At 45.0% G+C, this 57,671-nt stretch carries 42 protein-coding genes (2 of these 42 running past the window's edge); 12 read left to right on the top strand and 30 right to left on the bottom strand.

The annotated features are described in order from the left end of the window. Positions 1–1,051, top strand: the 3' portion of a protein-coding gene (locus tag AC23P2_RS19695) for a sulfatase family protein (protein ID WP_487774783.1). 281 nt of this gene lie to the left of the window's left edge; 1,051 of the gene's 1,332 nt are visible here — the last part of the coding sequence; its start codon lies off the left edge, out of view; it ends in the stop codon at positions 1,049–1,051. A 3-nt stretch (positions 1,052–1,054) separates the two neighbouring features. On the opposite strand, the gene AC23P2_RS19690 is transcribed toward AC23P2_RS19695, so the two are convergent. The 12 genes from AC23P2_RS19690 to AC23P2_RS19635 form a co-directional block, all read right to left on the bottom strand. Next, a complete protein-coding gene (locus tag AC23P2_RS19690) occupies positions 1,055–2,815 on the bottom strand; it encodes a purple acid phosphatase family protein (RefSeq protein WP_487774782.1) in 1,761 nt (586 codons plus the stop codon). An 88-nt stretch (positions 2,816–2,903) separates the two neighbouring features. Further along, on the bottom strand, positions 2,904–4,547 hold the full coding sequence (locus AC23P2_RS19685; RefSeq protein ID WP_487774781.1) for a glycerophosphodiester phosphodiesterase family protein: 1,644 nt from the start codon (positions 4,545–4,547) through the stop codon (positions 2,904–2,906). Between the two features lie 263 nt (positions 4,548–4,810). After that, positions 4,811–6,169 (bottom strand): PhoPQ-activated pathogenicity-related family protein, encoded by a 1,359-nt coding sequence (locus tag AC23P2_RS19680; RefSeq protein WP_487774780.1) that lies wholly within the window; start codon positions 6,167–6,169, stop codon positions 4,811–4,813. A gap of 27 nt (positions 6,170–6,196) precedes the next feature. Next, positions 6,197–7,048: a glycerophosphodiester phosphodiesterase family protein gene (locus AC23P2_RS19675; protein ID WP_487774779.1), complete on the bottom strand. Its 852-nt coding sequence runs from the start codon at positions 7,046–7,048 to the stop codon at positions 6,197–6,199. 10 nt (positions 7,049–7,058) lie between these two features. Continuing rightward, a complete protein-coding gene (locus tag AC23P2_RS19670) occupies positions 7,059–8,312 on the bottom strand; it encodes a hypothetical protein (RefSeq protein ID WP_487774778.1) in 1,254 nt (417 codons plus the stop codon). 300 nt (positions 8,313–8,612) lie between these two features. Further along, positions 8,613–10,250 carry a SusD/RagB family nutrient-binding outer membrane lipoprotein gene (locus tag AC23P2_RS19665; RefSeq protein WP_487774777.1) on the bottom strand — a complete coding sequence of 546 codons (1,638 nt, stop codon included), beginning with the start codon at positions 10,248–10,250 and terminating at the stop codon, positions 8,613–8,615. A 24-nt stretch (positions 10,251–10,274) separates the two neighbouring features. Beyond that, positions 10,275–13,637 (bottom strand): SusC/RagA family TonB-linked outer membrane protein, encoded by a 3,363-nt coding sequence (locus tag AC23P2_RS19660; RefSeq protein ID WP_487774794.1) that lies wholly within the window; start codon positions 13,635–13,637, stop codon positions 10,275–10,277. A gap of 235 nt (positions 13,638–13,872) precedes the next feature. Then, entirely contained in the window at positions 13,873–15,567 is a 1,695-nt protein-coding gene (locus AC23P2_RS19655; RefSeq protein WP_487774776.1) for a SusD/RagB family nutrient-binding outer membrane lipoprotein, read from the bottom strand. Positions 15,568–15,590: 23 nt separating this feature from the next. Further along, a complete protein-coding gene (locus tag AC23P2_RS19650; RefSeq protein WP_487774775.1) occupies positions 15,591–18,875 on the bottom strand; it encodes a SusC/RagA family TonB-linked outer membrane protein in 3,285 nt (1,094 codons plus the stop codon). Positions 18,876–19,091: 216 nt separating this feature from the next. Next, complete coding sequence (locus AC23P2_RS19645) at positions 19,092–20,735, bottom strand: SusD/RagB family nutrient-binding outer membrane lipoprotein (protein ID WP_487774774.1); 1,644 nt, start codon at positions 20,733–20,735, stop codon at positions 19,092–19,094. A 29-nt stretch (positions 20,736–20,764) separates the two neighbouring features. Further along, positions 20,765–24,160 carry a SusC/RagA family TonB-linked outer membrane protein gene (locus AC23P2_RS19640; protein WP_487774773.1) on the bottom strand — a complete coding sequence of 1,132 codons (3,396 nt, stop codon included), beginning with the start codon at positions 24,158–24,160 and terminating at the stop codon, positions 20,765–20,767. A 423-nt stretch (positions 24,161–24,583) separates the two neighbouring features. Then, positions 24,584–25,126, bottom strand: coding sequence for an RNA polymerase sigma factor (locus tag AC23P2_RS19635; RefSeq protein WP_487774772.1), 543 nt, complete (start codon positions 25,124–25,126; stop codon positions 24,584–24,586). Positions 25,127–25,390: 264 nt separating this feature from the next. On the opposite strand from AC23P2_RS19635, the gene AC23P2_RS19630 reads away from it, so the two are divergent. Continuing rightward, positions 25,391–27,598, top strand: coding sequence for a two-component regulator propeller domain-containing protein (locus tag AC23P2_RS19630; protein WP_487774771.1), 2,208 nt, complete (start codon positions 25,391–25,393; stop codon positions 27,596–27,598). Positions 27,599–27,631: 33 nt separating this feature from the next. After that, positions 27,632–29,866 (top strand): hypothetical protein, encoded by a 2,235-nt coding sequence (locus AC23P2_RS19625; RefSeq protein ID WP_487774770.1) that lies wholly within the window; start codon positions 27,632–27,634, stop codon positions 29,864–29,866. Positions 29,867–29,933: 67 nt separating this feature from the next. On the opposite strand, the gene AC23P2_RS19620 is transcribed toward AC23P2_RS19625, so the two are convergent. The 7 genes from AC23P2_RS19620 to AC23P2_RS19590 all read right to left on the bottom strand — a co-directional run bounded on the left by AC23P2_RS19620 (position 29,934) and on the right by AC23P2_RS19590 (position 37,572). Beyond that, on the bottom strand, positions 29,934–31,712 hold the full coding sequence (locus tag AC23P2_RS19620) for a tetratricopeptide repeat protein (protein ID WP_487774769.1): 1,779 nt from the start codon (positions 31,710–31,712) through the stop codon (positions 29,934–29,936). A gap of 90 nt (positions 31,713–31,802) precedes the next feature. Then, positions 31,803–32,738 carry a PstS family phosphate ABC transporter substrate-binding protein gene (locus tag AC23P2_RS19615; RefSeq protein ID WP_487774768.1) on the bottom strand — a complete coding sequence of 312 codons (936 nt, stop codon included), beginning with the start codon at positions 32,736–32,738 and terminating at the stop codon, positions 31,803–31,805. A 219-nt stretch (positions 32,739–32,957) separates the two neighbouring features. Beyond that, complete coding sequence (locus AC23P2_RS19610; protein WP_487774767.1) at positions 32,958–33,785, bottom strand: energy transducer TonB; 828 nt, start codon at positions 33,783–33,785, stop codon at positions 32,958–32,960. A gap of 27 nt (positions 33,786–33,812) precedes the next feature. Next, positions 33,813–34,379, bottom strand: coding sequence for an ExbD/TolR family protein (locus AC23P2_RS19605; protein ID WP_487774766.1), 567 nt, complete (start codon positions 34,377–34,379; stop codon positions 33,813–33,815). Positions 34,380–34,410: 31 nt separating this feature from the next. Continuing rightward, the gene (locus AC23P2_RS19600) at positions 34,411–35,037 is read right to left on the bottom strand and encodes an ExbD/TolR family protein (protein ID WP_487774765.1); all 627 of its coding nucleotides are present in this window, start codon (positions 35,035–35,037) and stop codon (positions 34,411–34,413) included. 110 nt (positions 35,038–35,147) lie between these two features. Further along, on the bottom strand, positions 35,148–35,981 hold the full coding sequence (locus AC23P2_RS19595) for a MotA/TolQ/ExbB proton channel family protein (RefSeq protein WP_028523791.1): 834 nt from the start codon (positions 35,979–35,981) through the stop codon (positions 35,148–35,150). A 400-nt stretch (positions 35,982–36,381) separates the two neighbouring features. Next, positions 36,382–37,572, bottom strand: coding sequence for a Gfo/Idh/MocA family protein (locus AC23P2_RS19590; RefSeq protein WP_487774764.1), 1,191 nt, complete (start codon positions 37,570–37,572; stop codon positions 36,382–36,384). 110 nt (positions 37,573–37,682) lie between these two features. On the opposite strand from AC23P2_RS19590, the gene AC23P2_RS19585 reads away from it, so the two are divergent. Next, positions 37,683–38,228 carry a heavy-metal-associated domain-containing protein gene (locus AC23P2_RS19585; protein WP_487774763.1) on the top strand — a complete coding sequence of 182 codons (546 nt, stop codon included), beginning with the start codon at positions 37,683–37,685 and terminating at the stop codon, positions 38,226–38,228. 21 nt (positions 38,229–38,249) lie between these two features. Next, positions 38,250–38,744, top strand: coding sequence for a hypothetical protein (locus AC23P2_RS19580; protein WP_487774762.1), 495 nt, complete (start codon positions 38,250–38,252; stop codon positions 38,742–38,744). Positions 38,745–38,823: 79 nt separating this feature from the next. Here the strand turns inward: AC23P2_RS19580 and AC23P2_RS19575 are convergent, their stop codons facing one another. The 5 genes from AC23P2_RS19575 to AC23P2_RS19555 form a co-directional block, all read right to left on the bottom strand. Continuing rightward, entirely contained in the window at positions 38,824–39,795 is a 972-nt protein-coding gene (locus AC23P2_RS19575; protein WP_028523788.1) for an AAA family ATPase, read from the bottom strand. Positions 39,796–39,810: 15 nt separating this feature from the next. Next, complete coding sequence (locus AC23P2_RS19570) at positions 39,811–40,998, bottom strand: DUF4350 domain-containing protein (RefSeq protein WP_487774761.1); 1,188 nt, start codon at positions 40,996–40,998, stop codon at positions 39,811–39,813. A gap of 18 nt (positions 40,999–41,016) precedes the next feature. Continuing rightward, on the bottom strand, positions 41,017–41,745 hold the full coding sequence (locus AC23P2_RS19565) for a DUF4129 domain-containing protein (protein ID WP_487774760.1): 729 nt from the start codon (positions 41,743–41,745) through the stop codon (positions 41,017–41,019). A 107-nt stretch (positions 41,746–41,852) separates the two neighbouring features. Continuing rightward, positions 41,853–42,185 (bottom strand): c-type cytochrome, encoded by a 333-nt coding sequence (locus AC23P2_RS19560; RefSeq protein WP_487774759.1) that lies wholly within the window; start codon positions 42,183–42,185, stop codon positions 41,853–41,855. Between the two features lie 104 nt (positions 42,186–42,289). Continuing rightward, positions 42,290–43,597 (bottom strand): MFS transporter, encoded by a 1,308-nt coding sequence (locus AC23P2_RS19555; RefSeq protein WP_487774758.1) that lies wholly within the window; start codon positions 43,595–43,597, stop codon positions 42,290–42,292. A gap of 93 nt (positions 43,598–43,690) precedes the next feature. Here AC23P2_RS19555 and AC23P2_RS19550 point away from each other — a divergent pair, with 93 nt between their 5' ends. The 3 genes from AC23P2_RS19550 to AC23P2_RS19540 all read left to right on the top strand — a co-directional run bounded on the left by AC23P2_RS19550 (position 43,691) and on the right by AC23P2_RS19540 (position 44,734). After that, positions 43,691–44,158 carry a regulatory protein RecX gene (locus tag AC23P2_RS19550; protein WP_487774757.1) on the top strand — a complete coding sequence of 156 codons (468 nt, stop codon included), beginning with the start codon at positions 43,691–43,693 and terminating at the stop codon, positions 44,156–44,158. A gap of 62 nt (positions 44,159–44,220) precedes the next feature. Beyond that, the gene (locus AC23P2_RS19545; RefSeq protein ID WP_487774756.1) at positions 44,221–44,460 is read left to right on the top strand and encodes a hypothetical protein; all 240 of its coding nucleotides are present in this window, start codon (positions 44,221–44,223) and stop codon (positions 44,458–44,460) included. Next, complete coding sequence (locus AC23P2_RS19540) at positions 44,444–44,734, top strand: type II toxin-antitoxin system RelE/ParE family toxin (RefSeq protein ID WP_487774755.1); 291 nt, start codon at positions 44,444–44,446, stop codon at positions 44,732–44,734. Before AC23P2_RS19545 ends, AC23P2_RS19540 begins: the two co-directional genes overlap by 17 nt. Here the strand turns inward: AC23P2_RS19540 and argH are convergent. The 5 genes from argH to AC23P2_RS19515 all read right to left on the bottom strand — a co-directional run bounded on the left by argH (position 44,731) and on the right by AC23P2_RS19515 (position 50,940). Further along, on the bottom strand, positions 44,731–46,071 hold the full coding sequence (gene argH, locus AC23P2_RS19535) for an argininosuccinate lyase (RefSeq protein ID WP_487774754.1): 1,341 nt from the start codon (positions 46,069–46,071) through the stop codon (positions 44,731–44,733). The genes AC23P2_RS19540 and argH overlap by 4 nt on opposite strands. Positions 46,072–46,197: 126 nt before the next feature. Further along, complete coding sequence (locus tag AC23P2_RS19530) at positions 46,198–46,599, bottom strand: GxxExxY protein (RefSeq protein WP_487774753.1); 402 nt, start codon at positions 46,597–46,599, stop codon at positions 46,198–46,200. 59 nt (positions 46,600–46,658) lie between these two features. Further along, a complete protein-coding gene (locus AC23P2_RS19525; protein ID WP_487774752.1) occupies positions 46,659–47,243 on the bottom strand; it encodes a hypothetical protein in 585 nt (194 codons plus the stop codon). Between the two features lie 67 nt (positions 47,244–47,310). Continuing rightward, positions 47,311–49,677, bottom strand: a complete 2,367-nt coding sequence (locus AC23P2_RS19520) for a M1 family metallopeptidase (RefSeq protein ID WP_487774751.1) — start codon at positions 49,675–49,677, stop codon at positions 47,311–47,313. A 165-nt stretch (positions 49,678–49,842) separates the two neighbouring features. After that, positions 49,843–50,940: a chorismate mutase gene (locus tag AC23P2_RS19515; protein WP_487774750.1), complete on the bottom strand. Its 1,098-nt coding sequence runs from the start codon at positions 50,938–50,940 to the stop codon at positions 49,843–49,845. Positions 50,941–51,109: 169 nt separating this feature from the next. Between AC23P2_RS19515 and AC23P2_RS19510 the strand changes: the two genes are divergently transcribed. Together AC23P2_RS19510 and AC23P2_RS19505 are read left to right on the top strand one after the other, a co-directional pair. Continuing rightward, complete coding sequence (locus tag AC23P2_RS19510; RefSeq protein WP_487774749.1) at positions 51,110–52,318, top strand: proline dehydrogenase family protein; 1,209 nt, start codon at positions 51,110–51,112, stop codon at positions 52,316–52,318. Positions 52,319–52,374: 56 nt separating this feature from the next. Continuing rightward, positions 52,375–53,259 carry a lipoprotein signal peptidase gene (locus AC23P2_RS19505; protein WP_487774748.1) on the top strand — a complete coding sequence of 295 codons (885 nt, stop codon included), beginning with the start codon at positions 52,375–52,377 and terminating at the stop codon, positions 53,257–53,259. 40 nt (positions 53,260–53,299) lie between these two features. Here AC23P2_RS19505 and clpB read toward each other — a convergent pair whose 3' ends face one another. Further along, positions 53,300–55,930 carry an ATP-dependent chaperone ClpB gene (gene clpB / locus AC23P2_RS19500; protein ID WP_487774747.1) on the bottom strand — a complete coding sequence of 877 codons (2,631 nt, stop codon included), beginning with the start codon at positions 55,928–55,930 and terminating at the stop codon, positions 53,300–53,302. 164 nt (positions 55,931–56,094) lie between these two features. Between clpB and AC23P2_RS19495 the strand changes: the two genes are divergently transcribed. Together AC23P2_RS19495 and AC23P2_RS19490 are read left to right on the top strand one after the other, a co-directional pair. Next, a complete protein-coding gene (locus tag AC23P2_RS19495) occupies positions 56,095–57,246 on the top strand; it encodes a ribonuclease D (RefSeq protein WP_487774746.1) in 1,152 nt (383 codons plus the stop codon). 27 nt (positions 57,247–57,273) lie between these two features. Further along, positions 57,274–57,671 carry the 5' portion of a hypothetical protein gene (locus AC23P2_RS19490; RefSeq protein ID WP_487774745.1) on the top strand. It continues 382 nt past the right edge of the window, so 398 of the gene's 780 nt are visible here — the first part of the coding sequence; it begins with the start codon at positions 57,274–57,276; the stop codon falls past the right edge of the window.

Raw genomic sequence — 57,671 nt, 5'->3', positions numbered from 1 at the left:
GACAAAAAAAGGAAATGCGGAATGCCAACAAGCCGATTTTTTAACCCTTGAAGCACCCTCTATTGCTCAGGTTTTGCAAAAAAGCGGTTATAAAACGGGGCATTTTGGCAAATGGCACATGGGAGGAGGAAGAGATGTAAAAAATGCTCCTGCCATCGCCCAATATGGCTTCGACGAATGGAGTAGCACTTGGGAAAGTCCCAACCCCGACCCCATCATAACATCTACCAATTGGATTTGGGCTGACTCTGACAGCGTAAAACGCTGGAACCGAACGGCTTATTTTATTGATAAAACATTGGCTTTTCTCCAAAAACACAAAGGACAGCCTTGCTTTATCAACCTGTGGCCTGATGATGTTCACACGCCTTGGGTGCCCTTTAAAGATGACGTAACCAAACACTCAGATGGCCCTGAAGCCAAAAGCAGTTTTAAGGCGGTTATGGAAGTTTATGACCGAGAGATTGGCCGCCTGATGGATGGGCTAAAGAAACTGGGCATGGATCAAAACACCCTTGTCATTTTTACTAGCGACAACGGAGCTTTACCTACCTTCAACGGCGCTCGCTCCGTCAATTTTAGGGGCTCCAAACTATCTCTGTACGAAGGTGGTATTCGAATGCCTTTTCTTGTCCACTATCCTGCTAAAATCAAGCGGGGCAAAATCGACTCCGTTTCGGTGCTTCACGCCAATGACTTGTTTCCCTCACTTTGTGCTTTAGCAGGAGCGAAAACAGAAGCCAAGGTTGACGGCAAAGACAAACTTAAAACGCTACTCGGACAACCTTCTAAGGAAACTCGTACTTTATTCTGGGAATACGGTAGAAACGAAACATCATTTCGTTACCCCCAAGGCAAAGACCGAAGTCCGCAGTTGGCAGTCAGAGAAGGAGACTGGAAACTTCTGATGAATGCCAACGGCACTGACGTTCAACTTTACAACCTTAAAACCGACAGCGCTGAACAGCAAAATCTAGCGATGGAAAACCAAAGCGTGGTTGATCCATTAAAAAATAAGCTGCTAAAATGGTGGGAGAGCCTGCCTCATTAATCACTACTTTTCAATCGTCAATTCATCTTTTACCTTCCCATCAGGGTCGAGGCAGCGGTAAACGAGGCGGTTGCCGTCGATGCGGATGTGCTGATACACAGGCCCACTTTGAAACCTTGCTGCGGCATACGGTTCGGTGGGCCAGTCTTTGTGGTGGCTCGGAATACTGATGGAAATGGTATAAATCGTTCCGTTTTGGGGGCTTTCTACTATCTTTTCGGCTTTCATGGGTTTGCTCCGCATGTAATAATGTACGTGCCCGCTCATAACCATGTCCACGTGGTAACGGTCAAAAAGAACGCCCCACTCTTTGCGGATTTGCGAATAGTCTTCTTCAAAATTATACGGGGGAAAATGCAGCATTACAAACTTCCATTTGGCTTTTGAATTGGCCAATTGCTGTTCTATCCAAGCCGTTTGTTCGTGATTCAAAAATGTCCCGTCAATCATCACAAAAAGGGCATTTTGGTACTCAAACGAATACGTACGCTCTTTCGGCAACTGCGCAGGCCCATTGGTAGGCAAGCTAAAGAGTTGCTGATACATCGCTGCCCCAAGGCCGTCTTGGCTATCGTGGTTTCCTGGAATGGGCATCAGCGGTTTGTAACTCAGCACGTTGCCCGAATGATGAAAAAACTCGTCCCATTCGTCGCGGTTTAGGCCCGTACTGACCAAATCTCCAATGATGGAATAGAATGAAATTTCGGGGTGACGCGGTAAGGTTTTTTGCGCCATCGCTCCCCAATCGGGCGACTTATGCGTGTCGCCAAACCAAATGAACGAAAAGCCTTCGGGCGTGGCGGCTTGGGTTTTAAACGAAGCGACTTCCGACCAGCCTCCACTCGCCGACCCTACTCGATAGTAATACGTAGTGGCAGGTTGCAATCCTTTCAAATGCGCCGAAAAATGATTGATGTAACGGTCGTTACGGAGAAGACGGTCTTCAATCGTTATCATTGAGGCTTCTGTCCGTAGCGTATCCGTTGTCTGGGCTTTCCAATAATTTACTTGGCCTTTTGTGACGTTTGGTCGCGTCCGCCACTGTACATCCATCGTTGTTTTGGGATCACCGCTGAGGTTGAGTACTACTTGGTCGGGACGCGACTGCGACGGGTAAAGCGTTTGGCGAAACGCATTTTTTAAATGCGCTTCTCTGGCCCGCCCCCGAATCGTCGTAAAGAGAATTTGACCCTTCAATGCCTCTGGCACTTCTTCCAGCACCAAATCGTCCCAATCATGGTACGTAAAGGCACCCACTTTCATTTCGTTAAACTGCTGATTGGCAGGCGATACCCGCGCAATCTTCACTTTATCACCCTTTTTTTGGGAGCCAACGCTGATGAAATACACAGGACGGTGTTTATCAAATCCGTTTATTCCTAACTGAACTGCTCCCTTGTTAAACTTTTTTTGCCACACCTCATAGGTATATTCTTCGTTTTTGACCTGCATGGTTGTTTTTTTGAAACCACTTTTAGCCAACCAAAACGGAGGGACTTTCTGGGCTTGGTCGCGCATGAGTGAAACCACCACAGGGACATTTACCTCAAACGTCCAATAACGCGTTGCTAAAATTTGGCGTTCTTTTTCTGACAAAAAGCCAAGGATGTATTCGTCCGAAATTGTATCTAACTGAGCGGGAGTCAATTGCTTATACAAGCGCGTCACCGCGCCGTCGAGCACTTCTTTGACCGTGGTTTGGGCTTGAATTTTGAACGTAAAAAAAGCGAGAAAAATGAATGGTGTGAGAAAACGTAATTGCATAAAAATGAAATATTTAAGGCTTAATATACCTTCCCGAAAGTTTAAAACTTTCGGGAAGGTGGTAGAACTTTCGGGAAGCTAATATCTCCTACTTCGCAGGGTACTGCTTTTCGAGCCATATTACAATTTTTGAAAACACATCCACAGCCGCCGAAGCACTCATGCCGTGTTTTTCTTTGGGATAAAGTTCTAATTGCGAAAGCGCCCCCAGTGATTGCAGTTTTTTATGAAGATTTTCGGCTTGACTGACGTTTACCAACGGGTCTTCGACACCGTGGAATGAAATGGTCGGCACGGCCGTTTCTTTGGTCAGGTGCAATAACGGACTTGCGTCAACGCAGATTTGTGCTTTATGATCGGGAGTTCCTAAAAAGCGAATGACGGTATTGTCGGCATCGCTGCCGTCGGGGCGAATGGTCTTGTCCGTCAAGTCGGTAGGCCCCCACAAATTGACGACGGTTTTGACCTGTTTTTTCGCGTCATGTTTATAAGCATACAACATCGCCAAATGCGCCCCCGCACTCCCGCCCATGAGCGCAAATTCGTTGCCGTTAAAACCGTACCGTTTTGCCTTACTCGACAAAAATTCAAGTGCTTTTTTTACATCTTCAATTTGAGCGGGGAACAAGTTTTGACCGTCTTTTACCAAACGATAATTGATAGAAACCACCATATAACCACGGTTACCGACCAATTCTTCGATAAGCTGTTTGGGAAACTCGCTTTTATCTCCCCTACTCCACGACCCTCCGTGAATATAAACAATCAACTTGGTAGCGCTGTTGTGGTTGTCGGGATAAAACGCATCCAGCAAATTTTGCTTGTCCGCCGCGTCCCCATAAGGCACATCCAACAACGACTGATAACTTACCTTCTTGGGAAGTGGGGCTGCATTTTCGGCTAAACCATTACGCCAACCGTTGGCAGTAAGGTATTTGACTAATGCTTCAGGCTGATCCGTTTGAACGCCGTTGACACCTTTTTGCAAAGCACTATTCCACGCTTCGGGGCCTTCCGAGGGGCTTTGAACATCTAACCAAACGCTTACGCCCTCGCTTTGGGCGGCTTGCACCATTTCTTTGTCATAGATGTTATCAAGCGCCTCGATTTTGACTTGTCCCAGAAAATACCGCAGTTGGTCTTTATTTTTTACCTCGTCAAATAGGCTCGTCATCAACGGCATTTGGGGAGCCAAGCTTCGCCATTTTTTGTAGTCGGGGACTTTGTTCAAATAGACAACTATTTGATTTTCCATTCCCTCCGCTTGAATCTGTTTCCAGGTTTCGGCCACATCCGCATTTTTAAAATCTAGGTAGATATGAATGCGGTTTTTGCACAAACGCAGCACCTCCCGAAACTCAGGGATTCGGTAGGCCGTGGGGTCGTCGGTTTTGGGGTTTTTAAGTTGGAGCGATTGCAGTTCGGCCCACGTTTTGTCCGCTACGTTGCCTTGCCCATTGGTCATACGGTCAACGGTGGCATCGTGGTGAATCATCAAAATACCATCTTTGCTCGTCCGTAGGTCAATTTCAACGTAATCAGCGCCGCTTTTGATGGCTTCTTCGTAGGACGCCAAGCTATTTTCGGGAACATTGACGTGGTTTCCTCGGTGAGCAATGACCACCAATTTGTTCTTGGAGGCAGGCAAAACGGGAGCTGTTTGAGCAACTCCCGTAAAAATGCTAAGTAGCGCGATAAGCAGTGTTATCGCATACCTTTGGGCATATTTCATAGAAAAACGAATTAACTATCTCAGTTGAAAGGGCGTCTTTGCATCATGCTCTGACATGAGCTTATTAAAATACTCTTCCAGAATGCCAGAGTACTCTGGAGACATTTCGGTTGCTCCCAGTCCTACCAACAATTCGTCAAACTCCTCTTTCGACAACTTGTTGCTCAGTAGCTTGTCGACTAGGTACTCTGGACGGGAGTGTTCCATGGTCATTAGTTTAAAAGTATATCTGAAATACGCCAAAGATTCCCCAAAAGACTATTTTAAAGTACCTTTTTCTGGTCAGTTAAAAATACTCGTGTGCTTACGGTATAGGTACCTCCCTCGGGGTTTTTATATTTTAAGTCAACGTAAAAAGCTTTGTAACCGTTGCTTGGGTAGTTTTCTTTCAACTTAATTTTTGACGTATTCGATACTCCCAACGATTGGCTTGTCCACTTTTCGTTTCTAAAATCCTTGTCTGCCGACGTTGCCGACCAAACAATGGCATCAACCAAACCATCACTTGCCGTATTTATACTCATTTTCACCCCTTTACGGCTCGACGACGCCTTCCATTTAGGTGTCGGATAGGCGCGGTTGTTGATGGTCGTTCCAAAAAATGCACTCAATGCTTCCAGCGCTTGCGCCCCTCCACCCAAATCGTGTCCTGCGTTGGGCACGTAGTGAATCATATTTTGCCCAGGAATCTGGTCATAATAATGTTTGATGGCATCCACTGTCCAGTATTCGTCGTTGGTACCAATAAAAATAATTTTAGGCACCGTCAGTTTTGCGCGGTACGAATACGGATCAATCATCGTTGTAATTGCCGCTCCTTTGGGCGTGTTGGCTGTTTGAGGAATCTCCAGTTTTACGTAATCTTCGATTTGAACGCTGTATTCCCCATAACTTTTGAGCTGATAATCGAGCGTTGCAGGCATATTGAGCATGTCAATCACCATGGGGCCAATCGCCTTTACACGGTTATCGTCAATAGCCGCCGACAGCCAAGTCGTCCAACCACGTTTTGAAGCGCCCGTTACCACAAAGCTATTAACCTCATGATTGAGTTTTTGTTTTGAAAATGCCTGAACAGCATCCATGGCTTTCACGGCACTTTTCACCATCGGGAACAACAACGGCCAAGTATAATCGCCATCTTTTTTGAAGTTGTGTAATGTATATGAAATCAGCGCGTCTTCCGTCAATTTACCATAAAGTGGTTGATTCGGCGCTTGTTTCAAGAGTACAACAATGGCTTTATTTTTAGACGAAATTCCCGCCAATGGCAACCAAAGTTTGTCTTTGGTACTCCAGTTGGGTTGCTCCTCTTTATTTGACCCTCCTGTAATGAACAACAAAGCCCCATCGTGGGTATTTTCTTTGGGAACAAATACCGTAAGCTGATGGCGCCACGTGATTCCTCTCCATTTTTGAGAGGTCAGGAGAATGTTATAACCCATTACATCCCCCATCGGAAACGAGTCTTTCAGCTCCCACGTAAAGGTGTTATCACCGTTGTTGATGTAACTTTTGAGGGCAGTTTCGGGGGTAATATTGGCTTGTTGCGCGTGGCTACTGGGCGTTGCTACCCAAACGATAGCCGCTATTAAAAAGAGTTTAAAAAATGGCTTTAGCATTATGATTTGAGTTAGAGGATATTAGATTTACAAATGAATGTTTCGCTCTTTCAGCAATTTCAACAACAGTTCAGGTTCGTCAGTTTGCACCACGTTGGCTCCGTGTTTGAGAAGCTGCCCCAATGCTTCGTCGGTTTTTCCTGCTCGAAGCGCCTCATCCACAGGCCCTAGTGCATTTATCCAAACCCGCGACGAATGCTTTTTGATGGTTTCCACTACTTCGGGGGTATAAAATGAGAAATCGATGTGGACAATTTCGGGCTTAAATATCGCAATGGCAGAATCTGCTTCGGTCAACGAATGCGCCCGTGGCATGATCATGTAGTTTTTGTTTTTCTTGTCAACGTACTTCAAGGTTTCGTAATCGCTGTCAAAGAAAATAACAATGTCTTTCGTTTTCGTCTTTTGGATTACCGCTAAGACGGCATCCATGTTATCAGTTTTCAAGTCCAAATCGACCAGCATGTGCCCCTTGGCCAGTAAAAGTGCTTCTTCTAACGTTGGGATTTTTTCGGTCGTTGTTTTACCATTTTCTACCAAAAAAAGCTGGTTAAGCTGCGCAAACGTCATTTCTTCTAACTTTCCTTTTCCCGTGGTAGTGCGATTGACGGTTCCATCGTGCATAATGACGGGCACGCCATCGGAAGTTACTTTAACGTCGATTTCCAGAATATCTACCCCCAATCGAATGGCCTCTTTGATGGCAGGGATGGAGTTTTCGGGAAACTGCTTATGCGCAGCACGGTGCGAAGCTACCAGTACGGTATTCGACTTGGGATTAAGAAAATCTTTTTTGATGTCTTTGACGTTTCGTTGCGCCCACGATGTCCCAATCGACAGTCCAAGAATGCTCCACCAGAGCCATTGTTTTTTCTTCATTTTATGCTAATTATTGTGCCTTTGGGCTTTCTTTGACAAGCTTCAAGGCTTGTTCCATATAGATTTCGGCGGTCATTTCACCCAAACTCGTACGGCTCACATACTCGTAGCGTTTGAAGCTATTGAAATCGACTTTGGTAAGCATGTACCCAAACGCATCGTTGGTAAGGCCAAACAAAAACGGCAGCTTTGTGTTCATGTTTCGTTTGAGGTAGTAGCCAATGTTGGGCAAGGCTTCTCCTGGAATGGTCAGGATTTGGGCAGGGCCAATGTTCAATAAATTCACCTGCGTACTCACGCTGGCATCTTTGGCGTTGGGGTGCTTGAGGGGTGAATTTTTAAGAATGTAACGCATCAATTCTGACTCTACGGGAAACTCTACCGTGCGTGCCGTGCAGTACAACGAAGCATTATCGAGGGTTGGAGCAGGAGTAACGATACGCAGGGCTTCGTCGGCCAGCAATTCGCCGATTCGGACACACTCTTCCCACGTATTGGCTTCATTGCTACCTTCTCGACGGTTGTCGGCGGTAACCATCCCTCCTTGCGCACCATTCATAAACAGGGCAACACCGCCCACTTTCGACTCGATGCGGTCGTACAACGGCCCGCACATATCGGGACTCATAATTCCTCTTCCCGACCCAATGATTTCGGGGTGAATGGCGTAGTTGACCAAAGTCGCAATCGTTTTTCCCTGTTTATTAATGGCCTGAATCACCCCACACCGTGGGTCGTACAATTGCGGAGCGTAGTAATTGTACGCAATTTGGCCTTTGGCTTCGCCCACGGCGATTTTTAGCGTGGCAGGTTCTAATTTTGAAATAGCTTCATTGACGGCATCGGCGATTTTTTTGACGCAATCATCCAAGTACTTCAAATCCGCCGACGACTTGCCCGTCTGGTCAGGAAACGCGTACGCATCGGGGCCGCTGTGGGTGTGGGTGCAGCCAATCATCACATTTTCAGGAGGAATACCTTTGATTAGCGCGCGCGATTTGTTACCCAATACAGACGACCAACCAAGGTTATCAACGCCCACGATTGCCACGCGCGTTGCGCCTTTTTCGAGCACCATCACACGGGCGAATAAATCACCTTTTTTCTCCGTGGTAGGCTTAGGCGTACCTATTCCTCCCGAGGCAGGAAGCAGTGGATTAGGCGTAATAACCCGCAAGGCAGCTCCCACGCGTAACTCCTGCGCTATGCTCGCCATTGCCAGCCAACTCCAAGCGATTACGCCAAGTATTATTCGTTTTTTCATACTGATTTTGGTTTTTCGGTAAATTCGTCGGGTTGTGAGCAACCCGACGCACAATATTCGACATTCTCGCCTCTGCACCGCTCGGGCGACCCGTCAACATTCCCGCTACTCGTCGGGTTGTGAGCAACCCGATGCACAATATGCACAATATTCGACATTCTGCACTCTGCGCTCGACATTTCCACTAAAGCTCCCCTAAAGAGCATACGGTAAACTTACATTTGTGGGCTATTGAATAAAGGTATGTGTAAAAAAAGGTGGAAAGTTTTCCACCTTTTTTATTCTCTTCAACTCTTATTCTTACCAAGGTTTGTTTGTTCCCTGAGCTACCCAAGGCTTAGACCAAGGGCTATTTTTACCATCTGCCGCCGAAAACTCAGTTTGTTCTAGTTTACTCATCGCACTTTCGGCATTCACCTTGTTCAAATTACGTTCGTCGAGCATGTAGAAAAACCGAACAGGCAATACCTTGCGCTTGGCTTGCGGCCCTGCCACCAACGCAGGAAACCCTGTTCTGCGGTAGTCAAACCATGCTTCTTGCGCCGCCGTCCAACTTGAAATCCATTTTTGCTCGATGATTTGTTTCAAGGTTCCGTCGTATTTTACCCCATCTCCTGCGATATAAGTAGCATAACTGCTTCCTACGCCCCAAGTATCTAAAGAGGCTTTTACTCCTGCCTCATAGTGCGTTTTAGCATCACCGACTGCCCAGCCTTTAAGGGCAGCCTCGGCTAGTATAAATCGAACCTCTGCCGCTGACATCAAACGCGACTTCAGAAGTGGCCCTTTGGCTTGCTTATAAATATCGTTCAGCCACGACACGTGTGGGTTATTAGCCGCTTGCTCGGCAGTTGGGCTTAAATTGTACGCTGCTCCACCCACCATTGCTGTTGGCAAACCTACATATTCGTTGGTATTATATTCTTTTCCTGCCACTTTATCAGGAGATAAATAGCGCTTACTACCATCAATTTTATCTGTTCCTTTGGGAAGAGCAGGATCAACGACTAGCTGAATTTTTACCTTGTTGGCCCAAACTCCCAAGCGTGGGTCTTTGATTGCCAACAATCTATCTACAAACGTGGCCGCCATTTTGATGCGGCGGTAGTTACTTTCACTGGCATCGTAAATGGCGTTGGCAGGCCAAGAATCGTCGTTGCTATTTCCCGCAAAAGGCATCGCACAGTCATCCGCAATGGCCGTAATGATAGGATACTGCGTGGCATTGCCTACAATCTTCTCAATACCTGCTTTGGCCACGTCAGGCTTTTTGCTTGAAATACGCATATAATAGCGCAACGCCAGAGAGTTAGCCAATTTACGCCATTTGGCAGGCGCTCCTGCATAATAGGCATCGGCTGTACCGACAGTTATAGGGTACTCAGCAGCATTTTTGGAAAGCAATGTATTTGCTTTCTCAAGGTCGGCCAAAATCCCAGTATAAATTGACTCTTGCGAATCGTACGAAGGAAAGGTATTGGCAGCGCCACCGTCCGCCCCTTTCAAGGCTGTTGTGTAAGGTGCATCCCCCCAAAGATCGGTAATCAACCCAAACATCATGGATTTCATCACCAAGGCGATGCCTTGATGTAGCTCTGAATTGATAGCGACGGCACGGTCATACACGTATTGGTTGTTACGTAAAATATCGTAATAACCCGCCCAGCTTTGGCTTCCACCCCAATCGTACTCGTTGTGGCCGCTGCTCCACCCATCTTTTTGGGTATGCTGCATGACGCCTGCGATGTCTTGGTAGCCCAAGTTGACAAAGGCTTTTCCACTTTCTGTCAAAACAGTTGACAACACCAAATTTGGATTGGCATTGGCAGGATTGACACCATTGGGGTTTTCGTTGAGTACAGTTAAATCTTTACAAGAAAATACCGTACAAGAAAACAAAAGCACCAAGCAAGTTGATTTAAAGTTCTTGATTTTCATTGCCTTAATGTTGTTTATGTTTTCTTAGAATGTGAGACCCAATTTAAAACCGACTGGAATAACCCAAGGATTGACGTTGTAGCGTTCGATACCCTGTTTAAACTGGCTTCCGCCGCCTTGTACACCTGACTCTTGCTGGAATGCCATTTCTGGGTCAATGTTGATTTTGGCTGCTGTCCAAAGAATGATATTGCGACTATACACCGAGAAGTTGGCACTTTGTACACCCACTTTTTTCAACCAACTCTGGGGCAAATCATAGCCAAGCGTAATTTCACGCAATTTGAGGAAAGACGCATCGTACAAAAACGCTCTTGTAAAAGACCAAGCTGTACTTCCTGCAAATGGCAACATCAACGTGCCTGTCTCTCCTAAGTTTTCCTTGAAACCTGTTGGATTTCCATTGGCATCGTAGCCCGTTGCTATTACCCCAGGAATAAATACCCCCCCGTGAGGCAAGGTATAAGGGCCGTATTTAAAGGGATATCCGCCGTAGTCAGGAGTGGGGCCACCTACCAATGGGAAATTATTACCATTGATGAGCACCATTTTGTCTTGGTTGGCCACCAAATAATCGCGGAGGGCTTTGCCTGTCAACCCGTTAGGATTGAACAATTTATCCAAAAACAACTGCGACTGTCCATTTTCTTCACCAAAGCGATACGTCTGTGAGACAAAGTCGCCGCCGTTACGCCAGTCGAAAGACATACTCAAGCTAAAGCCTTTGTACGAAATCGAGGTCTGCAATCCCATGATAAATTTAGGGTTGAAGTTCCCGATTTTATTTTTTGTATTGATGGCATCAATCGACTGCCACTTGCCAGTTTGGTCCAAAATGGGGTATCCATAATAAGGAGACTCCTTGTTTTCGACCGTCACTACTTTTGCATCATAGATATCCCCAATTTCGTCGCCTACGTACGTCCAAGCGCCTCCTTTGGCATCTGTCCAAAGTGTGTAGTAAGGCAAATCGTCCGAAAGCTGCTTGATGGTTGTGCGGTTGCGGGTCCAGTTGGCATTGATGTCCCAGCGCCAATTGTTACGGTCGATTGGCGTTCCGCCCAGCACAAATTCAAAGCCTTTGCTCACCAACAACCCTGCATTGATATTTTTCAGGGTATAGCCCGACGACGGCGGAAGTTTGGTACTTAGAATCTGGTTGCGGTTTTCTACCATGTAGTACGTACCAGAGAAGCGCAAACGATTTTTGAACAAATTAAGATCTATACCACTTTCGTACGACGTAACGATTTCGGGTTTGAGGTCTTGGATGAGAAGCGTTCCAGGCGTACTTAGGCGCGGTACTCCGTCCCACGTACCTGCGTTTCCGAGTGTGCCGAGCAATTGGTACGGGTTGGCGTCGTTACCCACCTGCGCAAATCCTGTACGAAGTTTCAACATACTGATTTGGTTGGTCAACGGAAGCATTTCGTTCACCAACAAGCTCAACGAAGCCGATGGGTAGAAGTACGAGCGGTTGGCGGCAGGCAACGTACTCGACCAGTCGTTTCGGGCAGTTACGTCCAAAAATACCATGTCTTTGTAACCAATATTTGCCAATCCATAACCACTATAAATAGCTCTTTGGAACCACGAGCTATTGTAGTCAAGATTAGCAGGGGCAATATTCTGAATGGTATAAACACCTGGCACAATCAAACCTGTACCACTTTTGGTGGCATTGGTCACGTTTGAACCTTTTTGGTAACGGGCATTTCCACCGACTGAGAACGCAAAGCTGAAATCTTTTATGTCTTTTTTATAAGTCGCTAAGAAATCTGCATTGCTTTCAAAGTTAGCGATATTGATAATTCCGTACGCACCACGCGGGTCGTTGGTGTAGCTATTGCCCACCTTCATCTCACGTTTTTCGTTATACGTGTCTATGGCATAGCGTCCCATCAAGCTGATTTCGGGCGTAATCTGCCATTCTGCTTTGATGTTACCAAACGCACGGTCACGTACAAAACTGTTATTTACTTCATAAGCCAAGAAATACGGGTTATTCCAAATACCCTTGAACTGAGAGCGCTGCTGTAGTCCTTCCTGCCCTGGCAACCAGTAGTTTTCCAAATCACGAATATCGGTATGTGGAGACACGGCATACGCCCACTGAAGCGGGTTAGCTCCTCGGTTTCCTGCGGGGCGGTTGTTTGAGTTAGAGCGGCTCAAGTCCATGTTGGTACTCACCCGCAGCTTATCGCTTACTTTAACTGATGTATTTAAGTTAACGGTATTTCTAAACAAGTCAGAATTGGGGACAATTCCTTTGTGCTGCATGTTTGAATACGACAAGCGATAGTTGAACATATCGGTACTATTGGCAATCGAGACGCCGTTGGTGGTTGTCACCCCTGTTTGGACAAAGTTCTTGACGTTATTGGGGTGCGACACGAGCGGCATTTTCATGGGCTTTCCATCGGCCCCAATTGGACTGTTCCATTGTACTTCTTCGTAGCCCTTGTCCAAAGCTGCGCCGTAAGTAGCTGCAATGTTTTCTTGAATCAAACCCCCAAATGGATTAGTGAGAGGATTTCCGCTGATTGAAGGCGGAATGGCCGAAAACTGCCCTGTTCCAAACTGAGTTTGCCATTTCAAGTACTTAAATGGTTTGTCAAAAACCGTATTAGAAGTAATCGAAACGGTCATTTTTTTGGCTTTAGAGCCACTTTTTGTGGTAATAAGCACCACGCCGTTCCCCGCCCGCGAACCATAGAGCGCCGCCGCACTTGGCCCTTTCAAAATCGAAACACTTTCGATATCGTCGGGGTTAAGGCTCGAAATGGAGTTACCAAAATCGGCACGGTTATCGTTTCCGACCTGGCTAATGTTGTTGAGGGTGTTGGCCAACGGAACACCATCGACCACAAACAAAGGCTGGTTGTCGCTACTCAACGAAGTAGCACCGCGAATCACCATACTAACCGACGAACCCGTACCGCCCGTTGAGCTAATAGACACCCCAGCCACTTTTCCCGCCATGGCGTTCAAGACGTTTTCTTGCGCCACGCGGTTCAGGTCTTTGCTATCTATTTTACCCACAGAATACCCCAGTGATTTCTCTTCGCGCTTGATGCCCAAAGCAGTTACGACCACTTCTTTTAGGTTTTCAATCCCTGGCGTGAGCACAATGTCCACGACATTTCGGTTGCCGACGGCTACTTCTGAGGCATCATACCCCACAAACGAAAATACCAGCGTTGGATTAGCGCCGCTGACTTCGATGCTGTACGTTCCAGTGGCGTTACTGGTCGAACCTTTCTGGGTTCCTTTCAAGATTACATTGACTCCTGGCATGGGAGCACCGTCTTCTTTGGAAGTAATTTTTCCAGTGACGGTTCGTGTTTGAGCTATGGCTTGGGAAATACATAGCCCTACTACCAACATCATCATCCCCAAATACCTCAGTATCGGAGAAGGTGTAGAGTTTTCAATCATGTCATTAATTGGTTAAGTAGTTGTATTATTCCCTTTTACGTATGCCAAATTAAAAAGGGCTATCCTCAACTACTTTTTTTTACAACCAATTGAAATAAAATAACATAAAAGCCATTTTAGAAACATTTAGATAAAAAAAGGGCAGAAATATTCTGCCCTTTTTTTGTTCAACTAACCCAAAAAATTACCAAGGCTTATTCGTCCCTTGAAGAACCCAAGGTTTCGACCATTGGCTATTTTTTCCTCTTAAACCAGAATGTTTTGTTACCTCTAATTTATTGATAGCGGCGTCAGCATTAGTACGGTTGAAGTTTACTTCATTGTCTCCGTAATTGAAACGCACCGCTACAACAGGTTCGGCAGAAGCAGGCCCTGCTTTCAACGCTGGCAGCCCCGTACGGCGGTAGTCAAACCACGCTTCCGTTGCCATTGTCCAGTTAGCAAGCCACTTTTGCTCCATTACCTGCGCCAAAGTGTTGTTAAATGCAACACCCGGTTTAGCTATAAACGCATCATACTGCGAACCTACTCCCCAAGTTTCAAGAGAATTTTTGACACCTGCATTATAATGCGCTTGAGCAGTCCCTACCGACCAGCCTTTCAAAGCGGCTTCTGCCAAAATAAACGACGCTTCGGCCGATGATGCCAGACGAGCTCTCAACAAGCCACCGCTGCTTCCACGATAAATCTCGGCAAGCTGAGATACGTGTTGGTTTTGTACGGTTTGGCCAGGTGTTGGGTTATTGTTGTACGTATCAGGCTGGATAAGTCCCGCAGGTACACCCACGTACTCACCCGTATCCAATGTCCCTTTGTACAATTTAGGATTGTAATGACGCGTATATTTTGCGCCTTTTTTCACTTCTGCAAGTAGCACCAAGTCAGTCAAATAGCTTACATTTTGTTGAATTACCCCGTCTTTACGGATAAACTTATCTACGTCGGTTGTGAGGGTTTCGTCAGCCACCCAACGCACGTGAACTGGTGCAATCCATACTTTCAGACGAGGGTCGCCCGTTGACACCAGCGCATTTACAAACGCCTGCGCAGGTTTCTTTCTTCTAAAGTTTGACTGCTCTTGGTCAAAAGCTACGGCACCAGGCCATGCGTTTCCAGCAGTAGCACCAATATAAGCCATGGTAGCGTCTTCCGCTTGGGTTTTGATGTAAATACCTGAGCTATAGATTGCTTCGATTCCAGCTTTTGCTTCAGCAGGCATTTTGTCAGAAACGCGCATGTAATAACGCAACAACAAAGTATTGGCAAATTTCTGCCACGATGTAGGATTTCCTGCGTAAAACAAATCGTAGCCCGTCGTATAACCAGTTGCATCTTTTGTAGCAAAAAGCTCAGAAGCCGCCTTCAAATCCGCGATAACTCCTTTGTAAATTACTTCTTGACTATCAAAAGTAGGTTTCAACAATTCGTTAGATTGATCGCCTTTCACGGCAGATGTATAAGGAGCATCTCCCCACAAATCCGTGATAACACCAAAGATAAACGAGCGCATGGTGAGCGCTACGCCTTGGTGGAACTTGTAGTTGAGCGCCACCGAGCGCTTGTACATAAACTCATTGTTACGGAGCATGTTGTACCAGCCACTCCAGTCTTGCGGGCCCCAATCATAGTGATTGACGCCGCTAAACCAGCCGTCGTGCTGGATGTGTTGGGCTACCCCTGCCACGTCGCCGTAGCCAAGTTCCAAATACGCCCTAGCTGCCGAGTTCATCACCTCTGGCATCATTAGGTTGGGGTTAGCAGTAGCTGGGTCAATCCCGTTTGGGTTTACGTTTGTTTCTGACAAACGGTCACTACACGACGAGGCAACCACAATTGCCAAGGCCAACGCCGATTTTGATAAGATTTTTAACATTTTCATCGTACGCTATGAATGTTAGTTGATTACAAATTGAAATTTAACTTAAACCCGATTGGCATGGTCCAAGGCATTACGTTTTGCAACTCGATACCTTGTCTGAAACGACCGCCATCTGCTTGGAATGCTCTTTCAGGGTCGATTCCGATTTTTGCAGCGTTCCAAAGCATGAGGTTACGTGTGAAAATTGAGATACTGGCATTACGGAACCCGCCAATGTTAGGGATATTGTAACTCAACGAAAGCTCTCTCATTTTCAAGAAAGACGCGTCAAACGTAATTTGTTGGTTGTAGCTCCAAGGATAGGTGTTTGAAATAGGGAAAATGTTAGTACCTGCACCACCCAAATGCTCCTTGTACGTACCATCAGCTTGTAAAATTACCCCTGGAACAAAAGCACCATCGCCATCGGCACCCATACCACCTGTTGCTTTGGTGTAGCCACCTACGCGAGGGAAGTTTCCATTTGTAGGGATGATGTACTGATCAGGATTTGACTTTAAAAGTGCCACTAGCTCCGCTTCCGAATACAATCCACCAGGAATTAGGTTATCAATTTGGCGTTGCGATTTCCAGTCAGACTCGCCGTAGCGATAAGTATAAGATTGGAAGTTACCGCCGATGCGTGCATCGAAACTAGCCGCCAATGAGAAGCGCTTGTACGAAAGTGTAGTTTGCATACCCATGATAAACTTAGGGTTAAAGTTTCCTACTTTCATCCGAGCATTACGGTCATTGACAGGAATCCAGCTACCATTTCTGTCCAAAATAGGCCAACGGTAATACGGCGAAGACGCATCTTGCACTGTTGCGTAGCCACGGCTATAGATGTCACCAATTTCTTGACCTACGTAGGTAAATGCACCACCGTTGTTGTCATCCCAAAGCTGGTAGAAATCCATTCCTTCCGTCAACTCTTTGATGCGGGTACGGTTGCGGGTGAAGTTTACGTTCACGTCCAAATTCCAGCCATTTTTGTCGCGGATTGGGCTACCACCGAGGTTGATTTCCCAGCCTTTGCTTGCCAACAAACCTGCATTGATAAGCTTGCTACCAAAACCTGACGAAGATGGAGTCGTAATGCTCAAAATCTGGTTTTTATTCTCTACGTAATAGTACGTTCCTTCAAAACGAATGCGGTTTTCAAACAAACCAAAATCCAAACCAAATTCGGTTGAAGTGGCGATTTCAGGCTTCAACTGGGCGTTCAACAGCGTACCTGGTACGTTGGTCGTGATCAAGCTTCCCCAAGTACCTGTACCCAACGTTGGCACTAATTGGTATGGTGCGGCGTCGTTACCCACTTGTGCCCAACCTGCTCTGAATTTCAACAATGAAATTGATTTTGGTAAGCTAAACGTATAATTGGCCAACCAGCTCAAAGAAGCCGATGGGTAGAAATACGAACGGTTTTCGGCAGGAAGTGTACTCGACCAGTCGTTGCGGGCTGTCAAGTCTAAGTAAAGCATGTTTTTATAGCCCAAAGACGCCATTCCGTACAAGCTATAAATTTCTTTTTTATTGCTACCATTGCTGACTTGAAGCGATGCCAACGGAATGTTTCCGATACGGTACAAGCCTGGCACAGTTAGAATACTACCACCCATGTAGTCTTCTTTGTAGTTCTGTACCATGTAGTTTCCACCACCCGACACGCTCAAATCAAACGATTTGATGGCTTTTTTGTAGGTCAACAAGAAGTCTGTGTTTGTTTCATTACGGCCAATTCCCTGCAAATAATATCCTCCGTTACGTACGCGAGAGTAGCTCCAAGGAATTTTGGTTTCACGATCTTCCGTAAACATATCGTACGATACCCTTGCAAAGGCTGAGAGTTCTGGCGTGATGTTGTAATCCAACTTCATGTTTCCATACACACGGTCACGGTTGAAGCCGTTGTTGATTCCGTAGGCCAAGAAGTAAGGGTTATCACCATTGGCAGAAGGAGATAGCTGGCGAATTTGTTCGTTACCAGGTACCCAGTAATTTTTCAAATCTCTCACGTCCACGTGTGGCCACAAATAAACAGCTTCCAACGGGTTTGCTCCACGGTTGGCAGTGGATGGACGGTTTTTAGAGAATGAACGAACAAAATTTAAGTTGGTACTGAGTTTAACTTTGTTGCTAATGTCATACGTACCAGCTGCCGACAATGTATGGCGCTTCAAATCCGAGTTAGGGATAGGGCCATTGTTTTGCATGTAGTTGTACGAAACGCGGTAAGTGCTCTTATCGCTTGAACCCGAAATCGACAAGTTGTTGGTCGTCGTAATTCCCGTTTCCAAGAAGTTTTTCATGTTGTCTTTGTACGACTTCAACTCCGTAGGAATTTTCTGACCGTTTGCGTCCAATGGGCTATTCCATTGGGCAGCCAAGATACCTTTATCCAACTCTGGGCCAGCCCAGTATGCCGACGTTTCGTCTAAGCGCGCATTGCGGTTTCCGTTTCCATACTTGTAGTGAAAATCTAAGAAGCGGTAAGGGGTCTCGAATACGTTGCTCGTTGAGAACGACACGCCCAAGCCTTTGCCTTTTTTACCCGATTTTGTCGTAATCAAAATCACCCCGTTTCCTGCACGTGAGCCGTACAAGGCGGCCGCACTTGGGCCTTTCAAGACCGAAACACTTTCTACATCGTCGGGGTTAAGGTCAGAGATGGCGTTACCGTAGTCCACATTGTTACGATCACCCATCGAGCGAAGGTTGTTCAAGCTGTTGGCAATAGGTACCCCGTCCACGACAAAAAGTGGTTGGTTGTCGTTGCTCAACGATTTGGCTCCGCGAATAACAATACTCACCGAAGAACCAACGCCACTCGTTTGGTTGATTTGCACCCCAGCCACGCGTCCAGAAAGGGCATTCAACACGTTTTCTTGCGGTACGTTTACAATGTCTTTACCAGACACTTCGCCTACCGAATAACCAAGGGCACGTTTTTCACGTTTGATACCCAAGGCCGTTACGACCACTTCCCCGAGTGTTTCGGCACCTGGGTTCAATTTTACGTCAACCATGTTACGGTTTCCTACCGCAACTTCCGTTGGATCATACCCAACAAACGAAAAAACGAGTACTGGATTAGCCCCGTTTACCTCAATTGAGTAATTACCTGCGGCGTTTGTGCTGGTCCCTTTTTGGGTACCCTTTAGTACGACGTTCACGCCAGGCATGGCAGAGCCGTCTTCGCCAGTCGTTACTTTACCTGTGATGGTTCTAAGTTGGGCGTACACTGAAGTACAGAGTCCTCCCCATACCAATCCTATTACAAGCAACATCCTCGTTACCCGCTCTAAAGGAAAAAAGTGTTTCATATAGTCTGCTAAGTTTAATTAGTTAGTACCAATGGTACGTACTAACCAAATATTCAGACTATTGCAGATTTATTATTTTTTGGTAAAGAAGAGAAAATTTTTATTTTACGTTTATATATAAAATACAATGTAATTCATTGACTAAAAGATACTTATGCTTTAAGAAAAAAATTTGGTGAAGAATCAAAAATTGTTTCTTCACCAAAAAATATTCAATTACTGTAACAACCACATTTTTGAAAACTCGTTATCTATCGCTGGCGATAACGTGCTTACTCCCAAGTCGTAAGCCGCGCGGTTTTGCCCCAATTCATTGCCTGGGTAGCGGTACCGAACGGGAAATGTATAACCACTCAAGCGACCATTGCTAAAGATATTTGGCAAGCCCGTACGGCGCAAATCCAAGTACGCTTCCGTCGAAACGGTGAATAAAGCCAACCATTTTTGTTCCGCAATTTTGGCCAACTGCCCAGCCTTATCAGTTGGCAAAGCAATACTGGTTTGTGCCAAGTATTTATCCACATCGGCTTGTTTTACCCCCCAACGCAAGAGTGAGTTGGTGATGCCCTTGCGGTAATACGTATCTGCACTTCCCGAAATCAAACCTTTGGCAGCAGCTTCGGCCAAAATGAACTGTACTTCGTCGCTGTTCATCAGTTGGGCTTTGAGCAAATTATGCTTGTTTTGGCGGAACAACTGCGAATACTGCGAAACTTTAAAGTTACCCACTACCCCACCTGCGGCGGTATTGTAGTGCCCATTTCCGTTTTTCCAGTCGCTCAACATCCCCGCAATAAATCCTACATATAGCTTGTCGGTATCGGTGATGTTGGATACTTGCGCGGCCATGTCTTTGTTGTTCACGTCCAAATACTCCCACTTTGAAGTATAAGTAAAGCCGTTGGCATCGGTTGTTGACACCGTTTGTCCATCTTTCGCCTTATCGGTCGTCCAAGGCGTTTCTACGGGAGCTACCCATACGTTCAAACGCGGATCTTTTAACTCTACCAACTTGTCAACCAATGTTTTACAAGGACGGCGTTTATTAAATTCATCGACCGAACCCCAGTTGATTGTACCACCTTTCCACGAGTTCTCTGCCGTTGTTCCTACGTACGCAATGGAGGCATTTTCGGTAGCATCCGTAAAAATTGGAGAGGCAAGCACGGCAGTCATTCGTGCACCAGCATCCGTCAATTTGCCCGAAGCACGCATAATTAAGCGCAATTTGAGCGAGTTAGCGAATTTGAGCCACTTGGTTTTATCCCCGCCAAACATCAAGTCATAACTTTTGTCGATGGGTTCAGTACCTGAGTTCATCAGCGCCGTGGCATCGTCCAACTCTTTCAACAACCCCGTGTAGGTATCCGACTGTTTGTCGTATTTGGGGTATAAAATCCCCTCGCGTGCTTTCAGGGCTTGGGTATAATACACATCGCCATAAAAATCGGTCATGTACGAAAACAACATCACCCGAAATGTGATAAAAATACCCTTGTGTACTTTCGACGCCCGTTTATCGGCCAAGCCGATTGAACCGTCAATCAATTTAAGGATATTCATGGCCGAATACATGTCGTCAATCGGCGACTTAAATCCTGAATAGAAGTTGTCGCCGCTCTGGTAGTTGCTTTGCATGTGTTGCACCGCACTAGGAAGGCGGCGGTTGTCAAAGCCCATGTTTTGGTAGAAAAGCGACGTTTGCTTAATGACCGACGCCAACAAGAACGGGTCGTTGACCGATTCTACCGCGTCGAGCTGCTGTACGGTATCCACTACCCGTAGTTCATCTTCACTGCAAGACGTTGTGATTCCTGTCAGTAAGGCTGAGAATGCGAAAATTTTTATGTATGATTTCATGTTCTTGATTGTACAGTGATAGTAAATGCTTAAAAATCAAGAGAAAGCTTCAAGCCGTACGAACGAATCGCTGGCAAGGTTGCTCTCAAAATACCTTGGTTGGTACCTACTCCCGTAAAAGCTGACTCAGGGTCTTCGTTACGGCCAGAGGCATTCCATTGGAATAAATTACGGCCAATAAACGCCAACGATACGTTGTTGAGGTTGTACTTAGAGGTCAGGTTTTTGGGCAACGTGTACGCCAACGTGATTTCTCTCATTTTGAAGTTGGTAGCATCGTACGTTCTTGTGGCTGAGAAGTTCCAGATGATGTCACCATAGCCGTTATAAGGAAAATCATAGAACGTGTTTTTAGGATTAGCACCATTTACGATGTAATCGGCATCAGTAGCAGCGGCAGGGTCTCCTTTGTAGTTAGGATTCAAGAAAACACCTTTTACGTAACTAGCATCCTGGAAATCAGAGCGTTTATCGTTGTTGTTTGAATTGATTGCTGCATAGTCGCTGGCATTTTCAGCGGGCCAAACCATTCCACCGTGTGCTGCATCACGTCCACCTACCCACCAAGGGTTGTTGTCGCCCGAGCCCAAGGTTGTCATAGCACGTCCGTTCGATTCCGCATATTGCTGGTTGACCGACACATACTTACCCCCTTTACGTAAGCTTCCTACCAAGCCAAGCGTAAATTGCTTGTACTTCAATGTCGTATTCAAGCCTAAGATAAAATCAGGGTTAAAGTTACCGAGTTTACCACGATCACGCTCATCGCTTGATTTTTGGATTTTACCTTCTTGGCTATCCAACAAAGGCATACCTGCATATTTCCCTGTTTTTACGCGTAAAATAGGATTTTCTTCGTAGATGCTTCCAATTACCTCGCCTTGGGCCAATTTCACTTTTGTTTTACCATCGTAGCTGGCAAATACATATCCTGCGGGGGCAAACTTGTCAGACAAGCGCGTAATTGTAGCTTTATAGTGCGTAAAGCTTGCTGAAACATCCCACGTAAAATCTTTGGTTTTAATAGGCGTAAAGTTCAACCCCCATTCAAAACCCTTGTTGCGAACATCGCCGATGTTGGTCAACAAGCCCGTATAGCCTGTTCCTTGTACCAACGGAATGTTGTCGATTTGGTCTTTTTGGTCTTTCACGAAGTAGGTGAAATCAAGTTTCAAACGATTGCTAAACATCCAAAGGTCAAAACCTGCTTCTTTAGAAATCGAGTGTTGCGCTTTCAAGTCAGGATCAACGATGGTGGCGTTCAAGCTAACGGTGTTGATAGAACCCCAAGGACTTGCATCAAAACTATACGTATCAATCGAACGACGGCGCACCAAGCCGTTTCCTACGTCGGCGTAGTTCAAGCGAGCTTTCAAATAGTTTATCACTTGTGGCAACTTAAATGATTCTGAAGCCACCCAGCTCAACGAAGCTGATGGATAGAAATAGCTGATTTTTTCTTGAGCGTACGCCCCTTTCCAGTCGTTGCGGCCTGTTACTTCCAAAAACAACTTGTTGTCGTAGCTAAGGTTCGCCATTCCGTACGCACTTACCGATTTTCCGTTGAAATACGGCGCACCTACGTTTGTACCTAAGTTAGTACCCGTACCACTCACCGTCAGCGTTCCTGCTTTGATGTTGGCGAGCGTAAACAAGTTAGGCGAGCTCAAATCTCCCCCCGTAATTTCGAGCGTACTGGCATTCGTAAAGCGGTAGTTACCCCCGCCCGACACTGACAAGTTCATTTTGCCAAATGTGTTGTTGTAGGTCAAAATCGCATCTGTATTGGCTTCCATGCTGTTGTTGTTACCCACTACATATTGTCCGTAAGCATCTCCTTTTGCTCCCCAAGATTGGCGCAATTCGTAGTTTTCTCTCACGTTCTGCATACCCGTACGGAGCACCAAAGAAAATGGCTTCGACAACTGCCAATCCAATTGCGCTTTGCCAAAGTAGTTGTCACGCGAGAATTTGTGGATTTTTTCGTAGGTAAGCCACCAAGGGTTGTTTTGAGCTACATCAATGCCGTTGTCTTTCATAATGGCTCCGTTTTGGCGAACTCCCGCAAAACCTGTCAACCAATAATCACGCATTTGTGACAGTGGCTGCAAGTTGGTTGGTAAGTTAAAAAGCAAATCGTTCAATACACTATTAGAACCTGTGACGTTCGCTTTATTGGGGGTAAAGGTTTTGATGTAGTTTCCACTTACCGACACGCGAATGTCTTTCGTCAAATTGTAGGTTGTATTCAGCGTAAATGACTTCTGATCAGTTTTCGTGTTGGGCATTACCCCTTTATTGTTCATGTCCGAAATCGAAAAGCGGAACGAGCCTTTATCGTAATTACCCGTGATACCCACCGTATTCGTCAATGTACTTCCCGTTTGGAGGTACTCTTTGACCCGGTCTTCTCCCGACGATACCATGGGACCGTTTTTCCATTGTTTCGCCGCTACATCCCAGTAATCGGCTTTGAATGAACCATCAAGAATCGGCCCCCAGGTATCCGTATTGTCGTATTGCCATTCGTAGGCACGCTCGCCTTGCCCAAACACTGTTTGTTCGGGGAAAAACTGGTAGGCTTTTTCAGTAGTAGCTGCTGACGTGAAGCTCACCCCAATGCCTTTTTTCAATCCCACACCTGATTTGGTCGTAATCATAATAACGCCGTTGCCACCTTCTGCTCCGTAAAGTGCGCCTGCGCTTCCACCTTTCAGGATCGTTACCGAAGCAATGTCCTCGGGGTTTAGTTGCGAAAGAATGTTTCCAAAATCAACCCCGTCTTTGTTGGTAAACGACTGCGTACCCACAGGCACACCGTTGATGACGTACAAAGGCTGGCTTTTGAGCGAAACGTTGGCATCGCTCAAAGTAGGCATCGCCGACGACCCACGAATGTTCACCAACACCGACGACGTAGGGTCGCTACTCAAACTTGTGAGGTTTACCCCACTTACTTTTCCGTCTAGGGCTTTCAACAAGTTAGGGTTAGATGCCTTCACGATGTCTTCTGATTTTAATTCTCCCACCGAATACGCCAACGAACGTTTTTCGCGGTTAATCCCCAAGGCAGTTACCACCACTTCTTGTAGGCTTTCTGCGCCTGGCTCCAATGCTACTTCAATGATGCTACGCGCAGCCACTGGAATTTCTTGGGTTTTGTATCCCACAAAAGAGAATACCAGTACTGCGTTATTGTTTGGAACTTCGATTGAAAAGTTACCCATAGCATTACTGCTCGAACCACGTTGGGTGCCTTTCAAGACGATATTCACGCCCGGCATAGCGTTCCCGTCTTCTTTCGAGGTAATTTTCCCCGTAATGGTTCTGGTTTGTGCCCAAACCATCGCGAAGCATCCGCTCACAACCATCGTCGTCAGTAGGATTCGCTTCAGCATTCGCCCCATAGTAGAGTTGTCCTTCATTTTAGTAAGTTGTTTAATTGATTGTACCCATAAATACCCCCCACCCCATTAGGTAGGCTAAAAAACGAGATTAAAATCCGATTAAAAAATATACCTCGTTTCTAGTCAACTAATTTGACTTACTCCTTATAAAAACAGCCGCCGCAAATGGTATCATTTGCAGCGGCTAGTTAAGACTTTTGCCTACAGTATATATTATTATATTTTTGACTATCAGTATTTTATTTAATTTATCATAAAATACAAAAGCACATTATCAATATTGGTCTGTATTAAATCGAAATTAAAACAGAATTAAATTATAATTAATAAATATGTCTTTTTGTAAATTTTTAAAATTAAAGCATAAAAAAGCGAGGCCAATGGATGTAGCATCCACTGACCTCGCTTTTCACTGAAATAGTGTGCGATAAATCAATAAAATCAGAGTGCCGCGGCTAAATCAACGCGGTCACGTAAAAATTGCTTTGCCTTAACTAGCTGATTTTTAACGGTATTTTTTGAAATGCGCATCAACTCTGCGATTTCTTGGTATGACTTTCCTTCTTCTACATTCAGCTTTAGGATTTGCTTTCTTTTCTCCGACAGTGCTTCAATCCCTGCCTTTAGAAGCACAATTTTCGCTTCTTCAGTGTCAGGTGCTATCTCGTAAGCCTCTTCCATTCTATCAAAATACTCTTGCCGCAACGTCTGGTTCTTTTCTACTTTCTTGAAATAGTCGAAAGCCAAATTGCGAAGGCAAGTAAACAGATAAGAATTAAAATTCAGGTCAGGGTTGATTTGCCCTCTTTTTTCCCAAATTTTGATAAAAACATCGTGTACCATGTTTTCCGCCTCTTCCTCTTCTTTGATCAGAGAAACACAAAATTTTGTGGCTGGCGTCTTGTAGTGATTATACAATTGAGTAAAAGCGAGTTCGTCTCCTTGGATTACTTTCCGTAAGACGTATTCATTGATACAAGCCATGGTTTTTCAGGGTTTTGGGAGGAAATGAGATACAGAACTATTTGTGGATTTGTGAAGTAAAGATACGTCATCGGAGAGAAGACTTCGTATCAAATTGCGTAAATATATCCTCAAATCACGCAAAGTGAAAATATAATAATAAAAACATAATACAGGATTATACTTACATGTCATTTCTTCTTTTAAGAAGCTCAAATTTTAACAGTTAGGTAATAGCCTTTGCTCTCTGGCGTTGCGTATTATTTTTAGCATAATCACAACAACATGAAGTTTTGCATCGCTTGTTTGTCAATCGTTGGGTGTCTCTTGGGGAGCTGGATTACTTCCCACGCACAAAACAGCCATTATTCAGACAGCCCTTTTTGGCAAGAAATCCACGAAGCTCACCCTACCACCGAAGAAGTGAGAAGCATAGTGGCAACTCCCGATGGCAAACTTTGGATTGCCACTCCACGTGGGGTATTTCGTAAAAATACCTCCCAATCTGCGTGGGAAGCCGTCATTGGCGATGGCCCTGCCTACACCGTTTTTGCCGACACCCCTTCTACGCTCTGGTTGGGCACTTGGAACGGTGCCTATCACTACTCCAACCACAAACTGGAGCGAGTCTTAGGCACCGATGGCCCCATCTCCGTTTTTTGCGCTTCTCCCGAAGGCACCTACGCCATTGGCCCAGCGGGTATGTGGCGTTTTGACGGCCGTAGTTTTGTCAAAAAAGAGGTGCAAATCCCCCGTTCGGTTCGGGCTGCACACTGCGATGCGCAAGGAGAGGTATGGCTCGCTACCGACGTCGGCCTATATAATATTAATAAGGTAGGAACTACCCGTGTTTTGACAGCAAAAGATGAAGTCATGAGCGGGTATATCAAGGGCATAGCGATGGATGCCCAACAACAGCTTTGGGCTGCGGGGCTTGGGGGAGTCAGCATTCTGAAAAACCATAAGAAAGTCCAAGCAATTACGACCCAAAATAACCTCCCGACGGTGTATGTCACCTGCCTCAACAAAGCCCCCGATGGTACCATGTGGGTAGGTACCGAAAAAGGCATAGTCCGATATACCAATCCTAGCAAAGGTTCTTTGTTATTTAGTCAGCGGTGGCTGCTCCACGACCACATCAATGCCATTTCGTTTGATACTGCGGGCAATGCTTATCTCGCCACCCCAAAAGGAGTCAGCGTTATCAAAAAACAAAAAATGACCTTGGCGACCAAAAACGATTTCTTTCAAGACGTACTTTTAAAACGCCACATCCGCGCCCCTTGGATTGCGGGGCAATGTTGGCTTGAAAAAGCGGGGGACATTTCGAGCTGGAAACCCGAAGATGACGACAACGACGGCGAATACACGGGCAATTACCTCGCAATGGAGAGTTTTCGCTACGCAACCACTCACGCACCCGACGCCAAAGAAAACGCGAAAAAGGCTTTTCTTTTCTTGCAAAAACTACAACAAATCACCGATACCGATGGCTTTTTTGCGCGTACCATTGTGCCTGCCGACTGGACGAGGCTACACGACGGCAATCGCCAATATACCGCTCAGGAATTGGCCGATGAGTTGGTCAAAGAACCGCGTTTCAAGCCCGTCGAAACGCGCTGGCGTAAGTCTAAAGATGGACAATGGCTCTGGAAAGGAGATACCAGTAGCGATGAGATGTGTGGACACTTCTTTGGGTATTTTTTTTATTATGAACTCGTTGCCGACGAGGCAGAAAGAAAGGTCATCCGCACCCACGTAACCCGCATAATGGATTACCTTATTAAACATAATTTCAACTTTGTTGACATCGACGGGAAAGCTACGCGCTGGTCGGTATGGTCGCCAGACCAGCTCAACCGCGACCCTGAGTGGGCACCCGACCGCGCGCAAAACTCCATGGAAATGCTCGGTTTTCTTTTGTTTACCTACCACATTACCCAAAACCCCCTTTACCAGCAGCAGTATCTTCACCTCATTGAAAAAGAGCATTATCTCGACAATATGGCCCAAGTTCTTCACCAAAACCCTGCTTGGTTTATCTATTTTGACGTGGTTTTGCAAGCCTATATTTATCCCATTTTGCTCAAATACGAAAAAGACCCCACTCGCCTCGCTTTTTACCAAAAACACATGGACGACTGGTTTGAAAAACGTAAAGGCGACCAAAATCCGCTCATCAACTTCATCTACTGCTATGCCCGCAACAAGCAAGTAGAGCTAAAACCGTCCGTTGATTTTCTGGTTGATACGCCACTCGATCTCATTGATTGGCCCATCGACCACCGCCAACGCGAGGACATCGCGATTGTCAGGGTGCCCGTTTTGGAGGACGAACAAGTCAATGTTTTACAACCACCCAGCATCCGAATGACGGTACGCTGGGATAAAAATCCCTGGACTGCCGCTGGAGGCGACCCGCACCGCGAACGCGAACCTGTCTTTTGGCAATTGCCCTATTGGATGGGGCGCTATTTGGGGATGATTCGATAGACCAACAACTGTTTCACTATTTATATTTCATTTATGTCAACCATCAAAACCGTATTTTTTGTCTGTTTTTGCGCTGTGCTCTTTTCCAAGTGCAGCCCCAAAAACTCGACAGCTACGCAACAACCCGTCCACCAAGACACCCCATTTTGGCAAGATTATAGTGTCAAATTTTATGCCCAACCAACCGACGGCACGTTGCTATCGGCCTATAGTGACCGCAATGGCGTCATCAAGGTTTTGACCGATAAGGGTCTTGCCCAACCTTATGATGGGCATTTTTTATACCACGGTAAGTTGCAGCCCGACGGAACGTATCGACCGCTCAAAAACAAAAAAATAAGCGCGCTTGGCGTCTATGAAAGCCAGTTTGTTTATCTCGACGACAAGACTGTACTGAGCAACTCGTGGGCAGGAAAACTTTTTTCAAAACACCAACTTCCCACTGCTCGTTTGTTTGCGGGTGGTGCTAATTTTGAGTTCTTGGTTTCGGATGGCAAAGCCCTTTTCCTCGTCAATGATTCCAAAGTGCTTTGGAAAGGCAATTTATCGTCGGATGAAGCACTTCAAATAAGCTACCAAGTAAGTAGCAGCACGTATTGGATACTTGGACGCCAGGGGCTTTATTCGTTCAAAAACAACCAGTTGAACAAAGTATTCAGCGGAGCCAACTTAACTGCGTTTGATGTCTCGACTGACAATAAAAAAATATTTATCGGCACTTCAGATGGTTACATCGAATGGGACATTACGGCACAAAAACAAGTAGGCGACATTCGCAAAAAACTACCTTGGACGGACATCACGGCCGTGAAAAGCATTGGCGACAAAATTTGGTTTGGAACCACCGACGGCGCTTTTGCGCTGCGTGCTGACGGAAAGTTTGACTACTACAACGGTGAGCGCTGGCTTCCAAGCAACCAAGTCGTGCATATTTCGGAAGGCCCAAGTAACTCCGCACTGGTATTAACCAAAGGTGGGCTAGGCCAAATTTGTTTCAAACAAATGACCCTTCACGAAAAAGCGATGTACTACGAACAACAAGTTCGCAGCCGCCACATTCGGAATGGCTTCAATGCCTCGCTCGACAACATGGAAAAGGGCAACATTGGCACGGGTTATTTGGCCGATTCTGACAATGATGGCCTTTGGACTTCGATGTATTTGGGAGGAGAAGTTTACCGTTATGCCGTTACCAAAGACCCCGAAGCCCTTCAAAACTGCCGTGAAGCTTTCGATGCCATGGAGCGACTTTACAGCATCAACCCTGTGAAAGGCTTTCCTTCACGTTCGTACGAGCGTAGCGGTTTCATTCCTCAATTGTCTGACCCCGAACGTTGGCAGCACTCCGCTGACCCTGAATGGGACTGGAAAGCCACCACAAGCAGTGACGAGGCGGTAGGGCACATCTTTGCTTTTGGTACGATGGCCGAGCTGATTGATGACCCATCTCTTAAAAAACGAGCTATCACACTGATAGACAGCTTAATGAGCCATATTGTTCAGAACAATTACTATTTGGTCGATTTTGACGGTAAGCCAACTACCTGGGGGCGCTGGAGTCCTGAGTACGTAAATGCAATGCCTAAAAACGTGGGCGACCGTAAAATTACGTCGTCCAACATCGTTGCCATGTTACAAACGGCTTACCATTTTACGAAGAAAGAAATCTACAAGGAGAAGGCTTTTGAGCTAATGAACAAACACGGCTACTTTGAAAATTTGATGCGCCCAATGAAAGAAATTGGCCCTGCTGCCGATGATGCCGACGCCCTCAGTAAAGAATTATCAGACGGCTGGAACCACTCCGACGATGAGATGTACTTTGTGTGTTATTGGGGTTTATACCGATATGCCTTTAACGATACACTCAAAACCCATTTCAAAAAGGCAATCATCGACCACTGGGAAATCGAACGCCCTGAAAAAGAAGGTGCATGGAACATTTTTACGGCCCTCACAGGAGCTAAAGACTTTGATTTAAACGAGTCAGTTTGGTATTTGCAAGAACATCCACTTGACCTCATCGACTGGAGCATTTCAAACAGCCACCGCAAAGACATCGAAAAACTTGCGCCCAACTTCCGTGGTCAAACCACTAAAGAAGTGCTTCCTCCCGACGAGCGCCCCGTACAGCGCCACAATGCCAACATGTTTAACCTCGACCGAAACGGTAGCAATGGCACTTCCGAACACAGTGCTGGAGATATTTGGTTGCTTCCGTACTGGCTTGGAAGGTATCTGGGTGTTATTTCGGAACCCAAAAAGTAACTTTAGCCCAACAAAAAAACCTCTCGTGATTCGAGAGGTTTTTTTGTTATATCAACTACTAAAACAACTATGCTTTTTTAGCTGGAGTTTTGGCAGGTGTTTTAGCTGGAGCAGCAGGTGCGGCTGGTGTTTCAGGTTTTGGGTTCAAGAAATCATCAGCTACTTTGTTACCTGGATCAAGTGTAATCAATTTTGTGAACCACTCTTTTGCTTTTGCGTCGTCTTTCAACGTAATCACGCTGTAAGCACCCAAGATTTGGTAGAACGACTTTAAGTTAGCCTTCTTAGCTTCGTCCATTGGGGCTTTATCTTCTTCAGCAAGTTTTACGTAGTTTTCCATCAAAGGAATCGCCAACCCATTGGCCATCGCTTCTTCACGCGTGTAAGCGTAATAATTTGCTTTGGCACGCTGTCCATGGGCATACAAGTAGTCAGGCTTACGCTCAAGCATTTGCTTGTAAAGTTCATCTGCTTTCATGAAATAATCACGCTTTTTCTGGCGCAATGCGGAAGAATCAGCTCCTGTCGGGAAGATACGATTGGCAACGTTATAAAGTGGCAACGAAAGATTGACAAGATCTTGGAGAGATGGATTCTTTTCTCTCTTGATTACTTTCTCGTAATATTCAATTGCTTTTTCGTAGTTCTTTGCACCGTTATACATGGCCGCAATTTCTTTGTAACCATTATCAACGGTATCTATTTCCGCTGCTTTTTCTAAGAAAGCCACCGCTGCTGCGGTATCAGCTGGAGTGATACGTAGCATTGAGTTACCCAAATAGCGGTAGTCATTATCGATCGCTTTTTGCGGCGCTTGTTGGATAAACTTCTTCAAGTTTTGAATGGCTTTCTCGTACTGGTTTTCTTTGTACGCTGCCCATCCTTGCATACGGTAAAGTACATCGCTTGTACGGCCACTGCTCATTACCTTGGCAATTTTTGTATTTACCTTGGCAAATTCTTCAGCAACGAAGTTAAACTGTGCACTACGGAGCAATTCATCATCAGTAGCACAAACACCAAGTTTCTCAACGTACGCATCCATGTAGCGTGACGCTGGCTTATACTGACGAACGTAAAAATACAATTCAGCATACTCTTTGTTTGCTGGGCCGTATTCTGGATCCACCTCAATCGCCTTTTTAAAGTTCGTTTGAGCCAATTCCAAGTTACGTCCACCCCAATAGATTTTGGCAATTTTTGCAAATGCTTTTCCTAAGCTAGGGTTAGCATTGATGGCATCTTCATAAGCCGATACCGCAGGACCTGCTTCACCTTTGAGGTAAAAAGCATCTCCTTTTGCCATATACACCTCTTGGTTTTTAGCGCCGCTCTTCAACATAAGTGCAATCGCTAAGTCAGCCAATCGGATAGATTCGGCAGGGTCAGTTGTCTTGTAAATCGGCTTCAAAGAGTCAATAACGATGTAACCAGTGTAAGCCTCGCTAATGCGTTGCAACACTTCTACATTTTTGCTCTTTGTCGCTTTCAAAACTTCAGCAAAAATAGTCTGAGCGCCAGTACGGTCACCTTGCGCTAGGGCAACAGCTCCCATTCCTACCTTGTTGAGGTTTTCTTTGCTTTTAGGATCAGCAGCTAATCCTTTTTCAAAGGCTGCTTTGGCAAGATCAGGTTGTTTGGTGCGTAAATGGTAGTAACCAAGGTAGAACTGATTTTCCGCTGATGGTGTAGATGTCGCTAACTTTTCAAAAGTTTCTTTTGCCAAGCACGCTTGGTTTCCATCTAATTGTTTTAAACCAGTGGCAATGTCTTGAGCAAATGCCTGACTGTAAACGAACGCACTTGCGGCAAACGCTACCAACCACGATTTGGATCTAATGTTCATCTTTCAGTAGGTTGTAATGTGGGGTGATTAGAAAAATTTGACTATGAAACGGGAAACAAAACTATGAAATTGTCCCTTAATGGAAAAATATTATATCTCTTTCTTTAATATTACTTCCCGATTAAATGGTTTTGCAGGCCAAAGACCGCATTTTTCAATAATTAAACTTCCGACATCTCTCATGATGTAATTCAGCAATCCGCTTCCTAATCCTGCGTGCATCTCACGACTAATGATATATACCTTGCGGGCTAATGGGTAATTCCCAAAGCGTAGATTTTGCTGGAATGGTTGATAATAGTCCTGCCTTGTTGGCTTTTCTTTATCCGACACCGCCAATACCCTCAACCCTTTTGACAGCTCGGCGGTCAGGGGGACTTCACCGTCGCTAATCCAGTTAACGCCAATGAATCCTAAGGCATTGGGATTTTGGCGCACATAATCAATTACTTTTTTATTCGAGCCTGCCGAAAAAATCTGCAAGCCTTTCAAATCCGTCAATCCAAACTTGTTCATCACAAAGTTAAGATTGCTGGAGTTGGCATTATCAAATACCAATACAATGTCTTTTGTTTGTTGACTTCCTTCGAGCTGCGACCAGTTTTTAATCTGTCCTTTGAATATACCCTCCACCTCTTTCAAGGTAATGAGGCTATCTTCATTGGTCTTACTGGTGAGCAATGCTAGCCCATCTATGGCAATAAATTGGGGACTATACCGAATTCCACGGGTTTTGAAGACATTCTGTTCGGAGGTGGTCAGTTCACGCGTGACAAAGGCTAAGCGACTACTATCTTCCATTACTTTGGCAATTGCCAAATGTTCGGGAAGGTATCTAACGTTAAACTTGGTACCCGCGTGAGTTCCCACATATCCTTGACACAGCTGCTCTACCATTGGCTGAAGTGATTCATCCGATGTAATCGTTACAGTGCCATGAAAGGCGGAGTCGTTGGCTTGTTTGCAAGAGTAGGTGGTGATGATAGACACTACCACACTCAAAAAAGCAATAAGAACTCTATTCATTTTCACTTTTATAAAGACTATATCCACGATAGAACCGATACCCTCCATACACAATAAGCATTGCGCCAAAAAGATACCTGAGTGCTCCAGAAGGGAGTACGCCAAAAGTAGCGGAGGAGGCCACTAAATAGAGGCCTCCTCCTAAATATGCCAGCCCTATAACCATCGAGAGTGATGACGACAGCTGCTGGTGAAGTGGTTTACGCTTCATACGTGCTATTATTCCAAGACGAAGCTAATTGGTAAGTTATATTTTACCCGTACGTTACGACCCGATTGTTTACCTGGTTTCCACTTAGGCATACCCTTCACTACGCGTTGTGCTTCTTCGTCGCAGCCAAAGCCTAGACCTTTAAGCACTTGGATATCTTGGATACTACCGTCGGTGTTAACAACGAAAGTCAAGAATACCCTTCCCGACACGTTAGCGCGAGAAGCAGCGGCTGGGTATTTAAGGTTTTTACCTAAATACTGACCCAATGCTGCCATACCACCTGGGAATTCTGGGTTTTGCTCTACCACTTGGAAGATTTGTTCTTCAACGGGTGCTGCTTCAACAACCTTAACTTCTTCCTTTACAGGAGCAGTTTCTTCGGGAGCTACAATCGCTTCTTGGGCGTTTTCGTCTCCTTCTTGGGTTTTATCAGCAACAACTGCCTTTTCCAATTCTTCCACTACTGGTGGTGGTGTTTCCTCAGGAACCTCCTCATCCTTTTTTACTTCAGGAGGAAGGAACTTAATCGTAGCCACTTTAGGAACCTCGATTGGTGGAGGTGGCGGCGGTGGCGGTTCGTTCGGGTCAATTGGCGGAGGTGGCATTTTCATCAAGTCAATTTCCTGCATAAATTGTTCCTCTTCTTCCTTTGGAATCAAGCTAATCAACGCAGGAGAAAGCATCGCCAACACAAAGATAGCACCACCAATCAACATTGATTTAGTGAGAGTTGGGCGATAGACTGTTCTGAGATCATACGCACCATACGCTTTATTCCGATTCTCGAATACTATGTCATCGAGAGTCATCGTGGATGATTTATTTTCAGCCATTGCGTTTGGTTAGTTTTTATGTTACAATTAATCCGCTTTATCGCCTAGTAGCTCTTTCTCACTATCCGTAAGGGCATCTACCAGGGCATAACGCTTACTCTTAGTGACAGCCATTTCATCAAGGGCATCCACCATATTTTTGTAAGTGCTACTTTTCAATGGTTTGATAACGCAGACGAATTGACTCAGCCCTTTGTCATCTTTACCGTGTTCACGATCCACTTGCGCCTGCGACTGGAAAATCAATCCGCGCAAATCTTGACCATAAGACACTTTTTTAAGGTCTGTTTTAGCCTTATCATCATCTGCTGCTATGCGATCTAACGCCCATACGGTATTATCTTTACCTAAAAACAGGGTTAAAACTTTGGAAGCTTTTAATGGCTCAGTCTCTTGGTTTTTAACATCCGTTTGTTTATCAGGTACTGCTACCGACATCGACGAAGGCTTACTAAGTGTAGTTGCTAAGATGAAGAACGTAATAAGCAAAAAGCCTAAGTCCACCATCGGGGTCATATCTACACGGGTTGAGGCTTTTTTACTGCGGACTTTCTTATCACCATGTCCGCCACCACCTTGTGCTATTTCTGCCATTTTCTTATACGAATTTTAAAAGTGGTACAAATTAGTCAGCCTTCCAGCCTTGAGGAGGTGCCTCCGTTCCCGTAATCAAGTTAAACTTGTTGATGTTTTGTGCTTGCAATGAGCCCATTACATCTTTAAATACTGGGAACTTAGCTACGTTATCACCTTTGATGGCAATACGAAGCCCACTGTTAGCGCGACGGGCTTGATAAACCCATTTTGCTAACTCGTTTTGCGCAGTAGAGTCGGTCGGAATACCTGGTTGAGCAATCTCCTTCAGCTTGTCTGGAGTGGTAGCTCCAACTTGCAACCATTGAGATAGCCCACGGATGGGTACACCAAAGTTTGCTTGAAGTGAGAAGATTTTCTTTTGCTTATCCGTAAACTGCAACCCTTCTGTTTGAGCAATATTCTCAAGCATAGAGATACGCGTTTGTGGATTGTCAACACCAAAGTAAACTTTACCGTCTTTACCGATGCTAATAATCATAAGATCCTTATCGGGAACTTTAATCGCCGAGATAGACGAAGGAGTTTCGATGGTTGCAGCATCCTGAGATTTGAACTGAGCCGTCAAGATAAAGAAGGTCAGTAGAAGGAATGCCACGTCGCACATCGCCGTCATGTCCATCATCGGATAATTCCGCTTGGGTTTTAAAGCAGGCATAATACGTTATGGTTTGATTGACTATACAAATGTAGAACATTAACAAATACAAAGCAAATATTTATATATAATTTTTTTATATATGCTCATTTACTTTGATTTACTCATAATTAGTTATGAGCAGAGAAGTTTTGTTGAATGCTCAACCCGATTTCGTCAATCTTGTACGTCAACGTATCAATACGGCTAGTGAAGTAGCTATACATGATGGTTGCAATCGCTGCAGTACCGATACCAAGGGCCGTGTTTACAAGGGCTTCAGAGATACCCGTTGCAAGAGCACCTGTATCAGGAGCACCAGCGTTACCCATCGCCGCGAACGCACGAATCATACCCAATACCGTACCCAAAAGAGCCGTCAAGGTAGAAACTGATGCCAAGGTAGCGATGATAGTAAGGTTTTTCTCAAGCATAGGAAGCTCAAGGCTTGTTGCTTCTTCAACTTCTTTCTGAAGAGCAGCTAATTTTTGGTCTTTTGTCAATTCAGTCTCTGTACGAAGTGCAACGAACTTGTGAAGAGCTGTTTTAACAACATTACCTACTGAACCTTTTTGTTTGTCGCACTCTTTGATAGCGCTTTCAACTTCGTTTTTGTCAAGTAGGGATTTTACTTTGCGAACGAACTCATCGATTGAACCTGAGCCATTGGCACGGCCAAGGATGAAGAAACGCTCAATTGAGAAAACCAATACGGTTAGGAAACAGGTAAACAACAACGGTACGATTGGGCCTCCTTCATAAACGATACCGAAGTAGTCTCCCGACTTAGGTCCTTTCTCGTGGTCGCCGTCAACAAAGTGGCTAGGGTCACCACAAATGAATTGATACGATAAAATACCAATGACTAGCAACACAGGGATAACCAAAATTGGGTTTAGACCACCTGCTGATTTTTTTGGGGCGGCCGCCTTGGCCGGTGCTGGAGATGTAGCCTTCTTTTCCATCAGACTTACTTTTAGGGTTTAATTGAAAAAAATAGTTTAAGTGTTTGCGCTGTAAAGAAAACGAAAATATTAAATGGGTAATGCGTTCGCCAAGAAAATTTTTATTGGCGATTCTCTGAAATAGTTACAAAAAATGCGGTGAACGATTCCCAAAAATACATAAAAATATCACCTTTTGGGATTTTTGAGTGGATATTTTAATCTCCCCTCCTTCTTTCTTGAGTAGCTTAAAAGGGCTATTTTTACCCCCTAAAAGGCTCAAAAAAAGAGCATTACCCTATTTTATCACTTCTATAACTATACCTCTGCCAACAAATAGACAAAAGCTAAAACCAAAGAAAAGCGGAGGATTATTTTACTCTATGCCTCTCTTCAATTTTTGGAAAAATAAATCAAAGTATCAGAGGTCGCGTTCAATAATTTGTTGGCTCTGCTTGTCCTTCAAAATGATTTTGTGACGTCCATCGTGGGTTACTTCCTCTTTGATAAGGTAATAGTGCTCATCGTACTCTACTAACGTAGTTTTTTGGGATACCCCTTCTTGCCCTCGCCAAACTGGCAAAACGACGGGCTCCCACTGCTTTGTCTGTGCCGACCGATAGGCGGCATCAATTACCGCATTGACGACATAGCCATCATAAAACGTCTCGGCAGGAATAGTTCCTTCTTCATAGGCATTAAACATGTCCGTAAACATGTGGTTATATCCTAAATCGTTCACTTCATCTCCTACAGGAAACAACCAACCAGTCTTACTTTCTGCCTTTTCAGCCACATACTCTCCTCCTGTACCACTGGTGTACATTTCAAAACCTGTCCTCAAAAAATTATTAATCCAAATGGTACCTTCTGTACCCATCACTTCGTCCCGCAAGTCCATACCTCCTCGAAACGTCCAACTCACTTCCAGCTGTCCTATGGCTCCATTTTCATATTTGACAAGGGCGATGGCGTGGTCTTCGGCATCAATCGGCTTGACTTGAGTAGCTGCCCAGCACATCACTTCGACGGGCTTGACATCTTTACCAATAAAGTTTCGCGCGATTTCGATACAGTGGCACCCCAAATCTAAGATACAACCTCCTCCCGCTTGTTCTTTGTCCCAAAACCAATTGCTGTGCGGCCCAGGGTGCGTCTCGCGGGACTTTGCCCATAGGATTCGCCCCAATGCTCCTTCTTTTACACTGGCCAATGCCTTTAGAAATTTGGGGGTGTAGCAAAGGTCTTCCAGATACCCGCCAAATACGCCCGCCTCCTCTACTGCTTTCATCATCCGAAGCGCCTCCTCGGCCGTCCGCCCAAGTGGTTTGGTACATACCACTGCTTTTTTGTGTTTTACGCACAGCATGACGGCGGCTTCGTGCAGATTGTTTGGCAACGCCACGCACACCATCGTCACCTCAGGATGGGCAATAACCTCCTCCATGTCTGTCGCCCAAAAAGAACAGCGGTAATCATCCGCAAATTTTTTAGCGTTGGCTTCACTCCGCGCATAAATCGCTACCACACGGTCGCGGCTGCGCTGACCATGAATAGAATCGGCATAAAAACGCCCAATAAACCCCGAACCGAGCATGGCTATCTTTTGCATACAATCTGATTTGTTGATAATTAGAAACAAGTTTTAGAAAAAAGCATTTATAGTAAACTTTTTAATGATGAGTTTTTGTTAGTACTTTTGCAATACAGTTGCAAATAGATATGTCGAGAATTATTTCTGTTACATTAAATGTAGGTTTAACGGGGCTAGTGCACTTGCTGTGTTGCTGGTTGCCTTTGGTGGTAGTCCTTTTTAACGGAGCTTCAATTGCGTGGCTGGCCGAGTACCGTGCTCCATTGATGGTTCTCCAATTAAGCGTGTTGGCTTGGTCTTTTTACGATCTTTATTTAAGATCCTCTCACGTCGCCTCTCTTTTTGAAAAACGTGTTTTTTGGACTGCTGTGGCCCTTACTGTGGTGCTTAATATCATTCCCCACCGTTATTTTCAAGCCGAAGATAGCCGCTTGGCGCAAGCTCAGTTTGAGCGTATTCGTAACACACGAGTGGCGCAATTTGAGTTACAAAAACCACCAAAATCGGTCGAAAAATTAAGCACAACCTTGCAGTCGGTAGAAGGTGTGGTACCTTCACAAATAAAACTCAACGATGAAGTGGTGTCGGTCAGGTATTATTTGGGAAAAACCTCAGAACAAACTATCTTGGCTGCACTTCGCCAACAAGGATACGAAGTGACAACAATTGACTAACCAATAACTCCCAACCTCAAAATGAAAACATTCATCCACCGTACGTTTTTTTACGGCTGTGTACTTGCCTCGTGTAGCTTCGTGTTTGTGGCGTGTGGGCCAGACAAAGACCCAAAAATGGAAGAAGCAGGTAAAATTCACTTGGCTTCCATGGAAATTGAAGAAGCACTGCACGAACAAATTGAGGGAATTGATTCGTTGAAAGTAGTTTTGAACGATAAAAAGAAATCCCTAACCGACGCCGCAGCTATTGCAAGCATTGATTCGACAGTGGCGCAGTTAGATGCTGTGGCCAAATCGTTTGAGGAATGGGAAGAAAACTTGGTTGAAGTGCCTGGACTTCCTCACGAACACCACCACCACGAAGGCGAAGAGCATCACCACCACGACCACAAACCAGCCCCTGAGGTGTCGGGTGAACAAATGATTGAAATTCAGAAAGAAATAAAAACGAACATTGAAAAAATCAAGGCCGATTTGGAAAGTGTTCAAGAAAGAGTGAAGAAGGTTTTATAGTTTTAAGTCCACAGTCGATAGTCCATGGTCGATGGTTTTAATTACCGTGGACTATGGACTACCAACTGTGGACTAATAACTACCGAGGTACTTCTATTTTTTGTAAAATTTGAGCAACAATGTCGTCAGGTGTTGCTCCTTCCATTTCCCGTTCGGGCGTCAACACAATACGGTGACGCAAAACGGAAGGCGCCAATTGCTGAATTTCCTCTGGCGTCACAAAATCCCTTCCACGAATAGCAGCCAAAGCTTTGGCACTATTGAGTAATGCCACCGATGCCCTTGGTGAAGCCCCCAAAAACAACGATTTATTGTTGCGCGTTTGTACCACTACCTGCGCAATGTATTCCAGTAACTTGTCTTCCACGTGAACTTGGTGCGTCTTACGGCGCAGTTCCGCGAGTTGTTCGGGCGTTAATATTGCCTGTACGTTTGCAATCGCCTCAGCCATGTTTAATCGTAGGTGATGACCACGCAACACTTCGACTTCTTGCTCTTGGGAAGGATATTTTACCACAATCTTAAACAAAAAGCGGTCTAACTGCGCTTCGGGAAGGCGGTAAGTGCCTTCGTGTTCTACTGGGTTTTGAGTCGCAATCACAATAAATGGGCTGCTCATGGGATAGGTAGTTCCGTCAACGGTTGCTTGCCGTTCTTCCATCACTTCAAACAAAGCCGCTTGGGTTTTAGCAGGAGCGCGGTTGATTTCATCGACCAAAACAATATTTGAGAAAATTGGTCCTTTTCTAAACTCAAAATCCGTGTGTTTTGGGTTAAAAACCGACGTTCCCAACACATCCGAAGGCATCAAGTCAGGCGTGAATTGAATACGGCTAAATTCGGTGGCAACAGTACGCGCTAATAGTTTAGCAGTTAGGGTTTTTGCCACTCCAGGTACTCCTTCGATAAGCACGTGTCCATCGGCTAAAATTGCCGTCAACAACAAGTCAATCGTTTGCTGTTGCCCCACTATAATTTTCCCGATTTCGGCTTTGATGGCTGTTATCGCGTCGTTGAGGTCTTGTAAGTCGATTCGTGATTCAAAATCCATAAGAGAAAATAGCAGTTATTTAACGCGTTCGTAAAAATCTTCGATACGGTGATGTAAGCTCAAGAGCGCAAATTCGGACAAGGAAGCTGTGCGCTTGGCATGGGCTATTTCGCTGAACAGCAACTCGATATCCATTCGAGGAAGCCCCGTTTTTTGAATAAGGTCTTCTATAAATTCTTTGTCAATTTCGTGGGTACGCAGCCCAAACCGCTCGCGGATGTAGAGCAGCAAATGTTGAATTTTCTTTTCAGCGATGTTGTCGTGATCACCTTGCTGAAAGTACATTTTACCAATCGTTTGCACAAACTCCAACGACGTATTCTTCGGTACAGGCAACACAGGAATGACACGTTGGGTGCGCTTTCCCGCAAAAATAGCATACAGCAATAGCCCAAACAAAATCAAGTAGTACGCCCATGTTAGTGGCGGCTGTGTCATAATATACCTAAAAATCGACTGCTCATCCTCCCCAAAACGCCCTTGTTTTAGATATTCATCCCAGTAAACAGGTAAGACGGGTAAATAAGACAGCGATTTAAACGCAAAATCAGAAGTTTTGGAAGGTAAAGCATAATAATTGGTCAAAGCCAACGGCAGGTTATGCAGGTAAAAAGCCCCTTTTCCATACTTTATCTTCAGGAAAATAGGCTCATTTCGGGCATTTTTAGCCAAAATTGTCACGTTCTCGGGCTTTTTTACCAAAAAATAATTACGCCCATCGTCTTGTGCGAATACATACCCTCCTTTTTTGGACAATGCGGGGTTCACAAAATTCATCACCAAGGCCGTATCTCGTAACGTTGGGTCTTTCAGCATCGCTATTATTCCCAACGTTTTTGTTAAACTATCTGGAAAATAATAGGCCGAAATAAACACGTTATTTCCCCGCTTCGCGTAGTTGAGCAGCTGTTTTTGGTCGTTTAGGTCAATAATAAACTCTCGACAAACAAAAATGTAATTGCTTTTGGGAAGGGTGGGGTTTTCTGAAAGATAATTATAAATCGGCACCCGTAGCTGCGTTACTTTTTCATTTTTGAAGACATCGGGCAAGAGTTCATAGGTAGCTTTTGTCCCAAAAGGGATTTTGTCTTTGTTAGAATAGGTTGGTGTCCAATCAATGGGTTTTGGACGGTAGTATTCAAACAGGCCGTAGGCTACGACTGTCAACAATAAAAACCAAAAGTAGTAACTACGCCAATTCACCTTCGTTATTGTGTTGTATTAGAGTCGGGTTGAAAATGCTTGAAATTCTTCTTTCAAGCGTAAAAATTGAGATTCGGTCACGCCAAATTCGCCGTACCAAACGTACTCAAACTGGTAGGTAAGTTGCTCAAAATCTTTTTTAAATTTCGTTTCTTGCAATTCTTCTACGTAACTACGGTTGGTTTTGGTTGGCTGCCAATGTATGAACTTTTTATCGGTCAATTGCTTGAGGGTATTGAGATAATAGAGCCGAGTTGCGAGACGATAATTTCGGGCAGCAATTGCTTCTTCAATCAAATTGGCAAAATCTAATTCATGAATATTTTCAGTGATACGATTATAGACCAGCTCTTCCTCCGATTTTTTAGCAAACATTCCACCAATAAATTCAGCTTTGTACAATAGCCACATCACCACCCCCGCAATACCTACCAAAAATACGTACTGCCAAAAGTTTTCGTAGGCACTACTACTCAAAAAATCATTGATTTTTTGGCTCAACCAATTCCAGATACGGGCGAGCGGATTTTCGGGCGGGGGGGCGTCGCGTTCGTAATTATAGTCGCGACTAGCACGGTAATCGTCGAGGCGCTTGTCAGAAGGCAAACGAGGCGTCATCGTGGCATTGTCCAGCGCCGCAGGTAAGCTAACAGTGTCTTTTGGCGTTGATTTACCCCCTTCTTGGGCATTTGCCAACAAACCAAGCCCCAAGAGCAGCAGAACAAAACAAAATCTTTTTAGAAACATAGAAAACAAACGAATAACGCTTGGCCAAGTTGCAAAAAAGCCAACAGAATTACAAAAAAAGCCGATGCAAGTACATCGGCTTTTAGGGAGTGGTATTTTACTCAGGATTATTTTTTACCCAAAGACACAATCCACTTAGCAATTTTCATAGCTTCATCCTTTGGTACATTAAGTGGTGCCATTGGAGGATACCCTGGCCAATTAGATGGTTTTGGATTAGCAATCAACTCTACGATTTGCTCTGGCTTATATTTTTTCTTCGCCATTACTTCTTTGTAGCCTGGGCCTACCAATCTCTGATCGGCTTTGTGGCAAGCCAAACACGTATTTTTAGTCAATAAAGCTTCAATGTCTGCAGGAATTTTAACTTGCGCGTTTGCCGCAGTCGATACTGCCAAGAAAGCTCCCGCTGCTACTAACATTTTTGTGAATCGTTTCATGCCTAGGTTGGACTTTTAAAATGAAAAATAAAGGAATCTTACGCAAATGCAAAGCTATAACGTTTTGATAAAGAAATTGTGTTAAAAAGACAAAAGATTATTTTTTACATCTCAACGGGTTTCATTTTAGGAATCAACAAATGAATAAAGAGCAACGCTATCAAATAAGTGAAACTCGCCAATAAAAACAATGGCAAATAGCCCCATTGAACGCGTATCGGACCGATTACGGCGGCTAAAAGTGCACCGCCAACCGCTCCCGAAAATCCACCAATCCCAGTTACCATCGCCACTGCACTTTTAGGGTAGAGGTCTGAGGCAATTGTATAGACATTGGCCGACCACCCCAAATGCCCCGCTGCGGCAATCGCTATCAGGACGGTTGCGATATAGACATTTTGGGTTTGGGCAGCAAAAAAAATCGGAACGACACAAAGCGCGCACAAGAGCATCGTCGTTTTTCGAGCGCGGTTCAGCGACCAGCCCATTTTCATTAATCGTGACGAGAGCCATCCAAAAAATATGCTCCCGCCGTCCGAAATAATATAAATAACCATGAAAGGCAAGCCAATGTTTTGTAAGTCGAGGCGCTGGGTGAGTGCTTCACTAGAATTGAAAAAGTCGGGTAACCACGTCAGATAAAACCACCAAATGGGGTCTGCCATCAACTTCCCGACAATCAACGCCCACGTTTGACGAAAGCGTAACAATCGCCACCAAGTGACTCTACCTTCTATTTCTTCGGGCTGGTTATCTTGTTTGATGTAGCGCAATTCTCGCGCCGATACCTTGGAGTGATCTTCGGGTTTTTGATAGTTGAGCCACCAAAATACCAGGACTACAAATCCTACTACCCCTGTTGTCATAAACGACATTCGCCAGCCGTACTTGAGGGTCATCCACGGAATGAGGGCCGCCGTCAAGATAATCCCAACGTTGGTTCCTGCATTAAACAAACCAGTGGCAAATGCTCGTTCTTTTTTGGGAAACCACTCGGCAATCGACTTGATGCTCGAAGGAAAATTTCCCGCTTCTCCAATCCCAAGCGCAAAACGGGCTCCCAACAAACTTCGGAAACTGCCTACGTAGGCCGTGGCTACACCCGCCAAACTCCATAAGCCAATCGCAAACGACAAGCCTTTGCGAGTTCCGAGGCGATCAATGAGCCAACCAATCATAATAAAACCCAGTGCATAAGCCAACTTAAAGGCCGTATCAACCCAGCCATATTGAATCTTAAACGCATCTAAATCGGCTTGGGTGAGGGTATATGAAAGCGGTACCCCCAACATCTCTTTCCGAAACGCATCGTCGAGCATCGAAAACGACAGAACGTTTCGGTCAACGTAGTTGATTGTTGTAATCAAGAAAAGAAGAAACACTATCCGCCAACGGAAGTTATGGGGAGGCATTTTAAAAGGTGTTAGAGGGGTTTGGAAAAACGCTGCAATTTACAGACTATGTTCTAAAAGTTCTATTGTTATTTTTGCCAAAACAATTCATAAATGACTGAACGCCAAAAACAAGCCCTCGTCAAAGTCGCTGCCTTTTGTGCTTACCAAGAACGTAGTACCAAAGAAGTAAAACAACGACTGCACGAGCTCGAAATCACTGATGATGAGCTGGAACCCATTCTTCAAGAATTGATTGCCCAAAATTACCTCAACGAAGAACGGTTTGCGCGGGCTTTTGCCAGGGGAAAATTTCGGGTAAAAAAATGGGGACGCTTGAAAATTCGTCAAGAAATGAAGCTCCGTGGCTTGTCGAATGACTTGATTCAAAAAGGGCTTACCGAAATAGACGGCGACGAATACGAAGTAGTATTAAGCGACTTATTAGAAAAAAAAGCGAGGAGTTTGCGAGGAGAACCTTTGGCCTTAAAACAAAAATTGGTGCGTTTTGCCCTCAGTCGAGGTTTTGAAAGTGATATTGTTTGGGAATTGCTGAAAGCGATGGATACCAACGATAAATAAAGCTCTGACTTGATTTTGAAAAATTTACACAGTAAAATTGTAGAATAACTTTTAAATTTAAGATGAACACAACACAACTAAAATCAACACTTCACACCCTCATAGAACGCATCAATGACGATGCTGTCTTACAAGCTTATGTTGTATTGTTATCACGGGAAGCAGAAGGTACTCCTGATTTTTGGGACAATCTGGACGCTCCTACCCAAATTGCAATCCAAGAGGGACTTCAAGACTTGAACGCTGGGCGTAAAACCGATTTCTTTGATTTTATGAAGTCGCAGTATGGAATTAACCGTTGAGCTTTCAGAACGCGCCCGCCGAGATATAGAGCAAATTGCTGATTATTTAGCACAAAACTGGTCAGAACGTATCAAAATAGATTTTTTGTTGGCGCTAACCGAGCAAATGAAACTTATCAGCAAAATGCCATATCTCTACAAAGTTTCTCAGAAACAAGCCAATGTACGTGAATGTGTGATGAACAAACATATCGTTTTTTACTATCGCATACTTGATACAAGTATCGAAATTATTACCATTCGTAACACACGTCAAAAACCTGAGGAATTTTAGCGTGATTTGAGCAGCTTCTCCACAGCTCCATGTGCTTTCTCAAATCCAAATCGGCGCATTTCGGCCTCCATCAATCCCGCAATTTGGTCGTTACATAGGTTTCCAATGCTTCCTTCGTGGGTGTGTTTAAGTTCACGCGAGGCTTGGTATGTATTTTCGTTGATTTCTTTGCCCACTTGGCGATACGCATCACGGAAAGGAACGCCTTGTACCACCAACTCGTTGACTCGTTCTACACTAAACAACAAATCATATTTTGCCTCTACAAGCAAATTTTGCTTCACTTGTAGGTGCTCTAGCATGAAATGCGTGATGTCTAAGCAATCTAATATTTCTTCAAAGGCAGGCATCAACAACTCTTTCAATAACTGCATATCGCGGTGATAACCCGATGGCAAATTGCTCATCACCATTGTAATTTCGGTGGGCAATGCCTTTAAACGGTTGGTTTTAGCCCGCAATAACTCCGCTACGTCGGGGTTCTTTTTGTGCGGCATGATGCTGCTTCCCGTTGTCAAATCGTCAGGCAGGGTAACAAAGGCAAAGTTCTGGCTATTGTATAAGCACACATCCATCGCTAAGCGAGACAACGTTGCTGACAAGGCTGCAATGGCTGTTAGCGCCGTTTGTTCGGTTTTACCGCGCGACATTTGGGCGTAAACTACGTTATAATGCAAAGTTTCAAAACCCAATAATTCGGTGGTCATCGTGCGGTTCAAAGGAAATGACGAACCATAACCCGCCCCTGACCCTAATGGGTTTTTATTGGCCAACTTATACGCCGTTTGAATCATGCTCATGTCGTCCACCAGCGCTTCGGCATAGGCACCAAACCACAAGCCAAATGACGATGGCATCGCGATTTGTAAGTGCGTATAGCCTGGTAAAAGGTCATTTCTATGCTGATTGGAGCGTTGAATCAACAAGTCGAACAACTTTTTTGAGGCGAGAGCAACCTCTTCCAAGCGATGGCGTGTAAACAATTTCATATCGACCAACACTTGGTCGTTGCGTGAGCGACCGCTGTGGATTTTTTTGCCAACATCGCCCAATTTGCGCGTAAGCATTAGCTCCACTTGCGAGTGTACATCCTCTACCCCCTCCTCAATCTCAAACCTCCCCTGTTGAATCTCTTGATAAATGGATTTCAATTCATCACTCAACACTTTTAACTCATCACTCGTAAGGAGTCCTACACTTTCGAGCATAGTGGCGTGCGCGATGTTTCCTTGCACATCGTAAGGGGCCAAATATAAATCCATTTCACGGTCACGCCCGACGGTGAATTTTTCGATTTTTTCGGAGATAGAAGTTGTTTCTTTTTGCCAGAGTTTCATTTTTTTACAGACCACTAAGTTTCACTAAGACAAAGCCACAAAATACTCGTTTACTCTTGGCTTAATGCTTTTTTGGGTGTTTTCTATGTGAGAATTTATATTAAACCACTAAGGCACTAAGTTTCACTAAGGCAAAGCCGCAAAATACTCGTTTACCATCGGTTTAATACTTTTTGTAATGTTTTCTGTGTGAAAATTAATAAGTAGCCCTTTCGGTTTCTGTAATAGTTTCATGTAGGTTAATAATTGCGCTTCATAAAGTGGGATGAGATTTTCCACTGCTTTTAATTCCACTACAACACAATCATTCACCAATAAATCCAACCGTAAATCCGCTTCTAACCGAATCTCCTTATAAACAACAGGAACTGTTAGCTGCCTAATGACCTTAAAACCTCTGATTTGTAATTCATAAAATAAACAAGTCTCGTACACAGACTCCAATAAGCCTGGCCCGATTTGTTTATGGACTTCTATTGCACACCCTACAATTTCATAGGCCAACTGATTGACTTCTTTTTTTGTCATCGTCTCTTAGTGCTTCTTAGTGCCTTAGTGGTTCTAATTTTAGGTAGTAAGGGTCAAAATTACTTCTTTTTAGCAAAAATCTTTGCATCCGTTATTTGTTCACGGTGTTCTTCCAGAAACATTTTAAACGAATAAAGCTCCTCTAACTGCCCTTCAAAATCGGTTGAGGCTTCGTAGATTTCTTCGTAAACGTTCACAAAATCAGTGATTAGATAGCGCATCTGCCGAACGCCTCGGAAGTATAAGGCGGGTAAATAAAAATTTTGATGGTCTTGCTGAAAACGATCCGCCGAATAGTGAGAAGTTGTTTTGATGTCAACGGCTTCTTTTCGACCCAATACATCTACAAAGCCATAAATCATCACATCGGCAATTTGGTATTGGCAGTAAGCCTGCGTTTTTACAATGGGCGAAGGGAGTTTTTGGCGAACGGTTGCAATAATTTGAGGGTCAAATTGCTCTTCGCCGATTTTTTTCAACACTGCATCTTCAAAAGATATTCCTCTAAATTGGGCTTCGGTTTGGGGGATAGGTACCCGATTGATGCGATCTAGCACTTCTTGCTCACTAATTTTCCCCTGCAAAAACCGTGAGTAGGTGTTGAGCAACGAAGGGTAAAAACGGTAAGCTACTTTGGAAGTCATGCACATTGATTATTGAACCACTAAGACACTAAGAAAAGCTCCCTTAGTGCCTTAGTGGTAAAAGACACTAATTCTTAGCCCCGCCCTGCTGCCCTGCTTTTGGCTGTTGGCTTTGCTGGGCTTCGCGCATTGGGTTACTGCCACGTTGGAAGCCTCCACCTTTGAACAATTGGAAACGCGTTGGTTGCGTTGGCTGACGTGGGAAGCTGTTGCTCTCTTCGTCAATGTCGGCAATCTCACGATATGGATCTAACGTCCACTGAACCACTTTCTTCTTGGTTGTGATAACTTTCGATACTTGTTGGTCATTTAAGCGCCAGATTTCCGCTGGGAAACGCGCTACCGAATCCGTGCCGTCTTCAAATTGCATCTTCACAATCACTGGCATTGGCAAACCTCCTTTGTTTTTCACTTTCAAGGTATAGAAGTTCATACCCGACTCTACCAGTTTACGTTCGTCGGGCGTTAAGCTTGCCAAGTACGTTTCATATTTCTTCTTGTCAGCATCCGTTACCTTGTAAGGGTCATACGAGTTGTAGAAATCCTTCATGTCAGGATTTTTCTCTACTACCGACTCTTTGATAAAATCTTTATCGCGCTGGCGAGCTACTGTGTTTCGTTTTTGTTCCGCTTCTTTTTTAGCATTTGCTTTTGTAATGTCTGGATTTTGCGTGTCGAGCGCAAACCATTCTACTTCGACCAAATCTTGGTCAACGGGCTCAACGCCATAAAACCAACCTTTCCAAAACCAATCCAAATCCACACCCGAGGCATCTTCGAGCGTACGGAACAAATCAGCAGGTGTTGGCGACTTAAATGCCCAACGACGGCTGTACTCTTTGAACGCATAATCAAACAATTCGCGTCCCATCACCGTTTCACGCAAAATATTCAAGGCCGTGGCTGGTTTAGCGTAGGCACTTGCCCCTGCATTGATGAGGTTGTCGGACATGGTCATAATCGGCACCAAATTTTTGGGATCTTGCTTCATGTAATCCACAATCATTTGAGGCTCACCACGGCGTGTTGGGTAGTCTTTGTCCCACTCTTTTTCGGTCAGATACTGCATAAAAGTATTCAACCCTTCGTCCATCCACATCCACTGACGCTCGTCGTTATTGATAATCATTGGGAAAAAGTTGTGGCCTACTTCGTGAATAATTACCCCAATCATACCATATTTCGTCGCTTCCGAGTAGGTGCCATCGGCTTCAGGACGACCGCCATTAAAAGAAAGCATAGGATACTCCATCCCGCCGATGGGGCCATGACAAGAAATCGCTACGGGATACGGGTAGTCCACCGAGAATTTTGAATAGGTTTTGACGGTATGCGCCACGACTTCGGTCGAATATTTACCCCAAAGTGGATTTCCTTCTTTTGGATAAAACGACATACACAGCACTTTTTTGCCCGCTACTTCCTGCATTTTTCCGTCCCAAATGTACTTTCTGGACGTCGCAAAGGCTACGTCGCGTACATTATCGGCTTTGAAAATCCACGTTTTTTTACCCGAAGGTTTTCCTTTTTCAGCTTTTTCGCGCTCTTCTTGCGACGCAATCACCACCACTTTCTCCGAAGTTTTGGCTTTTTCAAAGTTTTTCAATTGCGTAGGCGTCAGCACTTGAGCGGCGTTTTGTAACTCACCCGTGGCTCCCAACACGTGGTCGTCGGGCACGGTAATCGCCAATTTAAAGTTACCAAAGCTCAGTGCAAACTCACCTTGGCTGTAGTATTGCTTGTGTTGCCAGCCCGTTACATCATCATATACACAAAGGCGAGGATAAAACTGTGCAATTTCATAGACGTTGTTACCATCTTTAAAAACCTCAAAACCCGTTCGACGCCCCCCTTTGGCAACTTCCACGATTCGGTAATTCCAATCGATAGAAAACGAGTAGCTTTGTTTGGGCAAGAGCGGCTGGGGCAAATCAATCCGCATCATCGTTTGATTGATGGTATAGCGAAGCGGTTTACCCGTTTTTGCATCTTTCACCGACTGAATATTATAACCATAATCCGCATTTGAGTAATTCATGTCGGTAATGGTCGAAAGGCTCGTCATCGTTGTTTGATTTCCTAAGTCCCCAGTTCTAGTTATTGGCCCAGGGGAGTTTTTGGCAAACAAATTTTGGTCGAGCTGAATCCACACGTAAGGAAGCGCATCAGGCGACTGATTGAAATAAGTAATGGTTTCGGCACCAATGATTTTGTTATTGGCCTCGTCCAATTCGACTTTGATGTCATAATCGGCGCGTTGCTGCCAATAATCTTTCCCTGGTGCTCCCGAAGCAGTTCGGTAAGTATTAGGGGTGGGCAAGGCAGTACCTAATTGCTCAAAACGGTCGTTGGCATGGTAATTAGGCATGGTAGGAGCTTGTGCCCACGTCAGCCCTGCATAAAATAGTGAGATGATGAAGGAAATTTTTCTCATGAGAAAGTAAAATTGGTTTTCATTCAAAAATACAAAAAAGGGGCTGATTTGCCGAAGGGAATGCTACTTAACACACAGATTTGCCGATGAATCATTTTATTTTGGCATAAAAAAGCCCCTTCCTGTTTGGGAAGAGGCTTTTAGATATACGCTTACCTAACTGTATTAAGCAGCTGGTTCGTTGTTCATTACTTCGGTTTGCTTACGGATAGAAGCCATGTGAATCAACTCAAACAACTCTTCTACGAAATCTGGGTACAGATTAAGTTGTTTACCCAAATCAGCGCGGTTTTTACGAAGTTGTCTCCAACGATCCATTTGAAGAACAGCTACGTTGTTGTCACGCTTGTATTCGCCAAGTTGTTCTACCAATGACATACGTGTACCCAAAGCTTCGAGCAATTCGCGGTCAAGGTTATCCAATTTGCTACGAAGCGTATCCAATTGGCTTTGGTAATCTGTTCCGTATTCTGCTTTACGAACGTGCAATTCGTGCAACATTTCGCCCAACGCACGTGGGGTCAATTGCTGCGAAGCATCCGACCACGCTTTGTCTGGGTCGCGGTGTGACTCGATAATCAAACCGTCGTAGTTTAAGTCCAACGCACGCTGTGCCAACTCAAACAAATACGCACGCTTACCTGCCATGTGGCTTGGGTCGCCAATCATCGGAAGCTCAGGGAACATGGTTTTGAGCTCGATAGCGATGTTCCACATCGGAGAGTTGCGATACTTTGTTTCTTGGGCATTCGAGAAACCACGGTGAATCGCACCCAATTTCTTGATACCAGCACGATTAATACGTTCAAACGCCCCAATCCACAACGCTAGGTCGGGGTTTACTGGGTTTTTGATAAGCACAGGTACATCAACTCCTTGAAGCGCATCGGCCAAGTCTTGTACGTTGAATGGGTTCACGGTGGTACGAGCACCTACCCACAAAATATCGACGCCGTATTTAAGGGCAAGCTCAATATGCTGAGGCGTTGCCACTTCTACGGCAATAGGCAATCCAGTTTCTTTTTTAGCATCTACCAACCAAGGCAACGCTGCTTCGCCCATTCCTTCAAAGCTACCTGGACGCGTACGAGGTTTCCAAACCCCCGCTCTAATTACGTTGGCATATCCTTCTGCTTTGATTTGACGAACGGTATCACGTACTTGGTCTTCTGTTTCGGCACTACATGGTCCTGCGATAACGAGCGGCTTCCCTCCCGTATCAACCCACGAGCTCATTGGTAAAATGTCTAAGGTGGCACCCATAACTGAGAAAAAATTAATTAGTACAACAATCTATAGTAACAATTTGAAAGCGATTAAATCTTCGTAATTTTGCAACCGTTTTGACAGTCCGCCGCGTCATGGGGATAATCCCCTGAAAATCCGACGATTCGGAACGTACAATTTCATTTATCAACAAAACACTACTACTATGCCTTTAAGTGTTACATCGCCCAAAACGGGTGTTTCATTTGATGACACTTCGGTCGCATTTTCGTCCAAGTCCAATGGCCAACTCAAGAAAACCTATTGGTTATTCTCGATGATGAATCAGGTTTGGCTTGTAAAATTAGGAACTTTTTTTATAAAACTCTCGCTTTTGTTGAGATTGCCTGTCAAGGGTCTCATAAAAACTACTTTATTCAACCAATTTTGTGGTGGAGAAGACATTAAAGAATGCGAAAAAACAATACAATATTTGGCAAAATCGAACGTAGGCACAATTTTAGACTACTCTGTCGAGGGTGAGGACGATGAAAAGAGTTTTGACAAAACTGCTAACGAAATTTCGCTAACTATCGAAAAAGCAGCAAATAACAAAGCCATTCCGTTTTCTGTTTTTAAGGTAACTGGCGTTGGCTCAACCCCACTTATGGAAAAAATTCAGGCGGGAGAGGAGCTTACTTCTTTGGAGCAACAGGCTTTTGAGCGCATCAAACAACGCGTTGACGCCTTGTGCAAGAAAGCCGCCGACTTGAACGTTAAGATTTTTGTGGATGCCGAAGAAAGTTGGATTCAAAACGTGATTGACCAACTCGCTTACGACGGCATGAAAAAATACAACACACAGACCCCAATTGTCTATAACACATTTCAGATGTACCGCCACGATATGCTTGAAAACCTTAAAAAAGCCACTCGTGAAGCCAAAGCAGCGGGGTATTTGTTGGGAGTAAAACTCGTGCGAGGTGCTTATTTTGAGAAAGAACGTCTGCGTGCATACGAAAATGAATACCAAGACCCCATCCATGCCACCAAAGAAGATACCGACCGAGATTACAACAAAGCCCTTGCGTTTTGCCTCGAAAACCGTGACGTAATTTCGATTTGCATGGGTACACACAATGAATACAGCTGCCAACTTTGCATCGAATTAATGGAAAAATCGCAAATTCCTCACAACGACCCGCACGTTTGGTTTGCACAACTCTTAGGCATGAGCGATAATATTTCTTATAATTTGGCCAATGCAGGATATAACGTCGCCAAATACGTACCTTACGGCCCAGTAGAAACGGTCATGCCTTACTTGTTCCGTCGCGCCGAAGAAAACAAGTCGATAGCTGGCCAAAGTAGTCGTGAATATTTATTAGTAAAACGCGAAGTAGAAAGACGTCATCAACAACGAATTTCTCAGTAAATTGCAAGCGCAAGCCATTTGCCCAACACAGGTTACACTAGATAATTGATAGCTGAATGACGAGTCATACCGCCAAGAACCCACTGAAGTTTTTTTTGTTTGCCCTTCTACTGATTGCGGTAGATCAAGCGTCTAAGTTACTCGTCCATCATTACATGGCGCCTGGTTTTGCAGGTCAAGTCCGTCTCATTGGCGATTGGTTCAAACTGTACTATGTTACCAACCCAGGCATGGCTTTCGGAATGCAAATCGACCACGAGTACGGGAAGTTGTTTTTGACGACCTTCCGCTTAGGAGCAATGGTGTTTATCGCTTGGTACATCGTTAGGCTCTCGGTACGCGGCGCATCGGGCGGCCTCCTTTGGGCAATGGCCATGATTTTAGCGGGAGCCATCGGCAACCTCATTGACAGTATTTTCTACGGTGTTTTGATTGGCAACGCGCCTTACGGCTCTCCTACTCCTTGGTTTCACGGACAAGTAATCGACATGGTTTTTGTTGATTTTTGGGAAGGTTTTGTGCCTGAGTGGGTGCCTGTATGGGGTGGCCAATATTATACAACGCCGATTTTTAACTTTGCCGACGCGTGTATTTTCGTTGGAGTATGTATCATCCTTATTTTTCAAGGCACCTTTTTCCCGCGCTTGGATGACCCCGAAGAAGTAGCCGAAAGCGATGACACAACGGAGTCAGTGACAATGGAGCAACTTACTGAAAATGAAACAGCTACTAACTCTGACGACAACATTATTGTCGCTTCAGAAGCCTCTACTGAGGCCAACGAGAATATAGTACCCGAAAGCAGTATAATTGAACATAGCAACGAGGTGGCAGAAGTTCCTAGCACGCCCTCTTCTGAGCCAATCGAAGAAATCATACCGCCCGCAGCATCTCCTCTTTCAGAAGTTCCTGACACGAGTTCTAAAGATACTCACGCATAAAAAAGGGGCTTTACAGCCCCTTTTTCTTTTCCCCTCTTCCTTACGCCTCTATCTTCACTTCCGAAATATTCTCAAAAGCAACTTCTCCTTCTTCATTCAGTTCCATCATGATGACCGCATCTTTCTGGATTTTACCCGAGAGAATCTGCTTTGATAATTCATTCAAGATTCGGCGCTGCAATACTCTTTTGAGGGGTCTCGCACCAAATGCGGGGTCGTATCCCTCTTCCGACAACTTCACCAAGGCTTCATCAGTGGCATCGAGCGTCACGCCTTGTTCGGCCAATAAGTCTTTGATGTGGTTGAACTGAATCCGAACAATTTGTTTCAAGTTATCCCTTCCAAGTGGGTCAAAGAGCACAATTTCGTCGATACGGTTCAAAAACTCTGGTCTGACCGACTGCTTGAGCAACCCAAGTACATCGTTTTTGGCTTCTTCTTTGAAATATAATTTCCAGCCTTTCTCTGTCTTATTACCTGCTTCTTTGAACTTTTCCATGATGATGTCGCTACCAATGTTCGACGTCATGATGATGATGGTATTTTTGAAATTGGCCAAACGACCTTTGTTATCGGTCAAACGTCCATCGTCCAATACCTGCAACATCACGTTCCAAACATCGGGGTGCGCTTTTTCGATTTCGTCCAACAAAATCACACTGTAGGGTTTACGACGTACGGCTTCCGTCAATTGTCCACCTTCATCGTAACCCACGTAGCCTGGAGGCGCTCCCACCAAACGACTTACGGCGTGGCGCTCTTGGTACTCGCTCATGTCGATACGCACCATGGCATTGTCGTCGTTGAACAAATAATTGGCCAACGTTTTGGCTAACTCCGTTTTACCAACTCCCGTTGGCCCAAGGAATAGAAAACTACCAATCGGGCGTTTGGGGTCTTGCAAACCTGCTCTCGAACGACGTACCGCATCGGCTACCGCTTCAATGGCTTCCTCCTGACCCGCTACTCGTTTTTGAAGTTCGGATTCCAAATTCAGCAACTTTTCACGCTCACTTTGCAGCATTTTACTCACGGGAATACCCGTCCACTTTGCCACTACTTCTGCAATATTTTCGGCCGTTACTTCCTCCTGAATCAACTGCTCTCCGCTAATCGACTGTTGCCCGCTTTCTCCTAACCGTTTTTCGATTTCTGGAATTTTACCGTAACGAAGTTCCGCCACTTTTCCATAATCTCCCGTTCTTTCGGCTTGTTCGGCTTCAAGGCGTAGCTGCTCTAGTTGCTCTTTCAACGCGCGGAGTTCGCTAATTTTTCCTTTTTCTAACTCCCATTGTGCTTTAAAAGCGCTTCGTTCTTCGTTCAAATCCGCCAACTCTTTGTTGAGTCTGGCTTCTTTTTCTTTGTCATTCTCCCGTCGAATCGCCTCGCGCTCAATCTCTAACTGCATGATACGGCGGTTCAAATCGTCGAGTTCTTCGGGCACCGAATCCATTTCTAGGCGCAACTTGGCAGCCGCCTCGTCCATTAGGTCAATGGCTTTGTCGGGCAAAAAGCGGTCCGAAATATAGCGGCTCGACAACTCAACGGCCGCAATGACCGCATCGTCCTGAATCCGTACGCCGTGGTGGAGTTCGTACTTGTCTTTGATCCCCCGCAGGATACTAATCGCATCAGCCTCGTTAGGTTCATCGACCGTCACTACCTGAAAACGGCGCTCCAGCGCTTTGTCTTTCTCAATGTACTTTTGGTACTCTTTGATGGTAGTGGCTCCGATGGTATGGAGTTCGCCCCGCGCGAGGGCAGGCTTGAGTAAGTTGGCAGCGTCCATCGCGCCCTCACCGCCCGCCCCCGCCCCGATGAGCGTGTGGATTTCGTCAATAAATAAGATAATTTGGCCTTCAGAGTCGGTTACTTCTTTGATAACCGCCTTCAAACGCTCTTCAAACTCCCCTTTGTATTTAGCACCCGCAATGAGCAAGCCCATATCAAGCGATACAATTTCTTTTTCTTTTAATTGTTCGGGCACGTCGCCTTGCACAATCCGTTGCGCCAAACCCTCCACGATGGCGGTTTTTCCCACCCCTGGTTCACCCAAAAGCATGGGATTGTTTTTGGTACGGCGCGCCAAGATTTGAAGAACGCGACGAATTTCGTCGTCACGCCCAATCACGGGGTCAATTTTACCCGAACGCGCCAATTGATTTAAGTTTTTGCTGTATCGTTCCAACGAACGGTACTTAGCTTCGGCATTTTGGTCTTTCACTGGATTATTCTTCCCTCTTAATTCTTTGATAGCTGCTACTAATTCTTTTTCCTTTAATCCCACCTCTTTCATGAGTTGGGCGGTACTGTCTTTACCCGCCGAAAGACCCACTAGGAGGAGTTCTACGCTTACATATTCGTCATTAAATTCTTTCAGATAACTTTGCGCCTTTTGGAACGTGGCGTTAAGGTCGTTGCTAAGATATTCGGTATTGGCCGAACCTGCTACGCGCGGGTAACCATTGATAATTGTTTCAAGTCGGGTATTAACATTCGGGAGTGCGACATTCAGTTTTTTTGCCAAAAACTGCGATGTGTTGGGGTCTTCTTCCAAAATTGCTTTTAGAATGTGTCCCGTTTCAACAACTTGCTGCTGCTTGCCCTGGGCAATTTGCACAGCGTGTTGAACAACTTCTTGGGCTTTGATGGTATATTGATTAAAGTTCATGGCTTCGGTGCTGATGCACGGGTTCTGCTGTTGGTTAATTGGTTTGTTAACAATGATTTATCAATTGTCGTGCCGACGCAAAAAAGCGGAAATTTTGGCATCATTTTACCCGTTAAATCAAAAATCATAGACAAAATGGCGGATTTATTCGTAATTTTGGCACTATGTCGAGTCCCATTTTTATTCATACCCAAGCGGAGTTTGAGCGTGTCGCTGAGCGATTAAACCACTTCCCAGCCATAGCGATTGATACTGAATTTGATAACAATCATTATGCCTATGGCTTTACCCTTTGTTTGTTTCAAGTAGCTACCTCCGATGCGTGTTATTTGATTGACCCCTTCGAGGTAAAAGACTTGTCGGCGCTATGGCGGGTGATTGAAAACCCAGCGGTCGAAAAAGTAATCCACGACAGTGGCGAGGATTTTCGTCTGCTTTATCTTCATGGGTGCTCTCCCCGCAATATCTTCGATACCAGTGTAGCCACGAAGCTGCTTTGTTTTGAAAAAATTGGTTTGGCAAGTGTGTTGGGGGAAGTGTTGGGTATTGAGTCGAGTAAGAAAAAGCAGCAGAGCAATTGGCTGAAACGCCCGCTCTCCGATATGCAGCTTGACTACGCGGCCAATGATGTCATTTATCTCCTTGAACTTCGCGACAGGTTAACAGAACGCCTTCAGCAGCAAGGACGCTGGGAATGGTTTCAACAAAGTATGGCGTTTTTGGAAAACAAAAGCTACGTTCCCAAAACACGTAATACGTTTTTGAGCCCCAAAGAACAGCGTGATTTTAGCCCGTTTGACCAACATATTTTAAGTGAATTATATCGTTTTCGCGATGAGCAAGCGCGCCGTTTTGGAAAGCCAACTTACCAAATACTTACCGATGCGCAAATACACCAAATCCTCATTGACCCAACAACGCTCACCAACTGGCTACAGTTAAAAGGATTAAATCCGCGTATGCAAACTCCTTGGGCAGTGGACCAACTCAAACAAGTTATTCACCAAGCCAAAGCCGAGGGAACGAAGCGCCAACTTTTGCACGAACGGGTTAAACCCAGCCCGCAAGAATTTGCCGAAATGCAGCAACGCGCTGCCCGAAGCAACGCGCTCCGCGAAGGCACTTTCCTGCCCATAAAACGTTGGATTGAAGAAAAATACGGGTCGCTTTTTGTCCCTTACATTCTCAGTAATGAGGTCATTAGTACCCTTATTGGAGGAGAATTAAAACTGACCGACATTGGCCCGTCTTTTCAGCAAGCCATTATCCGCGAGGCTGCTTCGGCACTTTCTATTGATATTTCCGCTTTTGGCTAACAGCCTGTCTCCCTAACCACGTCTAATATGCTCAAGCGATACTTATTCTGGATGATTGGGGGACTGGCAGCTGGCCTTATCAGTTATTTTGTCTTGTTTCCGCAGGTTTGGTATTGCCAGTGGGTCGGTTACTCTGATTTTAAAGCACTTAACGCTCACTTCTACGTCAGTCCCCAATCCTCTGCCAAACACCACCAATACGCCCAAAAAGTAGTAGCTGAGGCAGAAAAAAGAATCCACAGCTTTTGGGGTGGCCGACGAGGGAATCCGACAATCATTGTTTGCTACGACCCGCACGAATATGCAAAATATTGTCACAGCGACGAAGGAGCAGGCTGTAGCATCGGAACACCGTGGGGAGCTTCTTATGTGGTGCTCAATTTGGACGGTATCAATACCGATGTCATCGCGCACGAAATGTGTCA

The sequence above is a fragment of the Runella sp. R0.1_18 genome (assembly GCF_057652155.1).
The sequence above is the reverse complement of the archived record's forward strand: the minus strand, read 5'-3'. Positions and strand labels throughout refer to the sequence as shown.

Bases quoted from the DNA above. Each gene is read 5' to 3' on its own strand.
- AC23P2_RS19690 (WP_487774782.1), bottom strand. From the start codon at position 2,815: ATGCAATTACGTTTTCTCACACCATTCATTTTTCTCGCTTTTTTTACG.
- AC23P2_RS19685 (WP_487774781.1), bottom strand. From the start codon at position 4,547: ATGAAATATGCCCAAAGGTATGCGATAACACTGCTTATCGCGCTACTT.
- AC23P2_RS19680 (WP_487774780.1), bottom strand. From the start codon at position 6,169: ATGCTAAAGCCATTTTTTAAACTCTTTTTAATAGCGGCTATCGTTTGG.
- AC23P2_RS19675 (WP_487774779.1), bottom strand. From the start codon at position 7,048: ATGAAGAAAAAACAATGGCTCTGGTGGAGCATTCTTGGACTGTCGATT.
- AC23P2_RS19670 (WP_487774778.1), bottom strand. From the start codon at position 8,312: ATGAAAAAACGAATAATACTTGGCGTAATCGCTTGGAGTTGGCTGGCA.
- AC23P2_RS19665 (WP_487774777.1), bottom strand. From the start codon at position 10,250: ATGAAAATCAAGAACTTTAAATCAACTTGCTTGGTGCTTTTGTTTTCT.
- AC23P2_RS19660 (WP_487774794.1), bottom strand. From the start codon at position 13,637: ATGTTGGTAGTAGGGCTATGTATTTCCCAAGCCATAGCTCAAACACGA.
- AC23P2_RS19655 (WP_487774776.1), bottom strand. From the start codon at position 15,567: ATGAAAATGTTAAAAATCTTATCAAAATCGGCGTTGGCCTTGGCAATT.
- AC23P2_RS19650 (WP_487774775.1), bottom strand. From the start codon at position 18,875: ATGAAACACTTTTTTCCTTTAGAGCGGGTAACGAGGATGTTGCTTGTA.
- AC23P2_RS19645 (WP_487774774.1), bottom strand. From the start codon at position 20,735: ATGAAATCATACATAAAAATTTTCGCATTCTCAGCCTTACTGACAGGA.
- AC23P2_RS19640 (WP_487774773.1), bottom strand. From the start codon at position 24,160: ATGAAGGACAACTCTACTATGGGGCGAATGCTGAAGCGAATCCTACTG.
- AC23P2_RS19635 (WP_487774772.1), bottom strand. From the start codon at position 25,126: ATGGCTTGTATCAATGAATACGTCTTACGGAAAGTAATCCAAGGAGAC.
- AC23P2_RS19630 (WP_487774771.1), top strand. From the start codon at position 25,391: ATGAAGTTTTGCATCGCTTGTTTGTCAATCGTTGGGTGTCTCTTGGGG.
- AC23P2_RS19625 (WP_487774770.1), top strand. From the start codon at position 27,632: ATGTCAACCATCAAAACCGTATTTTTTGTCTGTTTTTGCGCTGTGCTC.
- AC23P2_RS19620 (WP_487774769.1), bottom strand. From the start codon at position 31,712: ATGAACATTAGATCCAAATCGTGGTTGGTAGCGTTTGCCGCAAGTGCG.
- AC23P2_RS19615 (WP_487774768.1), bottom strand. From the start codon at position 32,738: ATGAATAGAGTTCTTATTGCTTTTTTGAGTGTGGTAGTGTCTATCATC.
- AC23P2_RS19610 (WP_487774767.1), bottom strand. From the start codon at position 33,785: ATGGCTGAAAATAAATCATCCACGATGACTCTCGATGACATAGTATTC.
- AC23P2_RS19605 (WP_487774766.1), bottom strand. From the start codon at position 34,379: ATGGCAGAAATAGCACAAGGTGGTGGCGGACATGGTGATAAGAAAGTC.
- AC23P2_RS19600 (WP_487774765.1), bottom strand. From the start codon at position 35,037: ATGCCTGCTTTAAAACCCAAGCGGAATTATCCGATGATGGACATGACG.
- AC23P2_RS19595 (WP_028523791.1), bottom strand. From the start codon at position 35,981: ATGGAAAAGAAGGCTACATCTCCAGCACCGGCCAAGGCGGCCGCCCCA.
- AC23P2_RS19590 (WP_487774764.1), bottom strand. From the start codon at position 37,572: ATGCAAAAGATAGCCATGCTCGGTTCGGGGTTTATTGGGCGTTTTTAT.
- AC23P2_RS19585 (WP_487774763.1), top strand. From the start codon at position 37,683: ATGTCGAGAATTATTTCTGTTACATTAAATGTAGGTTTAACGGGGCTA.
- AC23P2_RS19580 (WP_487774762.1), top strand. From the start codon at position 38,250: ATGAAAACATTCATCCACCGTACGTTTTTTTACGGCTGTGTACTTGCC.
- AC23P2_RS19575 (WP_028523788.1), bottom strand. From the start codon at position 39,795: ATGGATTTTGAATCACGAATCGACTTACAAGACCTCAACGACGCGATA.
- AC23P2_RS19565 (WP_487774760.1), bottom strand. From the start codon at position 41,745: ATGTTTCTAAAAAGATTTTGTTTTGTTCTGCTGCTCTTGGGGCTTGGT.
- AC23P2_RS19560 (WP_487774759.1), bottom strand. From the start codon at position 42,185: ATGAAACGATTCACAAAAATGTTAGTAGCAGCGGGAGCTTTCTTGGCA.
- AC23P2_RS19555 (WP_487774758.1), bottom strand. From the start codon at position 43,597: ATGCCTCCCCATAACTTCCGTTGGCGGATAGTGTTTCTTCTTTTCTTG.
- AC23P2_RS19550 (WP_487774757.1), top strand. From the start codon at position 43,691: ATGACTGAACGCCAAAAACAAGCCCTCGTCAAAGTCGCTGCCTTTTGT.
- AC23P2_RS19545 (WP_487774756.1), top strand. From the start codon at position 44,221: ATGAACACAACACAACTAAAATCAACACTTCACACCCTCATAGAACGC.
- AC23P2_RS19540 (WP_487774755.1), top strand. From the start codon at position 44,444: ATGGAATTAACCGTTGAGCTTTCAGAACGCGCCCGCCGAGATATAGAG.
- argH (WP_487774754.1), bottom strand. From the start codon at position 46,071: ATGAAACTCTGGCAAAAAGAAACAACTTCTATCTCCGAAAAAATCGAA.
- AC23P2_RS19530 (WP_487774753.1), bottom strand. From the start codon at position 46,599: ATGACAAAAAAAGAAGTCAATCAGTTGGCCTATGAAATTGTAGGGTGT.
- AC23P2_RS19525 (WP_487774752.1), bottom strand. From the start codon at position 47,243: ATGACTTCCAAAGTAGCTTACCGTTTTTACCCTTCGTTGCTCAACACC.
- AC23P2_RS19520 (WP_487774751.1), bottom strand. From the start codon at position 49,677: ATGAGAAAAATTTCCTTCATCATCTCACTATTTTATGCAGGGCTGACG.
- AC23P2_RS19515 (WP_487774750.1), bottom strand. From the start codon at position 50,940: ATGGGTGCCACCTTAGACATTTTACCAATGAGCTCGTGGGTTGATACG.
- AC23P2_RS19510 (WP_487774749.1), top strand. From the start codon at position 51,110: ATGCCTTTAAGTGTTACATCGCCCAAAACGGGTGTTTCATTTGATGAC.
- AC23P2_RS19505 (WP_487774748.1), top strand. From the start codon at position 52,375: ATGACGAGTCATACCGCCAAGAACCCACTGAAGTTTTTTTTGTTTGCC.
- clpB (WP_487774747.1), bottom strand. From the start codon at position 55,930: ATGAACTTTAATCAATATACCATCAAAGCCCAAGAAGTTGTTCAACAC.
- AC23P2_RS19495 (WP_487774746.1), top strand. From the start codon at position 56,095: ATGTCGAGTCCCATTTTTATTCATACCCAAGCGGAGTTTGAGCGTGTC.